47 protein-coding genes (2 of these 47 cut by a window edge) are annotated in these 57,671 nt (G+C 56.0%); 25 read left to right on the top strand and 22 right to left on the bottom strand.

The features are described from left to right. The 10 genes from EPD60_RS00420 to EPD60_RS00375 all read left to right on the top strand — a co-directional run. Nucleotides 1-1,171, top strand: the 3' portion of a protein-coding gene (locus tag EPD60_RS00420; protein ID WP_243647731.1) for a xanthine dehydrogenase molybdopterin binding subunit. 1,127 nt of this gene lie to the left of the window's left edge; only the last 1,171 of its 2,298 coding nucleotides appear in the window; the start codon falls outside the window, past its left edge; it ends in the stop codon at nucleotides 1,169-1,171. Beyond that, complete coding sequence (gene allB / locus EPD60_RS00415; RefSeq protein WP_131445580.1) at nucleotides 1,168-2,511, top strand: allantoinase AllB; 1,344 nt, start codon at nucleotides 1,168-1,170, stop codon at nucleotides 2,509-2,511. The genes EPD60_RS00420 and allB overlap by 4 nt, the downstream gene beginning before the upstream one ends. Continuing rightward, the gene (gene alc / locus EPD60_RS00410) at nucleotides 2,493-3,521 is read left to right on the top strand and encodes an allantoicase (protein WP_131445577.1); all 1,029 of its coding nucleotides are present in this window, start codon (nucleotides 2,493-2,495) and stop codon (nucleotides 3,519-3,521) included. Before allB ends, alc begins: the two co-directional genes overlap by 19 nt. Continuing rightward, nucleotides 3,521-4,921 carry a urate hydroxylase PuuD gene (locus EPD60_RS00405; protein ID WP_207896506.1) on the top strand — a complete coding sequence of 467 codons (1,401 nt, stop codon included), beginning with the start codon at nucleotides 3,521-3,523 and terminating at the stop codon, nucleotides 4,919-4,921. Before alc ends, EPD60_RS00405 begins: the two co-directional genes overlap by 1 nt. Nucleotides 4,922-4,984: 63 nt before the next feature. Further along, nucleotides 4,985-5,854: a 2-oxo-4-hydroxy-4-carboxy-5-ureidoimidazoline decarboxylase gene (gene uraD, locus EPD60_RS17195; protein ID WP_243647730.1), complete on the top strand. Its 870-nt coding sequence runs from the start codon at nucleotides 4,985-4,987 to the stop codon at nucleotides 5,852-5,854. Nucleotides 5,855-5,885: 31 nt separating this feature from the next. After that, nucleotides 5,886-7,220, top strand: a complete 1,335-nt coding sequence (locus EPD60_RS00395) for a DUF6986 family protein (protein ID WP_131445574.1) — start codon at nucleotides 5,886-5,888, stop codon at nucleotides 7,218-7,220. Beyond that, on the top strand, nucleotides 7,217-8,203 hold the full coding sequence (locus tag EPD60_RS00390) for an XdhC family protein (RefSeq protein ID WP_131445571.1): 987 nt from the start codon (nucleotides 7,217-7,219) through the stop codon (nucleotides 8,201-8,203). The genes EPD60_RS00395 and EPD60_RS00390 overlap by 4 nt, the downstream gene beginning before the upstream one ends. Next, complete coding sequence (locus EPD60_RS00385; protein WP_131445568.1) at nucleotides 8,200-9,240, top strand: hypothetical protein; 1,041 nt, start codon at nucleotides 8,200-8,202, stop codon at nucleotides 9,238-9,240. Before EPD60_RS00390 ends, EPD60_RS00385 begins: the two co-directional genes overlap by 4 nt. Continuing rightward, a complete protein-coding gene (locus tag EPD60_RS00380; protein WP_131445565.1) occupies nucleotides 9,237-9,695 on the top strand; it encodes a P-loop NTPase family protein in 459 nt (152 codons plus the stop codon). Before EPD60_RS00385 ends, EPD60_RS00380 begins: the two co-directional genes overlap by 4 nt. 60 nt (nucleotides 9,696-9,755) lie before the next feature. Beyond that, complete coding sequence (locus EPD60_RS00375) at nucleotides 9,756-10,601, top strand: MBL fold metallo-hydrolase (RefSeq protein WP_131445562.1); 846 nt, start codon at nucleotides 9,756-9,758, stop codon at nucleotides 10,599-10,601. Here EPD60_RS00375 and EPD60_RS00370 read toward each other — a convergent pair. From EPD60_RS00370 to pulA, 3 genes are all read right to left on the bottom strand, one after another. Continuing rightward, entirely contained in the window at nucleotides 10,598-10,882 is a 285-nt protein-coding gene (locus EPD60_RS00370) for a response regulator (protein WP_131445559.1), read from the bottom strand. The two genes, EPD60_RS00375 and EPD60_RS00370, sit on opposite strands and share 4 nt — an antisense overlap. A gap of 298 nt (nucleotides 10,883-11,180) precedes the next feature. Next, nucleotides 11,181-11,834: a protein-L-isoaspartate(D-aspartate) O-methyltransferase gene (locus EPD60_RS00365; RefSeq protein ID WP_131445556.1), complete on the bottom strand. Its 654-nt coding sequence runs from the start codon at nucleotides 11,832-11,834 to the stop codon at nucleotides 11,181-11,183. A 464-nt stretch (nucleotides 11,835-12,298) separates the two neighbouring features. Continuing rightward, nucleotides 12,299-14,284, bottom strand: coding sequence for a type I pullulanase (pulA, locus tag EPD60_RS00360; RefSeq protein ID WP_131445553.1), 1,986 nt, complete (start codon nucleotides 14,282-14,284; stop codon nucleotides 12,299-12,301). A gap of 449 nt (nucleotides 14,285-14,733) precedes the next feature. Between pulA and EPD60_RS00355 the strand changes: the two genes are divergently transcribed. The 5 genes from EPD60_RS00355 (at nucleotide 14,734) to EPD60_RS00335 (ending at nucleotide 22,504) form a co-directional block, all read left to right on the top strand. Next, nucleotides 14,734-15,654 carry a heme-binding protein gene (locus EPD60_RS00355; protein WP_131445550.1) on the top strand — a complete coding sequence of 307 codons (921 nt, stop codon included), beginning with the start codon at nucleotides 14,734-14,736 and terminating at the stop codon, nucleotides 15,652-15,654. A gap of 2 nt (nucleotides 15,655-15,656) precedes the next feature. Continuing rightward, nucleotides 15,657-16,091, top strand: coding sequence for a hypothetical protein (locus tag EPD60_RS00350; protein ID WP_131445547.1), 435 nt, complete (start codon nucleotides 15,657-15,659; stop codon nucleotides 16,089-16,091). Continuing rightward, a complete protein-coding gene (locus tag EPD60_RS00345; RefSeq protein WP_131445544.1) occupies nucleotides 16,088-18,049 on the top strand; it encodes a GMC family oxidoreductase in 1,962 nt (653 codons plus the stop codon). The genes EPD60_RS00350 and EPD60_RS00345 overlap by 4 nt, the downstream gene beginning before the upstream one ends. Next, nucleotides 18,009-19,169 carry a ferritin-like domain-containing protein gene (locus EPD60_RS00340; RefSeq protein WP_131445540.1) on the top strand — a complete coding sequence of 387 codons (1,161 nt, stop codon included), beginning with the start codon at nucleotides 18,009-18,011 and terminating at the stop codon, nucleotides 19,167-19,169. The genes EPD60_RS00345 and EPD60_RS00340 overlap by 41 nt, the downstream gene beginning before the upstream one ends. 311 nt (nucleotides 19,170-19,480) lie before the next feature. Next, on the top strand, nucleotides 19,481-22,504 hold the full coding sequence (locus EPD60_RS00335; RefSeq protein WP_131445537.1) for a lantibiotic dehydratase: 3,024 nt from the start codon (nucleotides 19,481-19,483) through the stop codon (nucleotides 22,502-22,504). Here the strand turns inward: EPD60_RS00335 and EPD60_RS00330 are convergent. Both EPD60_RS00330 and EPD60_RS00325 read right to left on the bottom strand, forming a co-directional pair. After that, nucleotides 22,485-23,216, bottom strand: coding sequence for a LytR/AlgR family response regulator transcription factor (locus tag EPD60_RS00330; RefSeq protein ID WP_131445534.1), 732 nt, complete (start codon nucleotides 23,214-23,216; stop codon nucleotides 22,485-22,487). The genes EPD60_RS00335 and EPD60_RS00330 overlap by 20 nt on opposite strands. Then, entirely contained in the window at nucleotides 23,194-24,306 is a 1,113-nt protein-coding gene (locus EPD60_RS00325) for a sensor histidine kinase (RefSeq protein WP_131445531.1), read from the bottom strand. Before EPD60_RS00325 ends, EPD60_RS00330 begins: the two co-directional genes overlap by 23 nt. Before the next feature lie 110 nt (nucleotides 24,307-24,416). Here EPD60_RS00325 and EPD60_RS16750 point away from each other — a divergent pair, with 110 nt between their 5' ends. The 8 genes from EPD60_RS16750 (at nucleotide 24,417) to EPD60_RS00295 (ending at nucleotide 35,222) form a co-directional block, all read left to right on the top strand. After that, on the top strand, nucleotides 24,417-24,587 hold the full coding sequence (locus tag EPD60_RS16750; RefSeq protein WP_165871349.1) for a hypothetical protein: 171 nt from the start codon (nucleotides 24,417-24,419) through the stop codon (nucleotides 24,585-24,587). 104 nt (nucleotides 24,588-24,691) lie between these two features. After that, a complete protein-coding gene (locus EPD60_RS00320; protein WP_131445528.1) occupies nucleotides 24,692-26,296 on the top strand; it encodes a vitamin K epoxide reductase family protein in 1,605 nt (534 codons plus the stop codon). A 98-nt stretch (nucleotides 26,297-26,394) separates the two neighbouring features. Then, the gene (locus tag EPD60_RS16745; protein ID WP_165871348.1) at nucleotides 26,395-26,589 is read left to right on the top strand and encodes a hypothetical protein; all 195 of its coding nucleotides are present in this window, start codon (nucleotides 26,395-26,397) and stop codon (nucleotides 26,587-26,589) included. Beyond that, a complete protein-coding gene (locus EPD60_RS00315) occupies nucleotides 26,577-27,905 on the top strand; it encodes a TlpA family protein disulfide reductase (RefSeq protein ID WP_165871347.1) in 1,329 nt (442 codons plus the stop codon). The genes EPD60_RS16745 and EPD60_RS00315 overlap by 13 nt, the downstream gene beginning before the upstream one ends. A gap of 45 nt (nucleotides 27,906-27,950) precedes the next feature. Further along, nucleotides 27,951-29,561 carry a DUF6734 family protein gene (locus EPD60_RS00310; RefSeq protein WP_131445521.1) on the top strand — a complete coding sequence of 537 codons (1,611 nt, stop codon included), beginning with the start codon at nucleotides 27,951-27,953 and terminating at the stop codon, nucleotides 29,559-29,561. A gap of 469 nt (nucleotides 29,562-30,030) precedes the next feature. Continuing rightward, nucleotides 30,031-32,400, top strand: coding sequence for a peptidase domain-containing ABC transporter (locus tag EPD60_RS00305; protein ID WP_131445518.1), 2,370 nt, complete (start codon nucleotides 30,031-30,033; stop codon nucleotides 32,398-32,400). 70 nt (nucleotides 32,401-32,470) lie between these two features. Next, entirely contained in the window at nucleotides 32,471-33,775 is a 1,305-nt protein-coding gene (locus EPD60_RS00300) for a putative HlyD family type I secretion protein (RefSeq protein ID WP_131445515.1), read from the top strand. A 25-nt stretch (nucleotides 33,776-33,800) separates the two neighbouring features. Then, entirely contained in the window at nucleotides 33,801-35,222 is a 1,422-nt protein-coding gene (locus tag EPD60_RS00295; RefSeq protein WP_131445512.1) for a TolC family protein, read from the top strand. 185 nt (nucleotides 35,223-35,407) lie between these two features. On the opposite strand, the gene EPD60_RS00290 is transcribed toward EPD60_RS00295, so the two are convergent. From EPD60_RS00290 to fucP, 15 genes are all read right to left on the bottom strand, one after another. Further along, nucleotides 35,408-35,791: a PDZ domain-containing protein gene (locus tag EPD60_RS00290; RefSeq protein WP_131445509.1), complete on the bottom strand. Its 384-nt coding sequence runs from the start codon at nucleotides 35,789-35,791 to the stop codon at nucleotides 35,408-35,410. A 153-nt stretch (nucleotides 35,792-35,944) separates the two neighbouring features. Continuing rightward, nucleotides 35,945-38,188, bottom strand: coding sequence for a xanthine dehydrogenase family protein molybdopterin-binding subunit (locus EPD60_RS00285; protein ID WP_131445506.1), 2,244 nt, complete (start codon nucleotides 38,186-38,188; stop codon nucleotides 35,945-35,947). A 9-nt stretch (nucleotides 38,189-38,197) separates the two neighbouring features. After that, nucleotides 38,198-39,181 (bottom strand): FAD binding domain-containing protein, encoded by a 984-nt coding sequence (locus EPD60_RS00280; protein WP_131445504.1) that lies wholly within the window; start codon nucleotides 39,179-39,181, stop codon nucleotides 38,198-38,200. Next, a complete protein-coding gene (locus EPD60_RS00275) occupies nucleotides 39,178-39,819 on the bottom strand; it encodes a (2Fe-2S)-binding protein (RefSeq protein ID WP_131445501.1) in 642 nt (213 codons plus the stop codon). The genes EPD60_RS00280 and EPD60_RS00275 overlap by 4 nt, the downstream gene beginning before the upstream one ends. A gap of 85 nt (nucleotides 39,820-39,904) precedes the next feature. Continuing rightward, nucleotides 39,905-42,178, bottom strand: a complete 2,274-nt coding sequence (locus EPD60_RS00270) for a glycoside hydrolase family 3 N-terminal domain-containing protein (RefSeq protein WP_131445499.1) — start codon at nucleotides 42,176-42,178, stop codon at nucleotides 39,905-39,907. Between the two features lie 63 nt (nucleotides 42,179-42,241). Continuing rightward, nucleotides 42,242-43,021 carry an L-fucose dehydrogenase gene (locus EPD60_RS00265; RefSeq protein ID WP_131445496.1) on the bottom strand — a complete coding sequence of 260 codons (780 nt, stop codon included), beginning with the start codon at nucleotides 43,019-43,021 and terminating at the stop codon, nucleotides 42,242-42,244. Beyond that, nucleotides 42,999-43,853 (bottom strand): amidohydrolase family protein, encoded by an 855-nt coding sequence (locus EPD60_RS00260; RefSeq protein WP_131445493.1) that lies wholly within the window; start codon nucleotides 43,851-43,853, stop codon nucleotides 42,999-43,001. Before EPD60_RS00260 ends, EPD60_RS00265 begins: the two co-directional genes overlap by 23 nt. After that, complete coding sequence (locus EPD60_RS00255; protein ID WP_131445490.1) at nucleotides 43,843-44,697, bottom strand: fumarylacetoacetate hydrolase family protein; 855 nt, start codon at nucleotides 44,695-44,697, stop codon at nucleotides 43,843-43,845. Before EPD60_RS00255 ends, EPD60_RS00260 begins: the two co-directional genes overlap by 11 nt. A 14-nt stretch (nucleotides 44,698-44,711) precedes the next feature. Then, entirely contained in the window at nucleotides 44,712-45,308 is a 597-nt protein-coding gene (locus tag EPD60_RS00250) for a LutC/YkgG family protein (RefSeq protein WP_131445487.1), read from the bottom strand. Then, on the bottom strand, nucleotides 45,305-46,675 hold the full coding sequence (locus EPD60_RS00245) for a lactate utilization protein B (RefSeq protein WP_131445485.1): 1,371 nt from the start codon (nucleotides 46,673-46,675) through the stop codon (nucleotides 45,305-45,307). The genes EPD60_RS00250 and EPD60_RS00245 overlap by 4 nt, the downstream gene beginning before the upstream one ends. Further along, nucleotides 46,672-47,400 (bottom strand): (Fe-S)-binding protein, encoded by a 729-nt coding sequence (locus EPD60_RS00240; protein WP_131445482.1) that lies wholly within the window; start codon nucleotides 47,398-47,400, stop codon nucleotides 46,672-46,674. The genes EPD60_RS00245 and EPD60_RS00240 overlap by 4 nt, the downstream gene beginning before the upstream one ends. Continuing rightward, nucleotides 47,400-48,164, bottom strand: a complete 765-nt coding sequence (locus tag EPD60_RS00235; protein ID WP_131445479.1) for an SDR family NAD(P)-dependent oxidoreductase — start codon at nucleotides 48,162-48,164, stop codon at nucleotides 47,400-47,402. Before EPD60_RS00235 ends, EPD60_RS00240 begins: the two co-directional genes overlap by 1 nt. Nucleotides 48,165-48,174: 10 nt before the next feature. Continuing rightward, complete coding sequence (locus tag EPD60_RS00230) at nucleotides 48,175-49,833, bottom strand: UxaA family hydrolase (RefSeq protein ID WP_131445475.1); 1,659 nt, start codon at nucleotides 49,831-49,833, stop codon at nucleotides 48,175-48,177. Next, the gene (locus EPD60_RS00225; protein ID WP_131445472.1) at nucleotides 49,830-50,174 is read right to left on the bottom strand and encodes an L-rhamnose mutarotase; all 345 of its coding nucleotides are present in this window, start codon (nucleotides 50,172-50,174) and stop codon (nucleotides 49,830-49,832) included. The genes EPD60_RS00230 and EPD60_RS00225 overlap by 4 nt, the downstream gene beginning before the upstream one ends. 4 nt (nucleotides 50,175-50,178) lie before the next feature. Further along, a complete protein-coding gene (gene fucP / locus EPD60_RS00220) occupies nucleotides 50,179-51,474 on the bottom strand; it encodes an L-fucose:H+ symporter permease (protein WP_131445469.1) in 1,296 nt (431 codons plus the stop codon). A 251-nt stretch (nucleotides 51,475-51,725) separates the two neighbouring features. Between fucP and EPD60_RS00215 the strand changes: the two genes are divergently transcribed. Together EPD60_RS00215 and EPD60_RS00210 are read left to right on the top strand one after the other, a co-directional pair. Beyond that, the gene (locus tag EPD60_RS00215) at nucleotides 51,726-52,598 is read left to right on the top strand and encodes an AraC family transcriptional regulator (protein WP_131445466.1); all 873 of its coding nucleotides are present in this window, start codon (nucleotides 51,726-51,728) and stop codon (nucleotides 52,596-52,598) included. 106 nt (nucleotides 52,599-52,704) lie between these two features. Next, nucleotides 52,705-54,858 carry an alpha-galactosidase gene (locus EPD60_RS00210; protein ID WP_131445463.1) on the top strand — a complete coding sequence of 718 codons (2,154 nt, stop codon included), beginning with the start codon at nucleotides 52,705-52,707 and terminating at the stop codon, nucleotides 54,856-54,858. Between the two features lie 63 nt (nucleotides 54,859-54,921). On the opposite strand, the gene EPD60_RS00205 is transcribed toward EPD60_RS00210, so the two are convergent. Both EPD60_RS00205 and EPD60_RS00200 read right to left on the bottom strand, forming a co-directional pair. Then, complete coding sequence (locus EPD60_RS00205) at nucleotides 54,922-56,973, bottom strand: glucosidase family protein (RefSeq protein ID WP_207896505.1); 2,052 nt, start codon at nucleotides 56,971-56,973, stop codon at nucleotides 54,922-54,924. A gap of 26 nt (nucleotides 56,974-56,999) precedes the next feature. After that, nucleotides 57,000-57,671, bottom strand: partial view of a glycoside hydrolase family 97 protein gene (locus EPD60_RS00200; protein WP_131445460.1) — the 3' portion only. 1,209 nt of this gene lie beyond the right edge of the window; only the last 672 of its 1,881 coding nucleotides appear in the window; its start codon lies beyond the right edge, outside the window; the stop codon is at nucleotides 57,000-57,002.

The raw sequence follows: 57,671 nt of genomic DNA, 5'->3' as shown, positions 1-57,671 counted from the left end.
CGACCTCCAGCGGCGCAACCTCATGACCGACGGCTATGAATTTTCCTATGGCCAGGTAGTGCAACGCTGCCGCGCGGAGCGCTGCTGGGAAGAAGCGGCTGAAACATTCCGGCTTGAGACGACCCGGGAGCGGGTGGCATCATTCAACGAGGCAAACACGTGGCAAAAGAAAGGCCTCGCGCTGATGCCCATTTGCTTCGGCATTTCGTTCACCAACACGATGATGAACCAGGCCCGAGCCCTGATCCATATCTACTGGGACGGCAGCGTGAGCGTGAGCACGGGCGCGGTAGAGATGGGCCAGGGTGTGAATACCAAGATGCTGCAGGCCGCTGCCGGCGCGCTTGGAATCGCGCGCAACCGCATCCGCCTCGAAAGCACCAACACAACCCGCGTTGCCAATACGTCACCTTCCGCCGCCAGCGCCACTGCCGATCTCAACGGGCGGGCCGTGGAAGAAGCCTGCCGCCAGCTGATGGCCCGCCTTCGCGGCGTTGCCCGCATCCTGCTTGGAGAGGGCGACGACAGCGAGATCAGCATCCGCGAAGAGCGGGTCTACGCCAATGGCATCGCTACCGACCTCCTTTGGGAAGCGCTGGTAAGGGACGCTTTTATGAAGCGCGTCAACCTGAGTGCGAAAGGCCATTATGCCACACCCGAAATCCATTTCGACAAGACAAAGGAAAAAGGTCATCCCTTCGCCTACCATGTATATGGCACCGCCATAACGGAAGTAACGGTCGACTGCCTCCGGGGCACCTACGTGGTGGACGGTGTGCAGGTTGTGCACGACTTTGGCAGCAGCATCAACCCGCTGATCGACCTGGGCCAGTGCGAAGGCGGCATCGTGCAGGGCATCGGGTGGATGACGATGGAAGAAGTGGTGTACAACGAGCAGGGCCGCCTGCTTTCCAACGCGCTTTCCACCTACAAGATCCCCGATATCTACTCGGTGCCGCGCACACTCGATGTACGCTTCCTTGCGCCCGAGCCCGATCCGCTGGCGATCCAGGGCTCCAAGGCCGTGGGCGAGCCGCCGCTGATGTACGGTATCGGCGCCTATTTCGCACTACGCGACGCTGCGCTTGCCTTCAACCCGAAGGCCGTGCTGCCCTACAGCGCCCCGATGACACCTGAAAAAGTATTGATGGGACTTTACCAGAAACAATGACCGAACAAGCAATCTATAGCGACCGCTGCTGGCTCGACGGCCGGCTGCAGCCTGCTACCGTATTTATACAGGACCAGTTGATTACACGGGTTGAGCCGGGCCGCTGCGAAGTAGCGGAAGACATCCCCTTTCTGGATGCAGGTAACTCGGTGCTGATGCCCGGCGTTATCGACGTGCACGTACATGTGAACGAGCCGGGGCGTACCGAATGGGAAGGATTTGCAACCGCAACCCGCGCGGCGCTGGCGGGCGGCATCACCACGATCGTAGACATGCCGCTCAATGCTTCCCCCGTAACCACCACGCTGGCCGCCTTCGAGGAAAAGCTCGCCGCCTCCCGCGATAAGCTCTTTGCCAACGTGGGCTTCTATGCGGGGCTCGTGCCCGGAAATGGGGGTGAGATAGAATCCCTGATCAACGCCGGCGTGCTTGGCGTAAAAGCCTTCCTGACGCATTCGGGCATCGACGAGTTTCCCAACGTAACGGCTGCAGACCTGGAGGCGGTCGCGCCCCTGCTGGCACGGCGCAATGTGCCGCTGCTGGCGCACTGCGAGCTCGATGAGGCCGGCACCAAAGCCGCCCTCGAACTGGATCCACGCTCCTACGCCGCCTACCTTGCCAGCCGGCCCAAGGTCTGGGAAAACCGCGCCGTAGAAATGGTGATCGACCTCTGCCGCCGGCACCGCTGCCCGGTGCACATCGTGCATGTATCTTCGGCAGAAGCGCTGCCCCTTATCGCTGCCGCAAAGGCGGAAGGCCTGCCGCTCACCGCCGAGACCTGTCCGCATTACCTGCTGTTTGATGCAGAATCGATACCCGACGGCCAGACGATCTACAAATGCGCGCCGCCCATCCGCGAGCGGGCCAACAACGAAAAGCTGAAAGCCGCCCTTGGCGACGGCACGCTCGACCTCGTTGCCTCCGACCATTCACCGGCGCCACCCGATATCAAGGAGCTGCAAACGGGCAACCTGCTGAAAGCCTGGGGCGGCATCGCGGGCCTCCAGTTCCTGCTACCCGCCAGCTGGACGGCTCTGCGCAACGTGCTTACTTTGGAAGAATTCATCCCCTTGCTCACGGAAGCACCCGCCAACTTCCTGCGCGCCGGCCACCGTAAAGGCTACCTCCGCGCCGGCTACGATGGCGACCTTGTGATCTGGAACCCGGAGGAGCAATTTGTTACCAGTGTCGCCGGCCTGAAGCATCGCCATAAAATAAGTCCTTATCTTGACCGTCAGCTGTACGGGAAAGTTCAACATACCATTATCGGAGCCGGTTATGACAGCACCGATACGCAGCAACCAAAACAACCTAAAGCAACATGGCTTTTCAGAAAGTAACCGAGATCATTAAAGAAGCACCGGCCTTCGCGCAGCTCACCGACCTGGCGGCCGCCCGCCTCGGCGGGAAGGTGCTCTACGCCACCGACGATTTTTTCGCGGAAAAGGAGAACCTCATCATGCCCGGACGCGGCATTTTCATTACCGACAAGTATACCGACCGCGGAAAGTGGATGGATGGCTGGGAGTCGCGCCGCAAGCGCACGCCCGGCCACGACTGGTGCGTAGTGCAGCTGGCGGCTCCGGGCCGCATCGCCGGCTTCGACATCGATACCAACTTCTTTCTCGGCAACCATCCACCGCATGCATCAATCGAAGCGGCCCGCATCGACAACCCCGATGCCGTAACCGACTGGGAAACGGTTGCCTGGACCGAGATCCTTTCCAAATCGCCGCTCGACCCCGGCAGCCAGAACTTTTACGCCTGTAGTTCTACGGAGGCCTGGAGCCACCTGCGCCTGCATATCTATCCCGATGGCGGCGTAGCGCGCCTGAAAGTCTACGGTCATGTTGAAAAAGACTGGAACGCCGTCCCCGGGGGCACGCAGGTAGACCTTGCCGCGGCCATCAACGGCGGTCAGGCCATCGCCTGCAACGACATGTTCTTTTCTGCCATGGGCAACCTGCTGATGCCCGGCCGCGGCATCAATATGGGCGACGGCTGGGAAACGAAACGCAACCGGACGCCCAATAACCGCGACTGGGTGGTGCTGCGCCTCGCCCACCCCGGCATCATCAGCCGCGTGGTGGTGGATACCGCACATTTCAAAGGCAATTACCCCGACCGCTGCTCCCTGGATGCGATCAATGCCGCTTCCGACGAAGACGCATTACGGTCCGACGCCGCGTGGCAACCGTTGATGCCCGAGCAAAAGCTGGGCGCCGACAATATCCATGACTTCATGAACGAGATCGCGGCCGTGGGCCCGGCGACGCACGTCCGCCTGAATATCTTCCCCGACGGCGGCATCAGCCGCCTCCGCCTCTTCGGAACACCAACAAAAGACTGATGCTGCACTTTGCCGTTTACATGATCCTCGGGGTCATCTTCTTCATGCTGGTGAACCTTTCCTACAAGCTTCCTGCCCTGGCCCAGGCGCGCCACGAGGCCGACGATGAAGACGGGCATACCCAGCTTGGCCTCTACCAGGGAATGCTCTACACCGCCATGGTAATCGTGGGACTGTCAGCCGTTTATTTCACCTGGTGGCTGGTGCGCGACACGCCCTGGGAAGGTCACCTGATGGAATGGCTTAACCTAGTGGTGCGGCTCATGCACATCACCTTCGGCATCGCGTGGATCGGCGCCTCTTTCTACTTCGTTTTCCTGGAGAATGCGCTGAACCGTACCAGGGGGCTGCGCGACGAGCTGGCGGGCAACCTCTGGGCCGTGCACGGCGGCGGCTTCTATTACCTGGAGAAATACAAGATCGCGCCGAAAGAAATTCCCAGGGACCTGCATTGGTTCAAATACGAAGCTTACTTCACCTGGCTTTCGGGTTTCAGCCTGCTCTTCGTGGTCTATTATTTCAATGCGCGGGCCTTCCTGATTGATAAGAACGTGATGGACCTGTCGCCCCTGGCGGCTGTTTCGATCGGCATCGGATCCTTCGTTGTGGCATGGGGCATCTACCACCTGCTCTGCAAAACGCCGCTGGTAAAAAAGGGGCCGCTTTTCGGGCTCCTGGGCCTGCTGGTGGCTACCGGCTTTGCCTGGTTCTACGCCCATGTATTCAGCGGACGTGCCGCCTTTATTCACTTCGGTGCCATGCTGGGCACCCTGATGGCGGGAAACGTTTTCTTTATCATCATCCCGGCGCAGAAAGCGATGGTTCAGGCGGCAAAGCGCGGCCTGGCGCCCGACCCGGCCAAGGGAAAATTTGCCGGCCTGCGCTCCCTGCACAACAACTACTTCACACTGCCGGTGCTGTTCGTAATGATCTCCAATCATTTCCCGAGTTCTTTCGGGCATGCGCAGCCCTGGCTCGTGCTGATGATCCTCACCGGAGGCACTGCCGGTGTAAAACACTGGCTCAACCTCCGCGAAAAGGGACAACTGAATGTATGGGTGCTGCCCGTATCGGCACTCATCCTGCTCGGCGCCGCCTTCATGACGGCTCCGCCCAAAAACCCGGGCGAATGCAAGGGAACCGCCACCATGGCGCAGGTACATGCCATCGTGCAGCAGCGCTGCGTGCAATGCCATTCCGCACAGCCTACCGACGATGTTTTCACCGCTCCCCCCAACGGGGTGAAATATGAAACGCCCCAGGATATCATCAGGCTCAAAGACAAAATCTACCAGCGCGTAGTGGTGACGAAAAACATGCCGCAGGGAAACAAGACCGGCATGACCGAGGAAGAGCGGGCAGTGATCCGGTGCTGGGTGGAGCAGGGCGGGGGAGAATAATGAGCTAACGGGGAAATGTGCTGATGGGGTAAAACCAGGGCGCTACCGAAAATCTGATCGAAAATGACATTAGCGGAATTTAATAGACAAACGAAAGACGAGGCTGCCGCGGCACTAGGCAGTTGCTGTGGCGCCGGGCGCTGGGTGGCGGAAACCATGAAAGGATTTCCTTTTGCTACCGAGGCAGATTTGATTGAACGCGCCACTACTGCCTGGTACAACACCTGCAGTGAGGCCGACTGGCGCGAAGCCTTTACCCACCATCCGAAGATCGGCGACGTGGAAGGCCTTCGTAAGAAGTTTGCATCCACCGCCCACCTTGCGGGCGCCGAGCAATCGGGTGTGAACAGCGCCGACGAAAAAACGATCGCCGACCTGGCGGCCGGCAATGCCGCATATGAACAGAAGTTTGGATTCATCTTTATCGTATGCGCCACCGGCAAGAGCGCGGCAGAAATGCTGCGACTGCTGCAGGACCGGCTCGAAAACCGTCCCGACGAAGAGCAGCGCGTGGCTATGGGCGAGCAGCATAAGATCACCGTTATCCGGCTCCGCAAATTGCTTGATGGCGCCGATTGGTCCTTTTTGAAAGTCAGCCAGCTCACCACCCATGTACTCGACACTTCCATTGGCAAACCCGGGAAAGATATCTGCATCCGCCTGCAGGCACCGGTGCAGGAAGGCCGATGGCAAACCATCGCGCAGGGAGTTACCAATGCCGACGGCCGCATACCCGACCTGCTGCCGCCCGGTCGCGTCCTTCCGGCAGGCAATTACCGGATGGCATTCGACACCGGCGCTTACTACCGTGCAAGCGCTACCAACGGCTTCTACCCGGCCGTAGAAATACAGTTCACCGTCTTCGACGACACACATTACCACGTGCCGCTGCTGGTTAACCCATTTGGTTATTCTACTTACCGCGGCAGCTAAAATCCATTTTCAAAACGAATTCTTCAGCAATATGACCTCCATCCCTAACGAACAGAAAGAGCAATTATTCGGTGCCCTCCGCGGCGCCAACCTCGCTTTTCAGAAAGTATATCCCGGCGACCGCAGCGAGCGCCAGCCGGTACACACCGTTTACGGCGGCGCCAACCTGTTCCGCTCCGACCTTGCCCGCGCGCTCGGCGAGCGTGCCGTAGAAACGTTTCAGACCTATGCGCCTGACGTTCAGACCTTCGGCAATGTATTCGGCCTGGGCAATGGACGACTGGCCTCCGACGTGTACCAGAAAGTGCTCCGCAAGCTGCAAACGCAGGCCGTGGAAGACTTTCGCATCGATTTCGAAGACGGCTACGGCAACCGGGCCAATGAAGAAGAAGACGAAACCGCTGCGAACGCAGCGCGCGAAGTGGCCAAAGGCATGGAAGCCGGCACCCTCCCGCCCTTCATCGGCATCCGCATCAAGCCTTTTACCGAAGAGATGAAAGAGCGCGGGCTCCGCACCCTCGACATCTTCATCAGCACGCTGGCCAAAGAAAGCGGCGGCCGCCTGCCCGACAACTTCGTGGTGATGCTGCCCAAGGTGACCATTCCCGAGCAACCCGCCACGCTGGCGGCCTTTTTCGACATCCTTGAGCAGCAGAATGGCCTGGCTGTCGGCAGCCTCAGGATGGAGATGATGGTGGAGACCACCCAGTCGATCATGGACCTGCACGGCACCAACCCGCTGTACCGCTTTATCCAGGCCAGCAAGGGCCGCTGCATCGCCATGCACTTCGGCACGTACGACTATACCGCCTCCGCCGGCATCACCGCGCGCTACCAGGAAATGGATCACCCCGTGTGCGACTTTGCCCACCACATGACCAAGGTGGCGCTCGCCCATACCGGCATCTGGCTTTCCGATGGCGCCACCAATACGATGCCCATCGGTCCGCACCGCGGCGACCTTACCGACACACAAAAAGAAGAGAACCGGGCCGTGGTGCACCGCGCCTGGAAAAAAGGCTATGACCATATCCGCCACTCGCTCTGGAACGGCTACTACCAGGGCTGGGACCTGAACCCGGCACAGTTGCCGATGCGCTACGCTGCTGTTTTTGCTTTCTTCCTGGAGAGCTACGATGATGCCGTAGACCGTCTTAAAACCTTTGTGGAAAAAGCCGCGCGTGCCACGCTCATCGGGGATGTATTCGACGACGCGGCCACCGGCCAGGGATTGCTCAACTTCTTCCTTAAAGCACTCAACAGCGGCGCCATTACCGAAGAAGAAGTGCTGCGCACCGGCCTCACCCTCGACGAGATCCGCGGACGCTCCTTCAAAAAGATCCTGGAAAACCGCGCGCGCAAATGAACACCTGGCTTTTCATCCGCGACAAACTGAACGAGTCGGTCCCCGTGCTGTTGCTCTGGGTACTTCAAAGCGAAGGAAGCTCGCCGGGTCGCAGGGGGTTTAAAATGGCTGTTGCCGCCGACGGCAACACCAGCGGCACGATCGGCGGCGGCATCATGGAGCACAAGCTGGTGGAAAAGGCCCGCTCCCTGATCCGCGCCGGGCAGTCGTCCGTATTTCTACAGGAACAGTACCACGACAAGCAACACAGCCGCGACCAGTCGGGCATGATCTGCTCGGGGAGCCAGGTGGTGGCCTTCCTGCCCCTGCAGCCTGCCGACGTGCCGCTTGTTGACAAGCTGCTCCATGCTTTTTCCGAAAGCCGCCGCGCCCGCGTGCACCTGACGCCGCAGGGCCTGGCGCTGAAAGACACCGACAGGGAAGCAACGGAAGGACTGCTGCTGCGCAGCGAGGAGGACTGGGATTACACAGAAACGATCGACCAGCGGCCCGTGGTGCATATCATCGGCAGCGGACACGTGGGGCTGGCACTGAGCCAGCAGATGGCTATGCTCGGATTTTACGTCAAGCTGTATGAAAACCGGCCCGACCTCAACACGTTTGTCGACAACGCCTTTGCCCATGAAAAGATCGTGGTGGACTACGAGCGGATCGATGAAAGCATCGGCGACGCCCCGGCCGACTACGTGGTGATCATGACCTTTGGCTACCGCGACGACAAGATCGTTTTCCGCCGCCTGCTGCACCGCAAATTTTTCTACCTCGGCATGATGGGTAGTGAGTCGAAGATCGTGACACTGATGCGCGAGCTGGAGCAGGAAGGCATCCCGCCCGAAGCCTGGCAGCATTGCCATGTGCCCATCGGTCTTCCTATTTACAGTAAAACGGCGCCGGAGATCGCGGTAAGCATTGCTGCCGAGATCATCCGTGAAAAGAACCGCGACCTGCCTACCGGCCGGAGCGGCGTAACTTTGGAGCTATGAGCGCAACCGAACTGATGACTCCCGCGCGGCGCTGGCTGGCCCTGCAACGGCTTACGGCGCTCTGGGCTTTTTGCGAGTCCGGGCTTGGCGGCGTGCTCCATGCGCTCAAGCTCCCGTTTACCGGCCTGATCGTAGGTTCCTTCTCTGTAATCTGCATCACGCTCATCGCCTGGTGTTCGGAGCGCCACTACCGCCGCATCCTCGACAGCCTCCTGCTGGTGCTGATCATCAAGGCGGTGGTGAGTCCCCATGCTCCACCCACTGCCTATGTTGCCGTTGCCTTCCAGGGCCTGGCCGGTTATGCACTCTATAAAACCGCAGGCATCCGTGCCGGCAGTATATATACACTGGCCGTGATCGCGCTGCTGGAGTCCGCCCTGCAAAAGCTGCTCAACATGACGCTGTTCTTCGGCAAATCCTTCTGGGCTGCGGCCGACGAGCTCGTGGCTTTTATCGGCCGCGAGCTGCGTATCGGCCTCCCCCCGGGAAGTATGGTGCTGGTGGTCGTATACGTTGGCCTATACCTGTTGGGCGGCGTCGCCTGCGGCTGGATGACCAACCGGCTCCTGCGCGACCTTTCGGGAACGGGGGGCCGCCTTCCCGACTATGTGCCGGCACGACGGCCCGTGTCGGAAACGGCGGCTGCACGGCGGCGCAAAGGCTACCTGGTGATGACGGTGCTTTTCGTGCTCATTTGCATCCTGGTTTACTTCGGGGCGGCCGATCAGAAGAGCGGCAGCCTGGCCCTCCTGCGCACCCTGCTCTGGACGGGCTGCGCCCTGCTGCTTTGGTATGGACTCATCGCACCGCTTGCCCTGCACGCCATCCGCCGTTACCTGCGTAAGCGCCAAAGCGCCCACAGCGGCCAGGTGCAGGAGCTGCTGCGCCTGCTACCCGGGATGCGCCGCCTCTCGCTGGCCGCCTGGCAGCAAAGCCGCAACCGTACCGGCCCCGCCCGCATTCCCTATTTCGTGCGCCTGCTGGTGCACTGGACGCTGGTGTATGATCCGGGCGAAAACGAACGCGCCTCCGCATGACCGTTTTTATCTTTTCGCGCCCGATCCGCAGCGGTAAAACGACCGACTTGCTGGCCTGGAGCCGCGGAGGGGCCGACGTACGCGGCATCGCGATGCCCGATTACAACGGAGAACGGCATTTCGAAGACCTTGCTACCGGTGAACGGTGGTCTGCCACTGCTGGTACAGAGACCGATTTACTGCCGGCAGGTCCCTTTCGTTTTTCGAAAGAAGCCTTTGCGAAAGCAGCGCGCCGCCTCGAACTTCCAGAAGGAGGCTGGCTTATCGTCGACGAGATCGGCAAACTTGAACTGGAAGGGAAAGGTTTTGCCAACGCGCTGGAACGGGTCATCGCCGACGGTGCGGGAACCGACTTTAAGCTGCTGCTTGTGGTGCGCGACACACTGCTGGAAAAAGTATGCAGTCGCTTCGGCCTGGGCGATGCCCGCGTGCTCCACGAACTGGGCGCGCTTTAGTCCCGCTTTACCGAATTATTAAGAGGTTGGCGCAGGCACGGAGCCGTATTTTTGCAGCCCATGTCGCTCCGCTTCGCCTCCATCAATTCCGGCTCCAACGGCAACTGCTATTATGTTGGCAACGACCAGGACGCCATCCTCGTAGATGCCGGCATCTCCTGCCGCGAGATCGAGCGGCGGATGCAGCGCCTCGGGCTGTCCTTGCAGTCGGTACGCGCCATTTTCATTTCGCACGAACACTCCGATCATATCCGCGGCCTTCCCACCCTGCTCAAGAAATTCCGCATCCCGCTTTATATCACCGCGGCTACGTTGCGCGGAAGTGGGATGTACCTCTATGAAGACCTGCTGCGCGACTTCAGCGGGCTTGAAGAAGTACGGATCGGCAGCCTGCGGGTACGGCCCTTTTCAAAGATCCACGACGCCGCCGACCCCTACAGCTTTACCGTGTCTTGCGGTGCCGCTACGGTCGGCGTTTTTACCGACCTGGGTCGTGCCTGTCCCAACCTGGTCAGCCATTTCAGCCAGTGCCATGCGGCGATCCTCGAAGCGAATTATGATGAAGAAATGCTGGAAAAGGGAAATTATCCCTGGCACCTGAAGCGCCGCATCCGGGGCGGGCAGGGTCATATCTCCAACCGCGAGGCCCTCGAGGTTTTCCGCGCGCACCGCCCGGCCCACCTGCGCCACCTGGTGCTGGGCCACCTGTCGCAAAACAACAACCACCCCGAATTGGTATCAGCGCTTTTTGAGCCGCATATGAATGGCGTGCAGCTGACTGTGGCATCCCGCTATGAAGAAAGCGCGCTCTTCGAGGTTTCCGCCGACGGCGTCTTCGGCCCGGCGCACCATACAGCGCCCGCCCCTGCCCAGCTGCAGTTGTTTGACGGAGGTGAAACAGCCTAGCTACGCCGCTCGAGGCTTGCCCGGGCTTGAAAACGGAGGTAGTTATCGGGCTGCAGCGACCGCGTCCAATACGACAAAATCTGAGACAGGACCTCTTGCAATTCTTTCGGCGAATGGGGCTTTACAAAAAAGCCCTGCACCATCAGGTCATAGGCGCGCACTGCGTCTTCCTCGAGCTCCGAGTTGGTAAGGTATACAAATGGAATGCTTTTACGGTGGAGGTAGTGGCTCTCGTTGGCGTTTCCGTGTCCTATTATGGCCCCGCAACATTTCTTGGACATCAGCCGGAAAATCGCCCCAAATGCACGCCAGTCAAGGCTTCCAAAATCCGACGAACCCTTTAGGCGTCGTAAGCGTTCCATTAAAGCGTCAGCGGCGCGGCTTCCGGGGGTGCTACATTTGTATCCGAACTGACAAACTTTTATATAGCAAGCAATCGTTACGTCCCGCTAGTCTTAGCGGGATTTTTTTATGCCGGCAATACCACTTCCATCCGGCAGCCGCCGCCGGACGTCTATCAATAGCTACCGTACCACCGGAATAGCATTGACCGGGGAACAATCGCCTGTTTCAAAAATCTCAGTTCGCACCCCGGATCAATGGAACAAAACGGAAGGACCCAAACTCTCGCTCGGTAATGTTTCCCCGGCTGTCTTTTTCAAAGCGGGTCATTTCCTGCGAGGCGCCGTGCGCGCCAATCGGTGCCAGCAACATGCCGTCGGGCGCCAGTTGCCGCAGCAGGGTTTCCGGCACGGCCGTAGCAGCCGCGGTCAGTAATATCCGGTCAAAAGGTGCGGCGGGCGGGTAGCCTTCATTGCCATCGCCGTACAGAAAGGTGACGTTGGGAAAAAATTCACCGAGGCCGGCGCCCGCAAGACGGTCGAAGAGCGCGCGGATCCGCTCAATGCTGTACACCGACACCGAAAGCTGTGCAAGCACGGCGGCCTGGTAGCCGCTGCCGGTGCCGATCTCGAGCACCCGCATCCCTGGTTGCAGCTCGAGCAACTCGGTTTGATAGGCAACGGTAAAGGGTTGCGAAACGGTTTGCCCTTCAACAAAGGGGAGCGCGATGTCCTCATAGGCAACATCACTGTTTTCCGGCAAAACAAAACGCTCGCGCGGTACCGCGCCGATTGCCAATAACACCTGCTCATCGCGGATGCCCTTTTCCCGCAATGCGTTTACCAGGGCGGCACGCTGCGCGCCGAACCCACCGGACGGGTTTGCTTCCATAACTACTCTTTCCGAAAAAGCCGAAAGAATAATGCCGTTTTATGCCCCGTACAAGAGCTGGCAATATGCTGCCGCAGGGTTCGGTAAAACAGCAGCATGGTGGCGAGCCCGAGCGTAAATGCCCGCACGGCGGGGTTTGGGTAAAAGAAAAGACAGCGAAGCCGGCAGGCAGCAGGCGTGTGAAATCGAGGTAAAACACCCAGCGGCGCTGCTCGGGGATGGCCCCGGGTTCAAACAGGCTCAACAGCAGAAAAACGGCCAGGGCTGCCGCCGGCCCACCGACAGTTGCGGTGAGAAGAAAAGCACCAGGAAGAGGAGTACCAGCGTCACCGCCATTTACGCACGTACGAGGCGGCGCACGGCGGCGGTTACCGGGCGCTGCTCATCGTGGTTGGAAAAGCGCTATTCATGAATGGGGCTGATCCAAAATAGCCGCGGACACTTAGTTCACCAAAATGTAGACTTTACCGGAAAAGTACCCAGCCGGTATTTGCCGGTACGCGAACGGTTCCTGTCACGGTGCGCTGCGCCCCGGCAAGCTGCACCGAGTTGCCGTCGGCGGCCAGCTTCCAGCCGCTGCCTTCGGGCAGGCGGAACGACTTCGCGTTTTCATCACCGTTCAACAGTACCACGATATCGCGCCAGCTGTCGCCCGGTGCATTTTGTAGGCGGTAGGCAAGCAGCAGGTCATCGTTGGTATCGATAAACCGAAGGTGCTCACGGACCAGGACAGCGGTCGGAAGCCGAAAGGCCGGGTGCTGCCTGCGAAGCGCAATAAGCCCCTGGTAATAGGCAAAAACCGGCGCGTACTTCGTCTTGCGCGACCAGTCGAGTGCATTCACCGAATCGGGAGCGTTATACGTGTTGTGCCGGAGCCCTTTGGTACGGAGCATTTCTTCACCGGCATGCAGGAAGCTCACCCCCTGCGCTGTAAGTACCGCGGTTTGCGCAAGCTTGTCCATCCGGATCTGGTCATCTTCGCTGATGCCGGGATTGGAAAGCCGGATGCGGTCGAAGAGCGTGGGATCGTCGTGGCAGGAAACATAGTTGATCGTCTGCGCCGGCTCCTTTGCACAGGGCGCTTTTGAATAGGATACCTTTTTGTAGTCGATCTGCGGATGTTGTACGGATCCGACGATGCCGAATTTGAGGCTTTCTTTGGTGCCTGCTTTTCCACTCACAAATCCGCTCACCTTATCATCGCTGAACGGTCCGCGGAGCGCATCGCGGATATCGTCGCTGAAGGCGGCAATGCCGCGCAGCTGCGGCGTATTTTTCTTAATGGCCCGTTGCGCTTCCGGAAGCGGCGAGTCGCCCGCCGTCCAGCCTTCGCCATAAATAAAGATCGTCGGGTCAAGGCGATGCAGTGCGTCGCTGATGGCATTCATCGTTTCTATATCGTGCAGCCCCATGAGGTCGAAGCGGAAGCCGTCGATATGGTATTCCTTCGCCCAGTAAAGCACCGACTCGATCATGAACTTCCGCATCATGGCGCGTTCGGAAGCTGTTTCGTTGCCGCAGGCCGAGCCGTTGCCCCATTTGCCGTCGGGCCACTGTCGGTGAAAATAGCCGGGCGCAAACTGGTGGAATACCGAATGTTCAATATCACTTGTGTGGTTGTATACAACGTCCATCACAACGCGCAATCCTTTCTGGTGGAGGCCCTGCACCATGCGCCGAAACTCCTTCACCCGAACGCGGCCATCAGCGGCGTTGGTGGCATAGCTGCCCTCGGGCACATTGTAATTAAGCGGGTCGTAGCCCCAGTTGAATGGAGCCAGCGCCTTGCTTTCATCAATCGAGTTGTGATCGAAAGAAGGCAGCAGGTGTACATGGGTAACGCCGAGTGCGCGGATGTGATCGACGCCGGTTACGGCGCCCTGCGGGCTATGCGTTCCCGATTCAATAAGACCGAGGTATTTTCCCTTGTTGCGGATACCGGAATTCGCGTTCATGGAAAGGTCGCGCACATGCAATTCGTACAGTACGATATCGGTTGCGTTTTTCAGTGCGGGGCGTTTGTCTTTCGCCCAGCCATCCGGCGTTAGTTTCTTTGGGTTTACGATCATGCCGCGGCGGCCATTGACGCCAACGGCGATCGCATAGGCATCGGGTACTTCGAGCGAAGTCTTGCCGTCGTGTACCATCTGGAAGGTATAGTAGCGGTTTTTCTGGTCGCCGTCAACAAGGGCATACCAGGTGCCCCCCTCCCCCCTTGAAAGGCTGACGGTCTGCAGCACATCGCCGCCTTCGCCCGCCTTGTACAGCCGCAGGGTGACGGAAGATGCCCTCGGTGCCCACACGCGGAACCGCGTTTCGCGGGGTGCATAGCGCACACCAAGGTCGGTGCCGTTGTAAACGGGCCACTCCTCGGGCCGGTAGGGCGCCGGCTGGCTGCGGGCAGTAAAAGACAGGGCAAGAAAAAGGAAAAAGACAGATGCGGCTTTCATTGGAGCAAGTTACTGTCCTTTCACAAAGGGTCAGGGGTTAGGCACAAAGTAGTGCAGCTCATGGGCCACGTCGGGCGCGGGCACCTCCGGGTGTTGCACGAGGCGGTTGAGTGTAGTTGCCGGTAACACTGCGGGCCGCTTTGGGGCTGATAATACCGCCATGCTGGCGGAAACGCCGATGCGGGCGTCTTGCGGGGTAAAGGCGCCGGAATTCGGTTCCGAAGACCGGACCTCATTAAGGGCTGAGCACGGTTTGTCAGCATGTGGTTTTTACGATGCAAAAATTCCGTATAAATACCGAGCCGGCATACCAAAATGTTTTCAGACCTTGTAGTTGCGAAAATGATCCTGTAGCCAACTGTCTCTCTACCCCCTGAAACGAACGCCTGCCGAAGAACACCGCTCCGCCCGCTAAGGGCTGCAAGTCCGTTCATCAAAAACCAAAACATATGGAACAAACGCTGCAACAATTCGGCATGGGCATTAAGTTCATCAGCGAAACCGAAGAAGACAAGGTAGACCTCGGGCCCCTCACCGCGCTTGAAGGCACCTGGAAAAGCAAGCCAGGCGACGGCTGGAACGTTATCGCAGTGCCGGGGCAGAGCGGTTTTGTGCTCGAGGTGATTCCTTACGTGGAAACGCTTTCCTTCAAGCCCGTAGTGGTGGCGCTCAACCGCGGGCCTTTCGCCGGCAAGACCGACTCCACCGGCGCCGTGCAATCGATCACCGGGCTGATGTACGAGCAGATCATCATCAGCGACTGCGATACGGATTTCTGCCAGCAGCGCGGCTTTGCAAAAGGAACGATGATCCATGGCGAACGCGGTCTTTTTCTCAACGTAAAGAATTTCAACGACGGCTTCGACGTAGTGCGCCTGGCCACCATCCCCCACGGCAATGCGCTGCTGGCGCTCGGCCAGTCGAGCGAGGCAGTTCCGCCCAACAACGACTTCTTTGCGGTAGCCAGCACGAAGCCGACACTGGTAGGCGGCGGCCGTTTACCGCTTGGCTACTCCGACATCTACGATCGTCCGCAATTCCCCGGCTTCAACCAGGTGGACCCGAACACCATCCTGCGCAGCCGCCTCGGCGACCGTAAGATCAACGCCATGACCACACTGCAGTTCTCCACCACGCACAGCAATGGCGGCATCCTCAATATTCCCTTCATCCAGCAGAACATTGATGCCACGCAGATGGACTCGATCTTCTGGATTGAAAACCTGGACGCCGTTTCCGATATCGCCGGGGCCGGACTGCAGTTGCAATACACGCAAACGATCAACCTGGTATTCCCTGCAACAGGGTCTAAGGCACCGATCAACTGGCCGCACGTCACCGTTAACACGCTTATTAAAGTAAACGAATGACCATGAAGCCATCTATCGAAAGCTTTCTCGACATTTCCGTGCTCCTCACCGGCTTCAACCGCGCCGAGCTTGAGGGCACGGGGATGGCGGAATTCTATTTCAAGTTCGTGCAGGAGCAATTCCGCCTGGCGCCGGATGTGCTTGCGGCATTTTATGAGGAAGCAGCGGAAGTGCTGCACTTCGAGGGGAGCGACCAGGCCATTGCCGTGCGCAAGAACCTGCTGCCCGGAGCCTGCTACAACGGGCTGGCTGTAGCCATCATCAACCTTTGGTATCTCGGCAACTGGAACGGCAGCCCGGTGTCGCCGCAGGCCTATGTGCAGGGACTGATCTGGCCGGCCGCCGGCACGCACCCCCCCGGCGCGAAGCAGCCCGGCTATGGCTCCTGGGGCTTGCCACCGGCACCCTTTCTTTCACTTCAAACCGCAAAGCCATGAGTGAGCACTTACCCGAATACGACGTCGTGATCGTCGGCTCCGGTATTTCCGGCGCCATCATGGCCAAGACCCTCACCCGCGCCGGCAGGCGGGTGCTGCTGCTCGAAGCGGGCTTAAAAGCAGGCATCGCGCTTACAAAGGCCGGCAGCTACCGCACCTACCAGGAATACCTCAACACCTTCTATATGAAGGCAGCTAAGGTGCCCAATTCGCCCTACCCCAACCTGCCGGTAGCGCCATCCTCCGATGTGCTCGATATCCGCAAGATCACCAACCCCGCCGAGCCTTCCACCGCGGGCTACCTGGTGCAGAAAGGCCCCGTGCCCTTCGCCAGCGATAATATGCGCGGGCCAGGCGGCACAACAATGCACTGGCTTGGCTCCACACCGCGGATGCTCCCGAACGACTTCCGAATGCAGTCGCTCTACGGCGCCGGCGTCGACTGGCCCATCAGCTACGACGACCTGAAGCATTACTACGAGCTGGCGGAAAACGAGATCGGCGTGGCGGGCGATGTGGATGCGCAACGCGGTCCCGGCGTGAGCCGCGCCAACTACGGCTCCGGCTATGTATTCCCGATGGAACCGATCCCGCAAAGCTACCTCGACAAGCAGGTGATGGCTGCGGCCACCGGGCTGGTCGTGCGTGTCGGCGACCGGCACTACCCGCTGGAGTTCGTCCCCACCCCACAGGGGCGCAATGCTGCCGCCAACCCGGAATATGCCTTTACCGGCGTGCGCTGGGAGGCCGGGGAGGGAAAGGAACCGGGCCGCCTGCGTCTGGTGCCTGCCGGTAAAGGCAGGCACCCGCATCATTATGCCCCGATCGGCTCCTTGTGGGATCCCTACACGGGCCAGCGCTGCGAAGGCAATTCGAGCTGCGTTCCGATCTGCCCCGTGCAGGCAAAATACAATGCGCTGAAGACCCTGCAGCAGGCCGATGCGAAGCTGCTGGAGATACGCACACAGGCGGTCGCGTCACGGGTGCTGCTTTCGGAGGATGGAACCGAGGTCACGGGTATTGAGTACAAGACCTACTCCTACGACAATGCGATCGTGTATGAGACTGCGGTTGCAAAAGGGAAGTATTATGTGCTGGGCTGCAGCGCCATTGAAAACGCAAAGCTGCTCCTGGCTTCCGGTGCCGCCAACTCAAGCGACCAGGTGGGACGCAACCTGATGGACCACCTCGTGATGCTGACCTGGGGCCTGTTTCCGCAGCCGGTATACCCGTACCGCGGCCCGGGTTCCACCACCAATATTCCCACCTTCCGCGACGGCACCTTCCGCAAGGAACACGCCGCCTGGATCTCGCCCATTGACAACTGGGGCTGGTCGTATCCCGGCATCGGCACCGACGCAATACTGCAGCAAAAGCTCGAACAGGGACTCTATGGCAAAGCGCTCCGCGAGGCCGTTAGCGAAAACATCAGCCGGCAATTGCTGGTGCATTTCGAGATCGAGCAGGCACCGCACCCGGAGAACCGCGTTACGATCGACCCGCAGTACCGCGACCAGCTAGGCAACTACAAGCCCGTGATCCAGTACAGTGTTACCGGGTACGAGCAAAAAGCCTTCGAAGCCGCCTGGGAAGTATCGCGCCAGCTGTTCAACAAAATGGGTGTGGATGACCAGACCGATTACAACACCAGTGCGTTCCGCAACGAGCTCGTGACCTGGAAGGGACGCCTGTACAACTTCTGGGGTGCCGGTCATATTGTGGGAACGCACCGTATGGGCAGCCGCAGGTCGGACTCTGTGGTTGATCACAACGGCCGCACCTGGGATCACTCGAACCTGTACCTGGTTGGCTGCGGCAATATGCCGACGCTGGGCACGTCTAACCCGACGCTTACGATGGCCGCGCTCACCTTCAAGACCGCCGAAAACATTCTTCAAGAACTTGAAAAAAACAAGCATGTCACCACTGTTCCAAAACAACAACCCGCAACGGCATAAGCTGACGCCATCCGCCGTACGGCAGGAAGCCCGTGCCGAAGGGAAGGCGGTATTAATGGCCGAGCCTGCCGGCGATCGCATCGAAACGATCGAAGACCTGCGCGAGGAGCTGCAGGATGCCATGCAGCTGGAGCTTTCCACGATACCCCCCTACCTGACCGCCCTCTATTCAATCCGCGAAGGCGCCAACTCCGAGGCGGTACGCATCATCCGCAGCGTGGTGGTGGAGGAGATGCTGCACCTGATCATGGTGGCCAACCTGATCAACGCCGTTGGCGGCAAGCCCGATGTCAATAAAGCCGCCGCCACCCTCTCCTACCCGACGGCACTGCCGCGCATCGTTCCCGACTTCGAGGTAGGACTGCTGCCCTTCTCCCGCGAAGCGATCAAAACGTTTATGCGGATCGAGCTGCCGCAACCACCGAAAGAAATGCCTGAAGGACTTTTGAAAGCCCGCGTCAAACGCCTCTACCCCACCATCGGCGCCTTTTATGAAGCGCTCCGCGAGGCCATCGAGCGACTCGAGCACGAAGCGAAAGCCGGGAATCCCGAGGACACCATTTTCACGGGCGACCCGAAGCTGCAGGTGCAGGCGGGTGAATACTATGGGAGCGGCGGCCAGATCGTGCCCGTATACGACCTGGCGGGAGCACGTCTCGTTATCGACGAAATCGAAGGCCAGGGTGAAGGCATCGACGGCACCATACTCGACGGCGACCACATCCGCTTCGGCGAAGGCATCGAGTATGCACATTACTTCCGCTTTAAGGAAATAGACGAAGAAAGCTATTACCGTGAGCACGACCACCCGGCAAAGCCGACGGGAGGCCCGCTGCGCGTAGACTGGAACGCAGTGTATCCACTGCTGCACAACCCTACGATGAAGCAATACGAGCGCCGCCCGGAGGTGTTCGCGCTGGCACAATCGTTCAACCAGGCTTACACCGACCTGATCGCCAATATTAATCTTGCGGTGAACGGAAAGCCGGAGAAAATGCAGCAGTCGATCGCGCTGATGTACGAGCTGCGTTACAAGGCCATTGCCCTGATGAACGTACCGGTGGACGACGGACGAAACGCCGCGCCGACATTCGAGATCGTAGACAAGATGTTCCAATAGTTCTGATGGTTCAAAAGAAAATGCCACCTCAACCGGTGGCTTTTTCTTTTGATTTGAATTCATTTAACCAATACAAACAGCACCAATTGCCGTACCCGGATAAAGAACGACGCTTCATGCAGCGGGCGATTCAATTACCGGCCTGACACCAGGTACTTTTTACACCAGGAGGCAACCAGCACACAACCCCTCTCTTTTCTTTTCAACAACCGGATTTGACAAGCATAAATAAGGCAGGATACAACCGCTGGTGTCTATGAATAAAATTTGTATTTTGATTTCACAATTGCCTTTGAACCGGCTGCTAACGTATGATCAAATTTCAGTTTTCCGAGACACTGATGCTCCGGACACCTCTTTACAGTTTTCAACAATACCGCGGCATAAATGAGAATACCATCTTAAAAACGCCGGATTTTCAACTGGCCATTTTCCTGGCCAGCCGCAACTTTTATGAAGAATTGCTGCGAAAAGACTTCTCCTATGACGCGCTGAGCGACAAACAGAAAATGAGCGTGAGGAAATACCTGAACCGCGCATCGTACCGGTCTACGCCGTTTGGCCTTTTTGCCTCGTTTTCAGCCGTTAGATGGGGAGACAATACGGAAAATGATCTCACTGTTGGATCGCCCGTGGTGGACGTGAAACCCGACTATGCCTTACTTTTCAATCTATGGCAAACGTTTCTGAAACACGAAAAGCCGGAGGGAGTTTACGTTGTTAACCACTCGCTTTTTCACAGCAAGATCGACCTGCGCTACACCAAGAGAGAATTCGGCGAAGGCCAGGAAGCCTGCTTTTCCATGGTCTCTATCGACCGGAATGCGTTTCTCAAAAAGCTCCTGCTTTATTGCAACAATGGGCGAACCTTCGACGAGATAATTACTTTCATTATCAAAGAAACGAATGCAGAACCCGAACCAGCCAGGCGGTTTCTTGGGGAATTAGCTGAAGAACAAATTCTCCTCCCCCCTACGGCCCCCAATATTACAGGCGCAGATTATACGTCGATTGTACTTCAGCACCTTTCGAGGCATCTTTCACTCAACGCAACAGCGGTCGCTACGAAAATCGATACCGGGGCAGAATACGGGAAAGCGCTTGCAGAAATCGCAGACGGGCTGGCTACCCTTGAATCGCTTTCAGAATCCAGATCGGCAAATCCATTTTATGCTACCAGCGAGCGAAAAGTTGAAAGCGGTCAACTTCCGATCCGCTATCAGAAACAATTGCTGGATGGCTTGTCATGCCTTGACCGGCTTTCATCAATATCAGCGCACCCGGACCTGGAGAACTTCAAAAAACGATTCGCAGAAAAATATGAGACCGGGGAAGTTCCGCTCCTCGAGGCGCTTGACCCGCAATTTGGAATCGGCTATGGGAATCTGGACAAGATACTCGACAGCACCCTGTTTACGATCCCCGTTACGAAAACGCCAGAGCCGGCCGGCAGCAGCACCTCTTTCCAGGACGAGACTTCAGTTTTGCTCCGGGAGTGGATCGCAAAAAACGCCGGTGCGGGGATAGATGAGCTGGTAATAACCGACGATCATTTAGCGGCACTTTCAGCCGGTAACCGGGACAGCAACCTGGCGCCGAGCCTTTCGGTAATATTTCGGCCTATGGGCGAACAGGTATATATCGAACAAGCGGGAGGCAACACGGCGCTATCGCTACTGGGGCGCTTTGCGGGATCAGACGCCATCTACCCACTGGCAAAAGAAATAGCAGAAAAGGAGCAGACCTGCAACGAGGACGTGGTTTTCGCTGAAGTGGCCCATGTCTGCGATTTGCACGCGGCAAACATCAACCGGCGACCATCATTAGTGCAATACGAAATCCCGGTGCTTACAACGTCAAAACTGGCGCAGGACAAACAAATACAGCTAGCCGATCTCTACGTTTCCGTAAAAGAGAACCAGATCCGCCTTTATTCCAAACGTCTCCGGAAGTTTGTTATTCCGCAGCTATCCTCGGCATATAACTACACCCGGAACGCCTACCCGGTATTCCGCTTCCTATGCGAACTGCAAAAGCAGGAGCTCAAAACGAATCTTACTCTTTCCTTGTCCACGCTGGCTCCCGGGCTGCAGTTTTACCCGAGAGTAACGTACAAATCCTGCGTTCTGCACCTTGCAGAATGGCATTTTCCGGCCAAAGACCTGCTCGATGCGCCGACCGAAACAGAAGCGGTGAAAAACTTCAAGAGCCTGGTAACGAAAAGGAGCCTTCCCAGATACCTGGCCTATGTAGTGCACGATAACTTTCTCGTGATCGACACGACCGTTGAAAGTGAAATAAACTTGCTGCTGCAGGAAATAAGCGGGAAGAAAAATATCGTACTGCGTGAATTTCCATTTATCCGGGCAAACGGGGTGTTCAATACGAAGCGGGAGCCGTTGACCGGGCAGTTTATAGCACCGATATACCGGGAGGAAAAAGTTTACCGGGTAGCAGATCCACAGGGCACTAAATCATGCCGGCCTTCAATCGCCGACACCAGCGACTGGTACTATGTCAAAATCTACTGCCACCCGCTATCCTCCGACCTTATTTTGCAGAAACACATATTGCCCCTCATAACCCACTGGAAAAAAGAAGCCACGATTGAATGGTTTTGGATACGTTATAACGACCCCGACTATCACCTGCGCCTGCGCATAAGAACGCTGCCAGAAAACAGAGCAGACATTATTGGCGCACTGACAAGCCGCCTGAACAAACTCATTGGAATGAAGCTGGTGCGCAGCTGTGAGACCGACCGCTATAAACGGGAAACAGAACGGTACTCACCTGAACTGATAGTCCCGGTCGAAGGAATCTTCCAGGAAAGCAGCGAGATCATCGGGGCCTTTTTAAAAAAGAACAAAGGGCAGAATCAAACAGATGAAACAAAAATCTCTACAGGTGTCAGATCTGTATTCGAAATGCTGCCATCTTTTGGATTTGACCAGCAGGAGCAAATCGCCTTTTGCCGGCGCCAGTTCGACCGGTTTCTGTCCGAATTTGACAATCCTAAGGACGTGAAAACAGATATTGAAAGGGGATACAAAAAACTGCTTACGCAAACCCTCGCCGAAAACTATAGAAGCAACAGCAAGACATACAAACGGCTCGCCCGGAATATCACGGATCTGGTACGAACCGCCTCGAATATCCAGGCTTCGGGCGTGTATCCCGAAAAGCTGGCTGCGGACATCATTCACATGCATCTGAATCGGCTCTTTACCTACAACCAACGTTATTGGGAAATGGTCACATACTACTTTACCTACCGTCAACTGGCCATGACCTTTCACAAAAACCAGCAAGAAATCACAGGCGTTTCGATCTGATCAGATGTGTGTCCATATAAGCCTGGAACGCCGCTTTATAACTCGGTCCCACCAGGAAACCCTGCGCGTTGTTTTGCATCCTGACCTCGTTACCCTGAACGGAAGTAATCTTATGCGAATTGATGATGTGCGATTTGCTGATTCTCAAAAAGAACGGGGGAAGTTTTTCTTCGATTTCGGTTAACGTAAGGTAGGTCAGGCTATTGCCTTGCACCGTACTTATCGATACATAATTTTTTTTGCTTTCGATAAACACGATTTCATTCGTAAACACCTTCAGCAGCTTCCCCTTGCCCTCGCTCTGAATATAAAAGAATGCATCGGTCTTCTCCGGAACTGGGTTCAGTTTCGGGGAGAGCTGTTCCTGAAGTTTCGTAACGCATTTGAGGAACCTCTGGTACGATACGGGTTTCAACAAATAATCACGAATCTCCAACTCAAAAGCCTCCAACGCAAATCCCGGGTGCGCCGTGGTAAAAACAATCGCCGTCTTGTCCTTGAGCAGTGAAGACATTTCCAGTCCTGAAAGCTGGGGCATTTCAATGTCCAGGAAAATGATATCCGGGTATCGGCTCATTTGCTGGAATTGGGCCAGCGCCGCTACCGGGTTCTCGTTATAACCGACCAACTCGATAAACGGTGTATCATCAATATACTTCGAAAGACTCTTGATTGAATGAAATTCATCATCAATGATGTAGCAACTCAGCATAACTGCAGTGTAGGTTTAGGTTCAGCTCAACCCTGAAATGAGTACGGGTTTCTTCGATCTTAAGGCGATGCATCGCGGGATAGCGGGCGTTCAGTCGTGTCCGGACGTTTGTTATGCCGATTCCGTGCGACGGCAGTACACGACCAGTCTTCTTCCGGTTGCCGGCTTTAAAACAAAGCGTCGAACCGCGTGCATGGATCTTGATGACAGCGGGATCTGCTTCATCCATGAGATCAGCATACTTAAACAGATTTTCAACAAAAGGGATTAACAATAGCGGCACGATGCGCAGATGCCCGAAGTGCCCTTCCATCTGAACTTCAATATTCAGTTTTGTTCTGAACCGAAGCTGGTTAATACCGATAAGATTCTCGATCTGTGCTATTTCCTCTTCAAGAAAGACTTTGCCATCCATTTCCGAGGGTGCCAGGGAATAGCGCATCATGTCCGAAAGCCCGATGATGGCATCGGATGCCACCGGCGACAGCTGTTGAATCTCGCTGTGAATCAGGTTGAGTGTGTTAAACAAAAGGTGCGGGTTCACCTGCGACTTTAAATATGCATTCTGTGTGGAAACGAGCAGCAATTCAAGGTCCTTTTTTTCCTGGATGCGCAGCAGGTCTTTCTTCTCAGCCTCCTTCAACAATCGCTCGTTTCGAAACGTTCGCTGAATGAACCAGAAGGCGGAACTGAAAATCAGGAAATAAATCCCCCGCCATAACTGTTGTATAAATGCAATCCGATCCCGGTAAAGGTTTAAGAAAAAAACGCCCTTGTCCGGACCGCGTCCCACGTCCTTCAGGCCCATTATAAGCAGGTACACAAACAGCTCCGATGCAATGAGCGCCAGGAAAATGAACCCATTTTTCCTTCGCCCCGACATAGCAACAGGGAATGTGAACAGGGAATGGAAATAGAACAGCGATATGTTCACCAGGTAGGGAATGACAAACAGATGCAACACGGAAAAATCCCTGCCCGAAATACGGATCAGACTTACGAATGAAACCTCATACGCAATAAAAATCAGCCATCCGGCCAAATGATAGAGAAGAGTACGATATCGATCCAAAAACCAGCGCGTTTTCACTTACACTAAATATACGGAAAAATGAAAATCATCTACAGAATATCGCGGGACGTGTAATATTCATTCCGCAAAAGAGCTGAATAAGTAGGTTAGTGAAACAAACACTAACGATGAGAAATACAAAGAACCTTTCCCTGAAAATCAGACCGAGAACCCTGGTTGTATACTCAAACAAGCACAACAACAATTTTAGCCTGCCCACCGATCCCACTACCACAACGATCACGATCACCGGCACCGGGCTGCCTCCCGTGCTTTTCCAGCAGAAGCTCCCTAAGTAAGGGGTGGGCTGAACACCGTCAGTACAGATGCTATACCGAAACCCGGCGGCTCCTGAGAACTTTCAGAAGCGCCGCCCGGACTACCATACCCGAAAACGTCCGTTATGCGATTGGCCCGATTGCTTGAGAAAAAAAGCAGCTCCAATGTCTCTGAGGCGACGCTTCAACTACTGAAAAAACTGAAGATTCCTGTCACAGCCTCCTCCGCCATTGAAAAGGTTGAAGGACATCCTGACTTTCCAAGCTTGTACAGTATCAGCGACAGCCTCAATACCTGGAAGGTAGCGAACGCTGCCATTGAAGTGGATCCGCAAACGCTCGATCAGCTTCCGACGCCATTTATCGCCCATGTAAACCGGGGAGGCGGCAGCTTCGTGATGGTCAACAACGTAAATGGCACAGTCGATTTTTTCAACGAAAGAGGCCGCAAAGAGCATCTGAGCCGAGAGGAGTTCTTGAAAAACTGGACAAATACGGCCCTGCTTGCTGAAAAAAACGAGCTTTCCGGTGAAGAAAAATATGCATCCAGGAAAAGGAAGGAACTGCTTTCGGGATTGCGTGCACCGTTGATTTGCGGAGCGGGATTGCTGTTGTTCGTACTCTTCGCAATCCTGGCTAATGCAAATGCAGCCGGCCACGCTATGACCGCACTTTTGTTTACGAAACTTCTCGGTTGCTCCGCCACCGTGCTGCTGCTCTGGTTCGAAGTCGACAAAACGAACCCCCTACTGCAACAGATCTGCTCCGGGACCAACAAAACGAGTTGCACCGCAGTTTTAGGATCGAGGGGTGCCAAAGTTTTCAACTGGCTTAGCTGGAGCGAGATCGGTTTCTGTTATTTCACAGGTTCATTCCTGGCCTTGGCCCTTGCGTCTACCAGTGCCCTGGCGCTTTTATCGTGGATCAATCTCCTGGCCCTGCCTTACACAGTTTATTCTGTTTATTACCAATGGCGGGTTGCGAAACAGTGGTGCCCACTTTGCCTGGCAATACAGGCCCTTCTCGTAACCGAAGCCATTACTTGCTATTTCGGGTATTGGAACAACGGGAAAAGCTTCCATTTGCCATCGTACCAGGCGCAGTTCACCATCTTAACCTCCTTTCTCCTTCCCGCATTGTTTTGGGTGGCATCAAAAAAAGCCTATTTCGACGCACAGGCAGGCAAACATTTTAAGAAAGAACTGAATAAGTTCAAATACAACAAAGAAGTCTTCGCGGCATTATTGCACCGCCAAAAGAAGATCGCCGGTTCAACAGAAGGGCTGGGCCTGAGCTTAGGCAACCCGGACGCCGAGCACACACTAGTGAAGGTTTGTAACCCGTTTTGCGGCCCCTGTGCAAATGCTCATAAGCATATAGATGCGCTGCTGGCTACCGGCCGGGTGAATGTCCGGATCATCTTTACCGCTGCAGACGCCGAAAATGATATTTCCAGGGTGATTAAACATTTCCTTACAGTTCAGGAGCTGGACAATGAAGCAGCCCTGGTACAGGCGCTTGACCACTGGTACGGATCGCCGAGAAAAGAATACCCGGCTTTCGCGAAAGCGCGCCCCTTACAAGAGTTCCCTTTTCCCCTTGGCGAAAAGCTGAATGACATGAAAAACTGGTGCGACCAGAATGCAATAATGTTCACACCGACATTTTTTGTTAACGGCTACCAATTGCCGGCGGCATACCGGATCGAAGATCTAAATCATTTACTATAAAGCCTTCCCGGCTTCCAACGTTTTGTGTGCACAACAAAGGTAAAAGCGTCCGGTACCTTAACCCGGGCCAAATCAATCAATCGACAAAAGTCTTAACGATGAAAAAATTGACCATCGCTCAAATTGAGAACAAACTCTCCCGCGAAGAAATGAAGTCCATCGTTGCCGGCAGCGGCGACAGCACGATCAAAGCATGTACCGGCACGATCGTACAGGTCGGCGCCTGTGCCTGGAACGGCTACCGTGCAGAAAGCACCGGCCCCGGTGTTTACGACTGGAGATGCTGCATCTGATGATAATCTTAAACCCGGTTATTTCCATAACCGGGTTTTCTTCCTTTTTCGCACATATGCCCTATTCAGAAGGTTTCTGTCACCCTTTCCGCGCCTCCGGCACCCTGCCAGGACGGAACCACCAATTACTAAATTCTCCAGCACAAGAAAATGGTTTATCGCCGCGGCCGATTCCCTATCCTGGCAACGCCCATAACCGGTTTCAATTTGTTCCTATCAACACGATGTTCCGAAGGAGTCTGGTCATATTATTCCTTTTACCGCTGCTGCTTCAGGCACAGCAAGGCAAACCGTTTAAAATAATCGGGACTTCCCGGCAGTATGAAAACCAGGAGCTGATTGTAGTGGTAGGCACCTACCCACCCTCCTTCAACGGCTGCACACTCTCGTCCAAAGACATTGACTCCGGCTACAACCCCAGGACACGGGTCGAAAACGGCCGGTTTGAGCTCCATGGCACCATCAGCTATCCCCACCCACTTTCTGTGTCTTACTACGATCCGAAAGCAAACCGGGGATATACTTCCCGTTTCTATTTCATCGACGGGGGCCCTGTTCAAATAAACGTCGGCGACCTGGCGACGGAAAAAACCCTTGGGCCGCGCATTCATACCCGGCCGAACGATGAGTATGCGCAGCTAAAGAAGCTTTACAGTGTAGCGGTTGACACCATCACGGGGGAGATCATTGATATGCCCGCGAAGCAAAGCCTGATGCGATCCTATGTGGCCGCGCACCCGGATTCTTACGTCGCAATGTGGGACCTTTTGTTCGATCTCGCGCACGCCCGCGACGAGCGTGTCAAAAAGAGCATTTTGGCTACCGCGCAACTCCTGTCACCGGCGGTAAAAGAAACCAGGACCTGTCAGGCCCTGATCGATGCATTAAACAAAGAGCTCGCGCTGACAACCGGCCAAAAATTCCCGGAGCTACAACTGAACCCGCACCTTTCGCTGGCAGGAGTGGCAAAAGAAAACAAGTATACACTGATCGAGTTTTGGTTCTCGCATTGCCCGCCTTGCATCGACCAGATACCGAAGCTGAAAAATATTCACACGGCTTACAGAAAGAAAGGATTGGGGATCATAGGTGTATCCGTCGACCGGCAGGAAGATGAGGCAGACTGGAAAAAGATCATCCGGAGGTTCAGGATTGAATGGCCACAATACCTCGATACGAATGGCGAAGAGGCCCGGAGGCTTTACATCAACAGCTTCCCGAGCAGCTTTTTACTTGACAGGGATGGCATTATCGTAGCAAAGGACCTCTCACCTGAAGAGCTGACAGTCTTCTTAGAAAAGAATCTCGACCAATAACATGGCAATCGACGAGCAATCATTTTCATAAAAATTCATCCGACGATGGCAAAGACAAAACTTGTTCAAACCTGTTACCTGATTGGTAACCAAAACCCATACGAGCAAAGTTGCGGCTGGGCCCGGCCGGAGTACCACCTGATCAGCTGGGCGTTCAGCGCGCTCCAGCTACGATCCCTGTACGGAGAAGTAGAATTGTATGGCAACAGTGCCGCCATCAGCCTGTTGGTAGAAGACCTGGAACTCCCCTATGCACAGGTACACGACACCCACGACTCTTTCGGGCTTCCGCACCCGAATCTCTGGGCCCTCCCGAAGATCTGGACTTACTCATTGCAGAACGAGCCCTTCTTGCACGTAGACGGCGATGTATTCCTGTTTGAGAAGTTCAGCAATACACTCCACGGCGCAGGGCTGGTTGCCCAGAATCCGGAAGTGGCCACTGAATACTACACGTCGACGCAAAAAATGCTTACGAGCCATTTTTCGTATTTCCCGCCTTCTGTAAAAGACGATTTTGCGAAAGATGTTCCCATCATGGCTGTAAATGCCGGTATACTCGGAGGCACGAACACCGCCTTCCTCAACGCCTATGCCGCGTCGGCGATGGAATATGTCGATAGAAACATTCCCTCCCTGTCCCGGATCAACGTCGACCGCTTCAACGTTTTCTTCGAGCAGCACTTGTATTATTGCATGGCTCGTGAAAGCGGCCTCGACATCACCTATCTCTTTCCCGAGCCGTTTTACGACCGGGGCTACATGTACCTGGGAAACTTTCATGAAGCCCCGGTGAAAAGGACCTACCTGCACCTACTCGGACATTTCAAAAAAGACGAGGTGACCTGCCGGCAGATGGCATCGAAATTCCGGTCGCTGTACCCCGAATATTACTATAAGATCATGTCCCTGTGCAACCGAAAGGTACCGCAGCACTTTATGAGCCGCTTTTACGGCAGGCGTACGGAGAAAGAGCTCAAAGCATTGCCGGAGCTGGCTAAAACGGCTTACCTCGAAAAACCGGTTTTCGCGCGGGAGTCGTCCGTCACTGCCGATGTGGCGAAATCAACGTTACCCTTCGGCCTTATGGACATATTTGTAAAAGATATCATCCAGGCAGGGCCGCCGCCGGAATACTTTAACCTACAGGCCGACTACGAGGCCTTCCGGACCCGGACCGCTGAATGGACAGCCAGCTCTTCATTCAGCCAGCCATATTTGTATGGCCGCGACCTGTCAGCAGACGATTGGTACGACTCAATTTTTAACGGGGGCGATGTCCTGGCTAAAAAAGTGTCGAAAACCGATGAATGTAGCGTTATCGTCACCGAATTCGACTGGGCCGGACTTTACAACAGCCGCACACGCTGCGGGGTGCAGTATTACGAAGAATGGGCCTTCAGAAAAGGAACTTTCTACAATCTGCTCATCGCGGAAGTTTCAGAAGGGAACATCTCGCTGGAAGACCTGGACGAGATCCAGTTTGCAATGTTGCAGCAACTCGGGCAGCCGGTAGAAATCCGGGAACTGTTCCAGCAACTCGAAAGCATGGTAGACCAGGAAATCCTGCTCAGTCACCGTGATGCTTTTTATAACCTGCTACACAAGCTTTTGGAAAAGCTGGTTCTCCTCAAAGCAGTAAAACCACTGAATTAAACCAACTGCTATAGAAAGCGACATAATTCCGCAGCAACAGCGGATGGTAAAAGAGCCCGGTACCTCAACCCAGGCCACCATTTCAAACAAACAGTTTCAGATCATGAAAAAAATTCAAGATTTCGGCAGGAGCCTGAACAAAACGGAACAAAAAATGGTCCGGGGTGGATTTGCCGCGGAAGGCTGCTCCAGTACCAGCTGCTTCTGCCAGGATGGCCGGAGCGCTGAACTGCGGTCAGCATCCGACAATCCTGACCCGGGCACAGCCAGTGGCTTTTGTTCCTCCTTTTGCGGACCGGTCCCGGTAGCGATGGTCAGCCCGGCATCACCGTGTTGAGCTGACAGCAAATAAGTCACATGGTGCCCGCACTGTGTGACTTATTCCTACCACTGCATAACAGCAACGTGCCGATAAGAATACCCAGCTATCGACGCTGCCAAAAGTATTTCCCTAAAATCTTTCTTTCTGATGGCCTTTCCCTTTTATAAGCAACCGGACGCGATGGACTGTGGTCCTACCTGCCTTAGGATGATTGCAAAACACTACAGGCGCTACATCCCTTTGCAGATCCTGCGCGACAAGACGCAGATCGGCAAGGAGGGCGTTAACCTGCTCGGCCTGAGTGAGGCCGCGGAAGCAATCGGATTTCGGACAAAAGCCTTCAAAATCGACCTGGACACCTTGTTAAAAGAGGCAGCTCTTCCGGCTATCCTTCATTGGAAACAGAATCACTTTGTTGTTTTATACAAGGCGAAAAAAAACACGGTATTCATTGCTGATCCGGCAAAGGGACTCGTAGAATACACCCGAAAAGAATTTTCGTCGTATTGGTCGGGCGACATGGGAGAACGCGGGCCGGAGGGTATCGTCCTCCTGCTCGAACCTTCGCCTGCATTTTATAAAAATGAATTAACCTCCGACAGTGAAACAGAAGGGCTTCAGATAAAAAACATCTTTCGATACATTCTTCCCTATAAGAAGCTTGCCTTTCAACTTTTGCTTGGCCTTGGCGTGTCAAGCCTAATCCAACTGGTACTCCCTTTCCTGACACAAAGCGTCGTCGACACGGGCATCAATACGGGCAACCTGCAATTCATTTACATTGTCCTGGCAGCACAACTGGCGCTCTTTGCAGGCAGGCTTGCAGTTGAGTTTGTACGCAGCTGGATATTGTTGCACATCAGCACCCGTATCAATCTCTCGATACTAACCGACTTCCTCATCAAACTAATGAAACTGCCGGTATCTTTTTTCGACAGCAAGCATACCGGTGACATTCTTCAACGGATGAACGATCACAGCCGTATTGAAAACTTTCTGACGGGCTCCTCACTCAACACCCTGTTTTCGCTGGTCAACCTTGTCGTTTTCTCGGTTGTACTAGCTTTGTTCAACAGCAACATCTTTGCGGTTTTTGCTATTGCCAGCCTGCTTTATGCGGTCTGGGTAGTGGCTTTCCTGAAAAAGGCCAAAGCACTGGACTATAAACGGTTTGAAGTTGCTTCAAGAGAACAGAGCGCCACCATCCAGCTGATCCAGGGGATGACGGAAATAAAACTGAATGGGGTTGAAAAGCCGATGCGCTGGGCATGGGAAGGCTTGCAGGCAAGAATGTTCCGACTGAGCATGAAGGGACTTTCATTAACCCAATGGCAACAGGCCGGCGCCTTTTTTGTAAACGAGGGAAAGAATATTTTCATCACCTTTCTTGCCGCTAAATCTGTAATAGACGGGCAAATGACGCTGGGTGCTATGTTAGCCGTGCAATATATCATCGGCCAATTAAACAGCCCCATTGAGCAACTGCTCGGTTTTCTGCAAAGCTGGCAGAATGCGCGAATCAGCATGGGTCGCCTGAACGAGATTCATACCCTGGACGATGAAGAGCGCGAGAGCAGCCAGTTGCAATTCGAGTTGCCGGCGTCATTTACCAGGCAACTGGTTGGCGGAGGCTACCTGGAGCCTGGTGTCCTTTTACAGAGAGAATACGAACATCATCCGGGCGCGCCCCGTGACTTCAGTAATGTTGTACGATCGGTAACGCTGAGCGAAACGCCTGCTTTTACTCATAATCCTGCCGCTGAGAAAAGGCTACCGACAGACGCCGTTACTTTCAACAATGTATCCTTTACCTACCCAGGGGCGGGAAATGAACCTGTTCTGCGCAATATCAATCTTACCATACCGGTTGGCAAAACAACGGCAATCGTTGGTGTCAGTGGCAGCGGAAAAACAACCCTGCTCAAATTGCTGCTTAAGTTCTACGAGGCGCAAAAAGGCGACATCCGGCTTTCGGCCACCTCTTTGGCGAATATCAGCCACAAATTCTGGCGAAGCCATTGCGGCGTGGTAATGCAGGAAAGCTTTATTTTTTCCGACACCATCGCCCGAAATATTGCAGTGGGAGCTGAAAGGGTGGACATGGAAAAGCTGCGTCGCGCAACGGAAGTGGCCAATCTCCGGGAGTTCATCGAAGCCTTACCACTTGGCTTTAATACCAAAATCGGGGCGGAGGGCACCGGCATCAGCGCGGGCCAGAAACAACGCATATTAATCGCGCGGGCCGTTTACCGGGATCCGGAATTCATCTTTTTCGACGAAGCCACAAACAGCCTTGATGCAAACAACGAAAACACGATCATTCAAAACCTTCATGAATTCTTCGAAGGAAGAACGGTAGTTGTAGTGGCGCATCGCCTGAGCACTGTAAAACAGGCCGACCAGATTGTGGTTTTGCATAAAGGGATCATTACCGAGCGGGGCACCCACCAGGAATTGGTGAATCTGAAAGGCGACTATTTCACGCTCGTAAAAAACCAGCTGGAGCTGGGTGCCTGAAGAAGCTGAACCAAGTACTGACCTGTCCGACAAATGCCGTTATAACGGCGGCAATCAAATATGTTGAACTATGCCACAAACAACGATCCGGCTCCAACAACTCAGGGAAGATATCATCAGCGATGAAGTGCGGGAAATTGTCAGCTACCGGCCGAACTGGATGGTACGCCACGGCAGCTTCGTGTTTTTCATGGTGCTGCTGTCGATAGTGCTGCTGACCGTTTTTATCCAGTATCCCGACCAGGTAAAAGGCTCGGCAAGAATTGTCGCTTTGAATGCGCCAAAGACTTCCGTTGCCCGTTCCCAGGGAACGATCACCGGCATTTTCGTGAAAAGCGGAGAAAGGGTCAGTGCCGGCCAGCGCCTGGCCCTGCTGGAAAACACCGCAGACTATAGAGAAGTAGTGCAATTGCAGGCCTGGCTTCAAAAGGAGGTCGCCGCCGTGAACGCGGGGAACGTTGACCATCTTACCAATATCAATCCGGTACATTTGGCCAACTTGGGCGATCTGCAGGACCCTTACCAGTCTTTTGTCCACGAGTGGAATGAACTCCGGCAATTCTTTGGCAACGGCTACTATCAAAAAAAGAAATTCGCGCTGCAGCGCGACCTGTTGTTCACGGCCGAGATAAAAAAGAATATCGGCAGGCAGGAAGAGCTAAGCCGGCAGGAAAAGCACCTGCAGGAAACAGAATTTATTGCCTACGATTCCCTGGCGAAAGAAAGGTTCGTAGCACCCATCGAATTGAATAAATACCGGACAGCCCTTCTTCAGAAGGATCAAAACCTCGCTCAAACCGAAGCCCAGATCATTAACAGCGATATGTCGGCACATAACAAGCAAAAAGAATTGCTTGACATGCAAAAAGCAGTAGCCGACCAGCACCAAAAATTCATGACCGCCCTGCTGCTGCTGAAAAGTGAAATTGAAAAATGGAATCAACGGTATGTGCTGACAGCGCCGGAGACCGGGACGGTGTTCTTGTTGTCGCCGATACAGCCAGGCATGCAAGTCAGCAATGGCGAAGAATTATTCTACGTACAGCCCGCAGTAACCACCTATTACGCTCAGTTGATGGCGGGCCAGGCGGGCCTGGGCAAGATAAAAGAAGGCCAACGGGTAAGGCTGAAGGTGGACAACTATCCCAGCGAACAATACGGCAATTTAAAAGGCATAGTGACTTCTATTTCCAGCTTTCCCAACCGGCGCGACAGCTTCCTGGTGCAGGTGAGGCTGCCGGAAGGGCTCACAACATCCTACCGGAAAGATTTGTTTTTCCGTAACAACATGTTGGCGAGCGCAGAGATCATTACAGATAACCGCAAGCTTTTCGACCGGTTTTTTGACCCATTGAGAACGCTTTGGAACCAATAACCTTCACCAGTGAAACAAATGCTTTATGAAAAACAGGCTGGCTCTGATTGCAGGGTTCCTTTCCCTCCCTTTTTTGACAAAAGCACAGGCAAAATGGTCCTTACAGGAATGCATTGATTATGCGGTCCGACATAACATTTCTGTAAAAGAAGCAGATCTTCAGAAGCGGCTCTCCCAGCTGACCGTGGATCAAAGCAGGGCTTCGATGTGGCCGGCAATGAATTTTGCAAGCAGCGCAGGTTACCGCTTCGGACTTTCTGAAAACCCGACAACGGGAATCCTGCAAAGCAGCAACTTTTTCAATTCCGGCTTTTCGCTTTCAACGAGCGTCACCCTGTTCAACTGGTTTTCGAAACGCCACCAGCTGAATAGCGCCCAGGCAGCAGCCAGGGCCGATGACATGGCTGCACAGGGGGCGGAAAACGATGTAGCATTGGCCGTTAGCGCATCCTACCTGCAGGTTTTTTTGGCCAAAGAAACGATAAGCATTGTGTCGGCTGACTTGCAGCAGCGCGTGGTGCAAAACGAGGCAGTCGCCCAAAAAGCCAGAATGGGCGTATTATCCCAATTGGACGTAGCACAAGTACGCCAGCAGCTACTAAGCGATAGCCTCTCTTTATTGGCCGCCCAACAGACATTTGAGAAGGCGACGCTGCAATTGAAGGCAGTTCTCGCGCTCGACGTCCGGTTTCCGTTGGAGCCGGTGCCACCGACAGCAGAAACCGACCCGTCAATTTTCCTCGCGCAAGTGCTCCCCGACGCCGTATATGCCGAGGCCGTAAATAAACTTCCACAGGGACGAGCTATTGAATTCCGGATTCAGGCAGCAAGGGAGCGCATAAGAGCCGCGAAAAGCACACTGTACCCGACCTTCTCGCTTTTCGGCTCGGCAGGCAGCAACTTCGTAAACATTTCGTCTGCGCAAAGCTTTGTATATGTGCCGCAACAGCCTACGGGGGCCAAAGTACAGGTAAACGGGACAAACTATGATGTCGTCGCGCCTTCCTACAGCGCGGGCACCTACGGGGTTACACCTTTCTTCCGCCAACTTCAAAAAAACTTTGGCCAGAATATCGGCATCAGCCTGAGCGTTCCGATCTTGAATGGAAAAACTGCCGTCATCAGCCTCAAGCGCGACGAGATCAGCCGGCAAGAAATCGAGCTTCAGAAAGACAAGTTCAGGCAGGATGTCAAAGTCGCGGTCTATACTGCTTATTCAGAAGCAGTGGCCGCCAATAAGAAGGTAGGCCTGTCTAAAAGACTGTTATCGGAAGCGACTTTCGTGTCAGAAGCAGCTGAAAAAAAATTCAACCTGAATTTGCTTTCCACTCAAGACCTGTTACTGGCACGAAATGCATTGCAAAAGGCGAAGCTTGACTTGTCACTTGCCGAGCATGACCTTTTATTCAGGATAAAACTCCTGGAATATTATTCCAAGCTACCCTGAGGTATCGTCGCCATACCCATCAAGCCCGATCAGCTTTGTCTTCAAATCCGGGTCTTTTTTAAAGATCAGGAATAAATAGCTGACAGCAAGCAATTGAGTTTCTCCCACCCAACGGCAACGCCCGGAACACGAATGGAACAAAAAAGCCGGCACTATTGCGCCGGCTGCAAAAGATCCTCTCAACATTACACCACTTTGCCAAATACATTGACCTTGCCGAGCCGTACCGGTAATTCCACCGGTCGCCCCTGGCGCAACACCCGAACCGTCACTTTTTGCTCCGGCTTGAATTTTTCTATAGCGGCTTCCCACTCTCGGGCATTACTGACCCCGATGTTTTCAACAGCGGTGATGATATCGCCAATAACAAAGCCTCCGTCTTTCCCTTCGCTGAAAAGTTTCTGAACGGTCGGTCGACCGTTTTGGTCCTGCACCTCGACGCCTGCAAAGGCCGAAACCCGCACTATTTCGTAATGCTCACCCGAAGTGGTTTCGCGCCAGACCCGGCTTTGAGCGTTTGCAGCGCTTCCTGCGCAGGCTATCGCAATCAGGAAAACAACATGTTTCATATAATCTTGTTTTAGTGTTTGCAATCAAAAATTATACGAAACAATTCGTACACCAGGCTCCATACATCCTCGTTAGAACCGTCTGCCTGTAAAGTCGCGGCTTCGGCATCTTCCCGGCGGATGCGGCAGGTTGCGACACGTCTCTACCATCGCTTACCCTTCCAGGAGTTTATCGGGTGTAAGGGGTAGTTCGCGGAGGCGCTTGCCCGTAGCATTAAAAATGGCATTTGCAACTGCCGGGGCAACACCGATCAGTGAGATCTCGCCGATTCCTTTTGATCCGAGTGGATTCGAATAAGGGTCTTTTTTGTTGACGAACAGGATATCCACATCGGGGATGTCGGCATTTACCGGCACGTGGTAATCGGCCAGGTTGTTGTTGATCGGCCGGCCGAACCGGTGGTCGAAGACAAGGTCTTCCATCAGCGCCATGCCGATCCCGCCCACAACGCCGCCGATCATCTGGCTGGCGGCCGTCTTGGGACTTACGATCGCCCCGGCGTCGGCACAGGATACCACATGATCGATCTTCACCCGCCCGGTTGGCGGGTGCACCCGCAGCTTTACAAAATGGACGGAGAAGGAGTACATCGAGTAAGGCTGTTGCTGCCCCTTCGATTCTTTCGTCAGTTCCAGCACCTGCAGGCCATTCGAGCGGAGCAGGTCGTTGTAAGAAACTTTCAGGGCAGCATTTTGCTTTAACGACAAACCGCTTTCGGAGAAAACAAGATCATCTGCTTTCACTTCATGAACGTTGGCGGTATGCAACGGCGAACTTTCCTTACTGGCTAATGCGGCCAGTTCATTTTTCAAGGCCGCGCAGGTTTCGTGTACCGCAGACCCGACTGTGGAGGTAACCGATGATCCACCCTGGGTAGGGCCCGGCGGAAATTCCGTACTGCCCATTTGTACCGTTATCCGCGCTACCGGTATTCCCATGGTTTCGGAAGCGATGGCAGTCATCATCGTGGCCGTACCCGGCCCCATATCGTTGACGGAGCATTGCAGCAGCAGCTTTCCATCGGGAAATAAGCGAACCTTTACAGAGGCCGTCCCCCTGCCGGCACCAAAAGAGCCGGTGCCCATGCCATAGCCGATGAGCCAATCGCCGTCGCGCAGGGAACGCGGCTGCAGCCTCCGCTCTTTCCAGCCGATCTTTTCCGCTCCCAGCTCGTAACACTCTTTCAGGAACTTACTCGACCAGGGCCGGTTCCGCTCCGGGTCGGTATCGGCATGGTTGCGAATACGAAACTCGATCGGGTCGAGCTTTAACGCATAGGCCAGTTCATCCATAGCCGACTCGAGCGCAAAGCTCCCCGACGCTTCACCCGGGCCACGCATCCAGATCGGCGTGCAGACATCCAGGGGAACAAGGCGGTAGCGGGTAGTTACATTGGGGCACGCGTACAGGAAGCGGGAGATATTGACCGTGGCTTCTGTGAACTCCTGGTACGAGGACGTCTCTCCCGTTGCCTCGTGTGTAAGCCCTGTCAATTTGCCGTCACTTGTTGCCCCCAACCCTATTTTCTGTAGTGTCGCCGGCCGGTACCCTACGTTGGTAAACATCTGCTCGCGATGCAGCACCAGCTTGACCGGGCGATCGAGCTTTTTCGCTGCCATAACGGCCGCGATCTCGTAGGGCCAGGTGCGCAGGGCCATTCCAAAAGCGCCCCCAATGTATTCGGCATTGACGGTTATTGCTTCTTTAGGTAATTTAAATGCATCGCTGATCGAGCGCCTGGTGGCCTCTACACCCTGCGTCTTTGTATAAACGGTGACCTTTTCCTCGCCATCCCAACGCGCAATGATATTGCCAGGCTCCATCGGGCTGTGCACGTCAGCGGGGTGGAAATATTCCTGCTCGATCTTAACGGCTGCGTTCTTATAGGCATCCGCTTCACCGCGGGTGTAATCCTCAAACCGCGGTCCGGTCGGAATTTTTGCTTTGCCAAGAGCTGCCTTGAAGTTGGTCTGATGCTCGGCTTTTTCATACTCAGCCTGCACCAGCTTTGCTGCGTGGAGTACCCGTTCGAAGGTATCGGCAACGACCAGGGCGATGGGCTGATCGTAATAAAAGATCTCGTTATCAAAAAAGATACGCAATGGCTGTCCTCCTGTCGGCGGCTTCGCGGGGTCTTTGCCTGTCTGGTACCCGGGTATCTTAGGTGCATTCAGGTAAGTAAACACAGCCAGCACACCGGGAGCCCGTTCGGCGTTTCGGGTATCGATACTTCTGATCCGGCCCCTGGCAATGGTACTTCCCACCAGGAAACCATAAGCAGTACCCTGCATTTTATATTCGGCCGCATAGGTAGCGGCGCCCGTCACTTTCGCTTTTCCATCAACGCGATCAATCGGATCAATGGCGTCCGAGTCGAAGAAGAAATTCTTATCCATATCGATCTCTTATTTTTTTCCAGCAGCGATCGTCAATGCCTCCACGATGCTGTTGGGTGCCAGCTTAAGCTTAAAATTATTTTGTCCATACCCTTTTGCTCCTTTCATAGCCAGGGCAGCCGCCTTGCGGAAGTTGGCCGGGGTAGCCGGTTTCCCCTTCAGAAACCGCTCCGCTTCGCCCAGACGCCAGGGCTTATGCGCAACGCCACCCATCGCCAGGCGAACATCCTGGATCCTGTCTCCCTGCAGATGTAGCGCCGCAGCGACGGAGACGAGTGCAAAGGCGTAGGAGGCGCGGTCGCGCACCTTCAAATAGTGCACGGTTTGCCGGAACGGGTGATCCGGTATTTCTATGGCCGTAATGAGCTCGCCCCGCTCGAGGTTATTGTCCTTTTCAGGTGTGTTACCGGGTAGCCGGTGAAAGTCTTCAAAAGGAATACGACGGTCGCCTTTGGGTCCGCTCACCTGCACAGAAGCACCCAGGGACACCAGGGCAACGCACATGTCGCTGGGGTGAACGGCAATGCAATTCTCCGACGCACCGAAAATGGCATGCATCCGGTTAAAGCCCTTAAGCGCGCCGCAGCCGGCTCCCGGCTGTCGCTTATTACAAGGCATATCAGTATTGTAGAAATACGGGCACCGGGTGCGTTGCAGCAGGTTGCCACCCACCGTGGCCATATTGCGCACCTGCTGCGAAGCGCCGGCATTCAGTGCGAGGGACAGCAGCGGATGCTCATTTAACACCCACTCATTTTCGGCAACGTCGCTATTGAGCGCCAGGCTGCCAATATGCACCCGGCCGTCTTCCTTCCTGATCTCCTTTAACGGAAGGCTGGTGATGTCGATCAGTTTCTCCGGTGCCAGAACGCCCTTTTTCATGAGGTCCACCAGGTTGCTGCCTCCGGCAATAAACTGGGCCGCCGCATCCCGGTCAAGCGCGTCGATAGCACCCTTAACCGTAGAAACGCGGACAAAATCAAAGTTGATCATACCTTTTGCCCTCCTTTCGCTACTTCGGTGATGGCTTTAACGATATTCGGGTAGGCGCCGCAGCGGCAGATATTTCCGCTCATATATTCCCGGACCTGGTCTTCGGAGGCCGCATGTCCTTCGCGGATGCAGGCAATCCCGGACATGATCTGTCCGGGCGTGCAGTAGCCGCATTGAAACCCGTCATGCCGGATAAAAGCCTCCTGCATCGGGTGCAGGTTGTCGCCGGTTGCAAGGCCCTCGATGGTAGTAATTTTTTTCCCGTTCTGCATTACCGCAAGCGACAGGCAGGAAAGCACGCGCCTGCCGTCAACATGCACCGTACAGGCCCCGCACTGCCCATGATCGCAGCCCTTTTTGGTGCCGGTAAGCGCCAGTTGCTCCCGGAGCAGGTCCAGCAGGGTAACCCGCGGCTCCACAGACAGCCTGTGGGCTATGCCGTTTACCTCGATCGAAAGCGGCACCTGCTCAAAAAAAGCAGCGGCCTTCTCATCCCAATCTGATTCGGCGGCCTTAACGAGGCCCGGCGGTGCTGCCGCCAGCGCGGCCAGCAGGGATGCCTTTTTGATAAAGCTTCGTCGCCCTTCATGTGCCGGGTTGTTTTCTGCAGAATTCCCGGGAGGTAGTTTTGATGCCATACTTTACGTTTTACTGCCGCAGCGCAATGCTGTCGAAATTAAAAAAGCAGGAAATGCAAATGCCCCTAACGCAAAATCATTTCTTTCAAAAACGAACGGTTCTGTTGACCCGGAAGGAAGCCTTCTGACCGCCGATCTCTGCGGCGAAATCACCTTCCTCAAGCAGCCGGCGGTTGTCGGGGGCGATGAAGGCAAGGTCGTTTACCGCGATCCGGAAGCGTACGGTGCGCGAGGCGCCGGCTGCCAGGCGAATCTTTTCAAAGCCACGCAACCGCCTGACATCGGGCGTCAGCGAGGCTACCAGGTCGGAGCAATACAGCTGCACCACCTCGCTGCCTTCGCGCGCGCCGGTATTAGTGACGGTGATGGTGAATTCGGCGCTGTCGCCGGGCAGGAACTGGTCCTTATTTATTTTGAGGTCACTATAGGCAAACGTCGTATAGGAAAGACCAAAGCCGAAAGGAAACTGCGGTCTTGCCTCTTCCTGCGAATTGCTTTGAGCCTCCGATGGCTTGTGGATATAGTTAAGCAGGTCATTCGCATAGCGCGGATACGTGATCGGAAGCTTGCCGCCTGGCACCACCTTCCCGGTAAGTATATCGGCGAGCGCATCGGCGCCGCTGTTGCCGGGCAGGTAGGTATAAAGAATCGCGGCTGTGCCCGGCTCGATGCGGCGGATGATGCGCGGGCGGCCTTCGTTAAGCACCAGGATCACCGGCTTGCCGGTTGCGATCATCGCCTGCGCCAGGGCAAGCTGGTTGCCGGAAAGCTCCAGGTCATTCAAATTTCCCGGTGTCTCCGTATAGCTGTTCTCACCAAGGCAAAGCAGCACGTAATCAACACGGGCTGCAGCCCGCACGGCAGGCTCGATTCCGGCAAGTGTATCTTCCCAGTACTTAGCTTTTGCCTTATACAAAACGCCGGGCTCATACACCACCTTGTCGCTTCCAAACCTTGCCCTTACGGCATCCAGAAACGTATGGTATTTACCCGCTGCAATGGAGTCTGTCCGGTCGCCCTGCCAGCTATAGGTCCAGCCGCCGTTCAGTGTGCGCAGGCTATGCGCATTGGGGCCTGTAACCAGCACGCGTGCACCGGCGTGCAGCGGCAGCACATTATCACGGTTTTTGAGCAGCGTGATGGACTCGGCGGCGACTTCATAAGCGGCCTGTGCGTGCTCCGGGCTGCCGAAACGCGGATAGTCTTTCGCTTCGGTGAGCGGTGTCTCAAAGAGGCCGGCTTCCATCTTGACGCGCAGGATGCGGCGCACGGCGTCGTCGATACGGGCTTGCTGCACCTTGCCTTCACGCACCAGCGCCGCCAGGTCGGTGCAATATTCCTTATAATCATAAGGAAGCATGGCCATGTCGATGCCGGCATTGGTGGCCAGCGCAATGGCTTCTTTGATGGACGCAGTGACGTGGTCGCGGCGATAGACGTTCTCGATGTCGCGCCAGTCGGAAACGACAAATCCGGTGAAGCCCAGCTCTCCTTTCAGGATATCGGTCAGTATATGCTTGTTAACATGGGTCGGGATACCGTTTATCAGCGCCGAGTTGACCATCACGTTGCGGGCGCCGGCCCGGATGGCTGCCGCGAAAGGCGGCAGGTGGTATTCGCGCAGGTAGTGCTCCGGGATCCAGGCATCGGTGCGGTCTTTGCCGGATTTCGGATCCGAATAGCCCAGGAAGTGTTTTACGCTGACGATCTTTTTTTCCCGGCTGCCGAGCGGCTCCTGCACCCCGCGCACAAAGGCGGCGCCCAGGGTTCCTGCCAGTAAGGGATCCTCCCCGTAGCCTTCCCAGATGCGTGACCAGAGCGGATTGACGCCCAGGTCGAGCACCGGTGAAAAGGTCCAGGGAACGCCCGCGGCACGTCCTTCGAAGGCGGTGATCTCCCCTAACCGGCGCACCAGTGCCGGATTCCACGTGGCGGCCTGGCCGATCTGCTGGGGAAAGAGCGTACTGCCGGCGACGTAGTTAACGCCATGAACATCATCGAGGCCGTAGAGTACCGGGATCTTTAAACGCGTCTGGCCTGCGGCCCCCTGGATCTCGCGGATAATGGCATTCCACTGCGCCGGCGTTGGCGGGTAGCCCGGATTATTCAACACAGAACCGATGCCATACCGGGTGACCGCATCTTTCAGCTTGTCGGAAAACAGGAAGGTGCCACCGCGGACCGTACCCAGCGACTCAATAGAAACCTGCGCCATCTGCCCGACCTTTTCTTCGAGCGTCATGCGATGAAGGAGCGCATCCACACGCTTCTCGATAACCGGATTCAGGCGCTGCTGCGCAAAAACAGCCGGGGCCGAAGCGACTACCAGGGCCGCAGTTATAATTAGGTTTCGTACCATAGTCAAGCGGTTCGTTTTCTTTATTGTATCATCCCACAGGCGCTTCGTGCAGAAAGCAGCTGGTCAAAGCGCCCGGTCGAGGTGCACGTAACCTCCATCCACATGGATCAGTTGCCCGGTAGTGTGCGAGGAGCGCTCCGAAAGCAGGAACAGGACGGCATCGGCGATCTCATCGGCGGTGGTCATGCGCTGTCCCAATGGAATTTTTTCCTGGATCTGCCGCAGCTTTTCCTCCGGGTTCGGCAGGGAACGGATCCAGGTTTCGTAGAGCGGCGTGTAGCATTCGGCGACGATCACGGCATTCACACGGATACCATATTTGAGCAGCTCCACGGCCCATTCGCGCGTCAGGGCGTTGCGGCCGCCGTTGGCCGCGGCATAGGCAGATGTATTGCCCTGGCCCGTCTCGGCCGTCTTGGAACCAATGTTGACAATAGCCCCGCGGCTCCTGATCAATTCGGGCAGCGCGTGGTGCGCCATCAGGTAATAATGAACGAGGTTGCGGTGCAGGCTTTCCATGAAGCCCTCATAGCTTCCCTTTTCGAGCCCGATACCGTCGTTGACGCCTGCATTGTTCACGAGCCCATCGATACGCCCGCAGGTGGCGACAATTTGCGCTATCGCTTGGCGGCATTCTTCAGGCTGCGTCAGTTCGGCTACCACCTGTTGCACCGTGGCATCGCCGGCACCGAGCTCATCGGCCAGCGCGCGGTTATCTTCCTCGCTGCGACCCACTATCACGGGACGGGCGCCCTCGCGGGCGAGTGCACGCACAATGCCGGCGCCGATACCCTTGGCGCCCCCCGTTACGATGATGACCTTATCGGTTAGTTGCAGATCCATAGTCTTCAAGTTTATAAAAACGGGTGGCATTGCCACCCATTATGGCTGCCCGCTCTGTTTCAGAAAGCCGGTCGACAAAACGCTCAACCACGTGCAGCACACGCTCGTAGCCGGCAGCCAATAAGCACACCGGCCAGTCGGTTCCAAACAGCACACGGTCGGGGCCAAATGCGTTCAGCACAATATCAAAATAAGGTTCAAAATCTTCTTCCTTCCAGTCTTTCCAATCCGCTTCGGTTACAAAGCCCGAGAGCTTGCAGCACACGTTCGGCATTGCTGCAAGCGCTTCGATGTCTACTTTCCATCCGCGCGTCTCACCTGATTTTATTTTCGGCTTTGCAAGGTGATCCACCACGAAGGCCTGGCCGGGAAACTGCGCCGCCAACGTGCCGGCATAGCGAAGCTGGTCGGGGTAGATCAGGATGTCGTAGGTATAGCCGCGCGCTTGCAGGGCCGCAATGCCGCTGGTAAAGGCGGGCGAAAGCATCAGGTCGCGCTGCGCTTCGCCCTGCAGGATATGGCGGAAGCCTTTCAGCAAGGGAAAGCTGCTGTAGTGGTCCAGTCGTTCCTCAATGCCGGATGATTGCAGGTCAATCCAGCCCACAACACCTTTGATAAACCGATGCTGCTCCGCGAGCTCCAGCAGAAAGCGGGTCTCCGCCTCCGATTGGTCGGCCTGAACGGCCACACAGCCATCCATGCGGGATGCGTGCAGCAGCGGTTCCAGATCTTCGGGCAGAAAGTCGCGGCGGATCACCGACATGTCATCGTTGATCCAGCTGTCGCGCACCGGGTCGAACTTCCAGAAGTGCTGGTGCGCATCAATCCGCATACGCCACTACGTTTTGACGGGCGCTGCCGAGGCCGTCGATGCCGAGCTCCACCACGTCTCCGGCCTTCAGGTAGCGCTGGGGATTCATTCCGAGGCCAACGCCGGCGGGTGTCCCGGTGGAGATCACGTCGCCCGGAAGCAGGGTCATAAACTGGCTCACATAAGAAACAAGGAAAGGGATGCGGAAGATCAGGTTGGAAGTATTGCCATCCTGCATCATTTCCCCGTTCACTTTGAGCCACAAGCGCAGCGTATCTATGTTGGTAATCTCATCGCGCGTGGCCATAAAGGGGCCCATAGGCGCAAAGGTGTCGCAGCTCTTTCCTTTCACCCACTGTCCATTGCGTTCGAGCTGAAAGGCCCGCTCGCTGAGGTCATTGTGGAGGCAATAGCCGGCAATATGGTCGTCAGCAGCATTTTCGTCAACGTAGCTTGCCTTCTTTCCGATCACTACTGCAAGCTCCACCTCCCAGTCGGTCTTTTCCGATCCGCGGGGGATCATGATGTCGTCATTCGGACCAACCAGCGCCGTGGTGGATTTGAAAAAGACGATCGGCTCGGAAGGGATCTGCGCCTTGGTTTCGCGGGCGTGATCGGCATAATTCAGCCCGATACAAATGATCTTCGACGGGCGCGCAAACGGTGCTGCCAGCCGTACGGAGGCATCGAGGCGGGGCAACCGGTCGCCTTGCGCTTCAACAAATTGGCGCAGGCGCTCGAGGCCGTTGCTCTCAAAAAAACGCTCATCATAATCTTCTCCAAAGGACGACGCGTCCACGTACGTCTCCCCTAATTGCAGGCCCGGGCGGATGCCCCCATCAGTATAAAAGCGAATCAGCTTCATAGTTTGCGTGATTATTATTTCAATGTTTCGTCAATTACCCAAACGCGGAGCGCCAGCGGCCCATGCGCGCCGATGACGAGCGACTGCTCAATATCGGCTGTTTTGGATGGACCCGCGATGAATAATCCATAGCCTTCCGCGTCGATGCGGATGCGGCGATAGGCTTCGTGCATGTCCGCTACGATCGATTCTGCGCGCAGCGCCAGCACAAGCTCCCGGCACGCAAAAGGCAGCAGCCGGTGCACCAGCGCCCCTTCCGAAAGCCAGACAGCACCATTCTCTGCCACGCCGAGCGCTCCCTCCAGGTACAGGACCTCCACAGCTTCCATGTCACTGCCGCTCATTTGCGCATAGGCATTTCCGTTAGCACCCTGCAGGGATCGTATGCCGTTTATTACTTTCCGCCCCTGGCGGAAAGCGGCGTCGAGATCCTCCTGCACCGCGCTGAGGCTGCCCGCAGTAAGCACCTGGCCGCCGATACCGGTGAGCACCGCCGAAAATGGACTCAACAGTGCCGGGCCCGACGCTCCCCCCTGGATGCTTTCGGGCAACGCGGTGCCGGGAGGCCGGTTCGCGCGGATGCGGCTCAATATAGATTCGCGGCTGCTCATCTCTTGTTCTTTTTATACCATTCCGTAAAGCTCTCTGCGGGCGCATCGGGCAGCTCTCGTCCCCGGTACCAGGGGTTCCATTTATGGGCGAGCGACCAGGGCGCCAGACGAAGCGCAGCGCGCGCCAGGCTGCCGCTGATCCGGAAGCCGGCAGGGCTGCCCAATACCGCCGCCATTACTTTCATCGAGGTTTTTTTGGCAAGACCGCCGTGTCCTTCCTTCATCAGCTCCTGGCGCCAGTGCCACAGCTGTTCGTGAATATTGATCTTCACCGGGCACACGTTGGTGCAGGAGCCGCAGAGCGTTGACGCGAAAGGCAGGTCGGCATTGGCCTTCCTATCGAGATTCGGCGCCAGTATCGACCCGATGGGGCCAGCCACCGCTGTATGATAGCTGTGACCGCCGCTGCGGCGGTACACGGGGCAGGTATTGAAACAGGCAGCGCAACGGATGCATTTGAGCGAGCCCCGGAATTGCTCGCGGCCCAGTTGCTGCGTACGTCCATTGTCGACGATAATGATATGAAGCTCGGAGCCGGGCCGGGGCCGGTGAAAATGACTGGAATAGGTGGTAATCGACTGGCCGGTGGCGCTGCGTGCCAGCAGGCGCAGGAAAACGCCCAGGTGCTCCGCCTTCGGGATAATCTTTTCAAGACCCATACAGGCAATATGCAGGGGTGCCGCGTGTGCCCCGAAATCCGCGTTGCCCTCATTGGTGCAGATCACGATACCACCTGTTTCGGCAACTGCAAAATTGACACCGGTAATTGCCGCATCGGCTTCCAGGAAGCGCTCGCGCAGCACGGCCCGGGCTGCCCGGGTAAGGTAGGTGGGATCGGCATTGCCGCGCTCCGTTCCTATGTGTTGGTTAAATGTGTCGCTGACATCTTCTTTTTTAAGATGAATGGCGGGCAATACAATATGACTGGGATGCTCCCGGCGCAGCTGCACGATATACTCGCCCAGGTCGGTGTCGGTTACCGTAAGTCCACGCGCTTCCAGGTAGGGGTTCAGACCACACTCCTCTGTCAGCATCGACTTGCTTTTTACAATGCGCTTTGCACCTTGCCGGAGCAGGAGTTCGTGCACGATCCGGTTGTGCTCGGCACCATCGGCTGCCCAGTGTACCCGGATGCCGTTGGCCGTTGCCTGCTGCTCGAACTGCTCCAGGTATTCATCCAGCCGGCCCAGCGTATGTTCTTTGATGCGCGATGCCTGCTCGCGCAGGGCTTCCCAGCCGGGAACCGTTCGCGCGGCTACATCACGCTTGGAGCGAACAAACCAGAGTGTCTCATCGTGCCAGCGCGCGCGCTCCGGGTCGCGCAGGAAGCCCGCTGCGGCTTCGCTATGGGTAAGCGCCTTGTTCATTCCGCATCCAGTATTTCAGCGATGTGAACAATACGCACCGGACTGTTTCTGCGCTTCAGGATTCCCTCCAGGTGCATGAGGCAGCTGACATCGCCGCCGGTGATAAAATCAACCTGGTTGCGCTCGTGCTGTTCCTCCCGGTCGCTGCCCATGGCTACCGACACGGCTTCCTCGGTCACGCAAAAAGTGCCGCCAAAGCCACAGCATTCGTCGCGGCGCTCCGGAAGCAGCAACTGCAGCCCTTCTACCTGCTGCAGCAATGCTTCTGCCTTGGAGAAGGACGGCTCCATCCGCTCCGACATCGAAGCGAGACCCAGCATGCGCTGGCCATGACAACTGATATGTAATCCTACCCGGTGCGGGAAACGCGCCTGCACCGCGTAATGAAGAACATCGGTCAAAAATTCGGTGAGCTCGAAAACCCGTCCGCGTATGGCGGCGGCGAGTGCTTCATCCTGGTCGTGCAGGTGTTCGCGGATGTGCAGCGCACAACTGCCCGAAGGCACGACAATGTGATCGAAGCCGGAAAAATTCCCGATAAAATTACGGTTGCAGCCGCCTGTATACGAAGCAAAGCCGGCGTTTGCCATTGGCTGCCCGCAGCAGGTTTGCCCGAGCGGGTATACAACGTTGCAACCGGCTTTTTCGAGCAGGGATAAGGTTGCCCGTGCCACATCGGGATAAAGCTGATTGATGTAACAGGGAATGAACAGGCCGACGCGCATCAGTTATTGAGCTTGATAAAACCGCCGTCGATCGGGTAATCGCAACCGGTGATGAACGAAGCCTCGTCGGAGCAGAGGTAGAGCACCAGTGCCGCGATCTCCGCCGGTTTGGCCATACGGCCGATCGGTTGTGAGCGGGAAAGCTTTTCGAACATCTCCTGCTCGCGGCCGGGATAGTTGGCCGCGATGAATCCGTCTACGAACGGGGTATGTACCCGCGCCGGGGAAATACAGTTGCAGCGGATGCCTTCAGCGAGGTAGTCGCGGGCCACCGAAAGGGTCATGGCGTACACGGCGCCTTTGCTCATCGAATAGGCAAAGCGGTCGGCAAGACCCACGTTGTTTGCAATAGAAGCCAGGTTCAGGATGACGCCCCTTTTCTGCGTGCGCATACCGGCCACAGCCGACCGCATGGCGTTATAGGTGCCTTTTACATTGACCTGGTACAGGCGGTCCAGGTCGGCCTCGGTGGTAGATTCGAGGTTGCCGATATGAGATACTCCGGCGCTATTGACCAGGATATCAACCGGGCCGATTTTCGCAAACAGGTCGGCCACTTCTTCCTGGCGCGTGACGTCGCAAGCCTTCGGCAGGGCCCGGCCGCCTGCCGCTCCGATCTCTTCTGCCGCGGCGCGCGCAGCGTCTTCATTGCGGTCGACGAGTTGCACGGTGGCGCCCTGCTGCGCAAAAAGTGTAGCTACGGCCTTTCCAATGCCGCTGCCACTACCAGTGACTGCAGCTGTTTTTCCATCCAGTCGAAACATCTGTTTGTTTTTATAGCGAAACCCCTCTTTTCCAGGGAATGAAATCATCCTGTCCCAGCAGCACGGCTTTGGGCGTTACCTCGCCACTTGCTGCGCGGATGCAATACTCGAGTATCTCGGCGCCCATTTCCTCGATGCTTTTCTCGCCGCTGATGATGGGCCCGGTATCGATGTCGATGATGTCGCTCATGCGTCTTGCCAGCGAGCTGTTGGTGGCGATCTTTATCGTCGGAGCTACCGGGTTGCCGGTGGGCGTGCCCAGGCCGGTGGTAAAGAGAATGAGCGTAGCGCCCGATGCGGCTTTGCCGGTGGTGGCTTCCACGTCGTTGCCGGGTGTACACACGAGGCTCAGGCCAGGCTTGGTTGCCGGCTCCGTATAGTCGAGCACATCCACCACGGGCGAGGTGCCACCCTTGCGGGCCGCGCCGGCGCTCTTGATGGCATCGGTAATGAGTCCGTCCTTGATATTGCCGGGAGAGGGATTCATATCGAAGCCCGAGCCTACCCTGCGGGCCATCTCGTTGTACGATTCCATCAGGTGGATGAACCTGCCGGCGATGTCCTTGTTCACACAACGGCTCACCAGGTCCTGCTCGGCGCCGCACAGTTCGGGGAATTCCGCCAGCAGCACCTTGCCGCCGAGGGCCACCAACAGGTCGGAGGTATGGCCGATGGCGGGGTTAGCTGAAATGCCGCTGAAGCCGTCGGATCCGCCGCATTTCACACCGATGGTGAGCGCACTGAGTGGTGCCGGACCGCGTTCCTGTTTATTGAGTTCCGCCATACCCTGAATCGTTTGCCGGATGGCCGCGCAGATCATCTGCTCTTCGCTTTGCGCCTTCTGCTGCTCGAACACGAGCAGCGGCTTGTCGAAACCGGGGTTACGCCTGCGCAGGTCGTCGATAAAATATTCCGTTTGCAGGTGCTGGCAGCCCAGGCTCAGGATCGTTACGCCGCCCACATTCGGGTGATCGGCATATGCGCCAAGCAACTGGCTCAGCGTAGCGGCGTCCTGGCGGGTTCCGCCACATCCGCCGGAGTGGTTGAGGAACTTGATGCCGTCGATATTTTTAAAATAACGCTCCTTCGGATGTTGCGAAGGAAGCAGGTCAAGCTCGTTGATATCGGCACCCTGCTCAAAGGCATCGAGCACCCGCCGGGTGTACTGTTGGTATTTGTCCGTGGATGCATAGCCCAGCTCGCGGTGCAAAGCCTCTTTAATAACATCCAGGTTGCGGTTCTCGCAGAACACGGTGGGAATGAACAGCCAGTAGTTGGCCGTGCCCACACGCCCGTCGTTGCGGTGATAGCCCTGGAAGGTGCGGTTGCGGAACGAAGAAATATCGGGCCGCTTCCAGTCGTCGCGGAAGCCCTGGTAGGCATAATCGCCGGCTGCATGTTTGGTATTGGAGGTCGTCATGAGGCTCCCGCGGGGAATGGCATCCTGGGCCTTTCCAACAAGCGTTCCGTACATGATGATATCATCGCCGGCCGCCAGGTCGTGAACGAAGAACTTATGCTTCGCTGCCACGTTCTCGCGAAGCTGGAGCTCCTCGTGGTTGATTGAAAATTTCGCTCCCGCAGGAAGATCGCGCAGGGCGACCATCACATTGTCGTTCGGGTGTATCCTGACAAATGCCTGCACACCGTTCTCCTCTTTACCCGTCATATCTCAAATGCGTTTAATTCAAAAATGTTCTCCATCAGTTTCCACTTCTCTCCCGGCGCCGACCCGGGAAGGGCCTGCTGGTAGCGCCACATGAGGGCCTCCCATTCCTGCACCCGCCCGTTGCTGCTGTCGGCCGCGGCTTTTTTTGAAAAGTCAAAAGCATCGGTTGTTTCCATAATCATCACCATGCGCGCCCCGAGCCGGTATATCTGCATGTCGGTGATGCCGGACTCGTGGATGGAGCGCAGCACTTCGGGCCACACGGCGCGGTGATGCGCTTCGTATTCGGCAATAAGTTGCGGATCGTCTTTCAGGTCAAGCGTCAGGCAGTAGCGTTTCATAGGTCTAGTGAGCATAAGCTAATACATCGGCAGGTGCGGCTGCCTTTCCATTGCGGACCTTTTCATTGCGGCGGAGCGCAAACAAAAGCACTACTGCAATGCAGGCGGCAGGCACCAGGTAGCCGAACTGAATGCTACCCGAGGCGTCGGAAATAGCACCCATGATCAATGGGAAGAACGCGCCACCAACGATCGACATGATGATGAAGGAAGAGGCGATCTTGGTTTCCTCGCCAAGGCCTTTTACACCGAGCGCGAATATGGTAGGGAACATGATGGACATAAAGAAAGGAACGGCCATGAGCGCATACACCGCAAGCTTGCCCTGCGTGAATACCGCTACCATCAACAACAGGATGCTGAGGAACGCATAGAGTGCCAGCAGGCGCTCCGCACGGATATATTTCATCAGGAAGGTGCCGACAAAACGGCCCGCCATAAAGCCAACCATGGCGATATAACCCCACCAGTAAGCGGCGTCCTTTTCCGGAAGCGCCATAGCCTGCTTGGCAAAGCGAATAAAAAAGCTGCCGACGCCTACCTGTGCGCCTACATAAAAGAATTGCGCAACAACCGCCCAGGCCACCTGGGGCATGCGCAGCACTTTCAGTGAAAAACGCGGCGCTTTGCTGTCGCGTGCGGGCGCGCCGGTCTCGGGCAGGCGCGATGCGGCGAAGAGTGCCAGCAGCAGCAGCACGCCGGCGGCGATCACCAGGTAGGGCGTACGCACCGTGTCGGCTTCCGATTGCAGGTAGGTGTTCAGCTGGCCACCCGCCGCCATCTGCTGCAGTTCGGCGGGTGTATGCTCGATGCCGGAAAGAATGAATTTGCCGCCGATGATGGGTGCCAGGAAAGCTCCTACGCCATTGAAGGACTGTGCGAAGTTGAGGCGACGGGCACCATCGCGCTCATCCCCCAGCTTGGTCATATAAGGGTTGGCCACCGTTTCGAGGAAGGTGGCACCGGCGGCGATCACGAAAAGCGCGCCCAGGAACAGCGCGTAGTTGCGGCTCGATGCGGCCGGCAGAAACAGGAGGGCGCCGACACCGTACAGAAGCAGGCCGAAAAGAATGCCTTTCTTATAGCCGAAGCGTTGCATGAAAAAACCCGCGGGAAGAGCGATGGTAAAATAAGCCAGGTAAACGGCCGTATCGATGAAAGCCGACTGTGTATCGGAAAGCTGGCAGGCTTTACGCAGGTGCGGGATCAGGATCGGGTTGATATTATGCAGGAAGGCCCAGAGAAAGAAAAGGGAAGTGACCAGGATAATTGGAATCGTGTAGCTCCGGTTTTGTTTCATACAGCAAGAATTGGAGCGGCAGGTAGGGACATGGATCGATGCTCGCAGATGCCGCGATTACAAAAAAAGAAAGAAAGGCTTTTTTTACGATACAGGCGATTGTCTATTCGTTCAACTATTTTAGCATGCCTCCAAACCGGCGCCAAAAAACCACCCGGAAACGCATGTGAAATTATTTTGATAGAACAAATTAATAAGCTAATTTGGCATCATATCCGTATTTTCCAACGATTGTTAGTCAAAAAAGCTGAATGAGACCTCAACTTTTCAAGGTATCCAAGGGCCCGGACCGATCCTTTAGTGTACGCCGCGACCTGGTTCCGCATGTCAATAACCGCTGGCATTATCACCGCGAAATTGAACTGATTCATTTCAAGCAAGGCGAAGGCACGCAGTTCATCGGCGACAGCATCAAGCATTTCCAGGCAGGCGACGTGGTGCTGGTTGGAGCCAACCTCCCGCATTACTGGCGCTTCGACGATGCTTATTTCGACGACCCCGCCCCGGCGCAGGCCGATGTGCGCGTATCTCATTTCGAGGAGCAATTCTGGGGAGCCGACTTTCTTGACCTCCCGGAGAATGCCGCCATCCGCACCGTGCTGGAAAAAGCAAAACGCGGCATCCAGGTGACCGGCGGCACCCGTGAGCGCGTGGCCGAGCTCCTTGAGCAATTACTGCATGCAGAAGGCCCGCAGCGTATCATCCTGCTCATGGAAGCCCTCTCGGTGATCGCCAACTGCAAGCAACTCGTGACCCTTTCCTCTATCGGCTTCAAGCCCGATCACCTGGAGGCGGAAAACGATCGCATCAACGCCATCTATGAATACTCGGTGAAAAACTTCAAGCGCAAGATCCAGCTCGAAGAGATCGCCGAAGTGGCCAATATCAGCCCCAACTCCTTCTGCCGCTACTTCAAGTCGCGCACCCGCAAAACCTATTCGCAGTTCCTCATTGAGCTACGCGTGGGGCATGCCTGCAAGCTGCTCATCGAGAATAACGAATGCATCAAGCGGCTTTGCTATGAGAGCGGCTTCAACAACTTTACGAGCTTCCACAAATATTTCAAGGCCATCACCGGCAAAAGCCCCCTCGCCTATCAGAAAGAATTTGTTTCGAAGCAGTAATGCGCGCAATGCCAAAATGAGTGAATGATTGGGCAAAGGCCGGAGGCATCGCTATGCCGGCCCTTTCTTGCTTTGCATCCAATCTCAGCCACTAATTCTTTGCTGTATGAAAAACTTACTTAGCCTGCTCCTGGCGGGCCTGGTGCCGCTGCTGCTCCGCGCACAGACCGTGGGCCCCATTACCGTGGAAACGCGCAACAGCGTACTTCAGCTTACAGTCTCCGGTAACAAGCGCCTTCTGCAATCCTACCTCGGAACAAAACTGCCTGCAACCGAGCTCGCCGCGATGAGCGGCGGCCGCGAAGCCTACCTTACCGCCGGTATGGAAAACCAGTTCGAGCCGGCCATCCGCATGGTACACGCCGACGGCAACCCATCACTCGACCTGCGGTATGTGTCGCACAAAAGCAGCGGCGCCGCAGGTAGCCAGACCACCAGCATCCTGCTGCGCGATCCGGTGTACGGTACCGAGGTAACGCTATATTATACGGCATATGAAAATGAGGACGTGATCAAAGCCTGGACGGAGATCCGCAACACCGAGAAAAAGCCGGTGTTGCTGACGCAATACGCTTCGGCGCAATTGCATTTCAACGCCGGCGAATACTGGCTGACGCAATTTCATGGCGACTGGGCGCGCGAGGTGCAGCTGGTCGAGGAAAAGCTCACCAATGGCATCAAGACCCTCGAAAGCAAGCTTGGTACCCGCACCAACTTCTACCAGACCCAAACCTTCATCGTGTCGCTCAACGGGCCATCCACCGAAACCAGCGGCGAGCTCATCGCCGGCAGCCTTGCGTGGACCGGCAACTACCAGTACACGTTCGAGGTGGATCAGCGCGAAGGCCTGCGGGTGCGCTCGGGCATCAATCCCTTTGCCTCCGAATACCACCTGCAGCCCAACGAAACATTCCGCACGCCCGACTTCATCTTTACCTTCTCCGCGCAGGGTAAAGGACAGGCCAGCCGCAACCTGCACCGCTGGGCCCGCAATTACGCGGTGCTTGACGGCAACGGCAGCCGTTATGTGCTCCTCAACAACTGGGAAGCCACCCACACGAACTTCAACGAGCAGCGCCTCGTGGAGCTGTTTGACGAGGGCAGGAAGATCGGCGCCGACCTCTTTTTGCTGGACGACGGCTGGTTCGGAAATAAATACCCGCGAAACGATGACAAGGCGGGCCTTGGCGACTGGCAGGAAGACCGGTCCAAGCTGCCCAGCGGCATCGGCTACCTGGTAAAAGAAGCAAAGCAAAAAGGCATCGGGTTTGGAATCTGGCTCGAGCCCGAGATGGTGAACCCCAAAAGTGAGCTGTACGAAAAGCATCCTGACTGGATCCTGAAGCTGCCGAACCGCGAGGAAAACTACGGTCGTAACCAGCTCGTGCTCGACCTCGTGAACCCCGCGGTGCAGGATTTCGTGTTTTCGGTGGTGGACGACCTGCTGACAAAGCATCCCGACCTTGCCTTTATCAAGTGGGACTGCAACCGCAGCATGACCAATGCCTATTCGCCCTATCTTAAAGAAAAGCAGTCGCACCTTTACGTCGACTACACCCGCAGTCTCTATAAAATTATGCAGCGCATCCGTGCGCGGCATCCGAAGGTTCCCATTATGCTCTGCGCCGGCGGCGGTGGCCGCACCGATTACGAGGCGCTGAAATATTTTACCGAGTTCTGGCCGAGCGATAATACAGATGGTCTGGAGCGGATCTTCATCCAATGGGGCTACTCCTACTTCTTTCCTGCCATCACGATGTCGGCCCACGTCACCAGCATGGGAAAGAACCAGTCGCTCAAGTTCCGCACCGATGTGGCCATGATGGGCAAGCTGGGCTACGATATCCGCGTCAACAGCTTCACGCCCGAAGAGGTGGCGTTCAGCCGCGAGGCGGTAGCTACCTACAAACGCCTGTCGGACGTGATCTGGAAGGGCGATCTCTACCGCCTTGTGTCGCCTTACGACGAGCCGCGGGCGGTGCTGATGTATGCCAGCGAAGACAAGCGCCACGCTGTGCTGTATCATTACCTGACCACGCCGCGCCGCAAGGACATGTTTGGCCGCGTGAAGCTGCAGGGCCTCGATCCGGCGGCCCGCTACCGCCTGCGGGAGGTCAACCTCATTCCGGGCACCAGGTCGACACAACCGGACAACAACAAAGTGTTCACCGGCGAACATCTTATGACCATCGGCCTCAACCTGGCACCCGGCCGCGCCAACCCGCTTACCAGCAATATATATGAGCTGGTAGCGGAGTAGCGATACAGCATAAACGAAAAAGGCAGGCGATACGCCTGCCTTTTTTATGGTATTTCTTTCCAACTATAACTTCACCGCAAGGGTGGCGCCATCACGGATCGTATACGTTTTTGCTTTCCCGGCCTGCACGATCCGAACCGCCAGCTTGTCGCGGCCGGAGCGGCTTACCTCGATATCGAACTGCTGTTCACCCGCACTGAAACGGCGCAGTGCCATGTGCTCCCAGGCCGCTGGCAGGCGCGGCGTAAGGTTGAAGGAGCGCAGGCCTGTAGGACGATAGCCAAACATCCCTTCCGTATAAATACGGGCATACAGGCCGCTCTCCGCCGACAGGTGCCGCTGGTTGCCCTCGGGGTAGGCTTCTACCGCATAGGGCACGTGCTCGCCCAGCAGGCGGCGCTGTGAGTAGTACGACAAAAAGCGCAGGGCCTTTTCCGTTTCCCCGGCAGCGAACGCACCGCGCAGACCATAGAGCGTGGAGCGGTCCCAGAAAGTGCGGTTGCCTGCCAGCGAGGCGAGGCCGTCTTCCGTCCACAGGCGCGGAGAGAACAGTGCAGCAATGGTACCTTCCTTTCGATCGAAAATGTCGACGGTAAGCGGCGTCGTGATCCAGGCGCGGAGCGTATCGTTACCGGCATAATAGCGGTAGGTGGCAAAGCCCTCTACCGTTTTGCCGAAGTAGCTTTCGATGTTCGTGTGCATTTCGCGGGCACGACGCTGATAGTCCTCAACCTGTGCCTTCGGCATTCCCAAATCGCGGCCCAGCAGCGATGCAGACTGCAGCGCATCGTAATAAAGCGAGCTCGTGTTGAGGTTGGCCGTGCCGGCAGGGAAGCGGTTCTCCAGCTCGTCGCTGTTCGATTTCACCACGCCCTGTTCATTGAGCTGGCGCTTCAGGTACTCCAGGCACCATTCGATCAGCGGCCACAAAACCTTAGCGGAATCGCGGTTGCCGTAGGCCAGCGCATAGCGGCTGGCGCCATAAGCGATCATGGCCATATCGCCCCGGTCCTTTGCCCCATGCCAGGTTCCGTCGCCCTCGGCAATGATGGAGCTCGGGATCGGCTTGTAATCGGGGTTCATATACCGCGCAAACCAGCGGTAGGCATTCATCGCCGACTTATTGCCGATCGGATCGCCGGCATAGGCGAAATAGGGATTCACGTATTCGGCCTGGTCGTTGGCCCAGATCGCTGCATAATAGCGCAATCCGCCCGGACCGTGCAGGTACCCCCCCTTCGTGTTGTAGATACTTTCCGTGGCACGGATCTTTGCAAAGGCAAACATGGTATTCAGCACCGGGTCGGGTGTTTCCAGCTGCAAGGGTGCCAGGATCTGCGCGATGCGGTTGCGGCGTTTCTGAAGCTCCCCGTTCACGTCGGCAAGCAGCGGTTGCCCGGTACCGCGCACGGCCTGGTAGGTGATGGCAAAGGCTACCGAGTCGCCGGGAGTTACGGTGTATTCGCCGTCATGGATTGTGCTGATCACAAAGCGATGCGGACCGTCTTTAGTACGCGATGCAGCAGGTGCCGACTCGCGGCGAAGGGCTTCCATCTCAATTTTTGCCGGCGTCTTCCCTTCGTTGAAGAACACCCACTGCTCCACGGCCAGCGGCAGATCAACGGAGGGGTAAAAGCGGCGGCGCAGGCGAATGCTCCGGTCGCGTCCTACCTCGCTGTTGATCTCCAGGATGCCTTTTTGGCGGATGCTGGTCACCTTTTCCGGCGCATCCGGCTGCACGGCAGCATTGAACACCCCGCTTCGGAACAAACGGTCATTGACGAGCACCCGCGGCAGCTCGGCGTCCTTCACGTCGTACATCATGTGAGCGATCGTGCGTTGCGGCAGCAGGCGATACGTTGGAAAAACAAGGGTGCGCGTGGTTTGTGCACGTCCGCTCGTGTCAACGCCGTATTGCATCCAGAGGGCGATCTTCTCGCCGGCCATTTCTACATGATCGCTGTGTGGCAGGCGCTCGTCGATCTTCCACTCGATGCTGCCATCGGGCGCGAGGGTCCAGCGATCCTGCTGGCGCGGGAGCGTGAGCTCCTGCGCCTCCGACGCGAAGGGAAGGGAAAAGGAAAGAAAAGCACAGGCGCGAAACAAAAAGGTCATAGTGTTACGTAGTTAATGAAAACAATCTATCGGGCAAAGCGGGCGATGAATCCGCCTCCGGAAACAAGGTCCAGTTCAATCGTATCAGCCCCGGAAAGGCGTTTCTGCTGCAAACGCAGGGCAGCCGGCTGCCCCGGAACATCAAGAGCCATTTCGGCGCCGTAGCTGCCCTTCAGAAAGGAAAGCGGGATGCGGATGTGCCGGGCCGTAGTACCGTTCATGACGGCAAGAAACCACTCCTTACCTTTTCGCCTTGCAAATACGGCTATTTCGCCGATCTCGGAGGGCGGCAGCACCCGGGTTTCATCCCAATGCGGCGGAATGGCACGGATGATATTCACGGCAGGACTCGCGAGCAGGCTATCGGGATTTGCGGCGTAGGTAAGCAGCGGGCTGCTGAGGATGGCGGCGCTCGCTACCTGGTGCGCCCAGGTAGTATTGGCGCGGCGCGCGCCAAAATGCACTACCGTATATTCTGCAGGACCTGCAATCAAACGCGTAAATGGGATGGTGGTTCCATGGGTGGCGCGGTCGGTGAGCTTGCTGGCCTCCATACCTTTTACCGCCTCTGCGGTGAGCTCGTTCGGGAAGGTTCGCATCAGCCCCGTAGGCTTGTTGGCGCCATGAAAATCGAGGAGCAGGTGATGGGCGGCTGCCTCCGTAAGGATGGCCTCATAAAGATCGATCACCTCCTTAGC

It is taken from the genome of Flaviaestuariibacter flavus, assembly GCF_004337505.1.
Taxonomy (GTDB): domain Bacteria; phylum Bacteroidota; class Bacteroidia; order Chitinophagales; family Chitinophagaceae; genus Flavisolibacter; species Flavisolibacter flavus.
This window is presented reverse-complemented; position numbering and strand designations above follow the sequence as displayed.

Coding starts and splice junctions, on each gene's coding strand:
- EPD60_RS00335 (WP_131445537.1), top strand. CDS start 19,481: ATGATCAAATTTCAGTTTTCCGAGACACTGATGCTCCGGACACCTCTT.
- EPD60_RS00295 (WP_131445512.1), top strand. CDS start 33,801: ATGAAAAACAGGCTGGCTCTGATTGCAGGGTTCCTTTCCCTCCCTTTT.
- EPD60_RS00285 (WP_131445506.1), bottom strand. CDS start 38,188: ATGGATAAGAATTTCTTCTTCGACTCGGACGCCATTGATCCGATTGAT.
- EPD60_RS00225 (WP_131445472.1), bottom strand. CDS start 50,174: ATGAAACGCTACTGCCTGACGCTTGACCTGAAAGACGATCCGCAACTT.
- EPD60_RS00230 (WP_131445475.1), bottom strand. CDS start 49,833: ATGACGGGTAAAGAGGAGAACGGTGTGCAGGCATTTGTCAGGATACAC.
- EPD60_RS00245 (WP_131445485.1), bottom strand. CDS start 46,675: ATGAACAAGGCGCTTACCCATAGCGAAGCCGCAGCGGGCTTCCTGCGC.
- EPD60_RS00395 (WP_131445574.1), top strand. CDS start 5,886: ATGACCTCCATCCCTAACGAACAGAAAGAGCAATTATTCGGTGCCCTC.
- EPD60_RS00405 (WP_207896506.1), top strand. CDS start 3,521: ATGCTGCACTTTGCCGTTTACATGATCCTCGGGGTCATCTTCTTCATG.
- EPD60_RS00240 (WP_131445482.1), bottom strand. CDS start 47,400: ATGCGCGTCGGCCTGTTCATTCCCTGTTACATCAATCAGCTTTATCCC.
- EPD60_RS00215 (WP_131445466.1), top strand. CDS start 51,726: ATGAGACCTCAACTTTTCAAGGTATCCAAGGGCCCGGACCGATCCTTT.
- alc (WP_131445577.1), top strand. CDS start 2,493: ATGGCTTTTCAGAAAGTAACCGAGATCATTAAAGAAGCACCGGCCTTC.
- pulA (WP_131445553.1), bottom strand. CDS start 14,284: ATGAAAGCCGCATCTGTCTTTTTCCTTTTTCTTGCCCTGTCTTTTACT.
- EPD60_RS00305 (WP_131445518.1), top strand. CDS start 30,031: ATGGCCTTTCCCTTTTATAAGCAACCGGACGCGATGGACTGTGGTCCT.
- allB (WP_131445580.1), top strand. CDS start 1,168: ATGACCGAACAAGCAATCTATAGCGACCGCTGCTGGCTCGACGGCCGG.
- fucP (WP_131445469.1), bottom strand. CDS start 51,474: ATGAAACAAAACCGGAGCTACACGATTCCAATTATCCTGGTCACTTCC.
- EPD60_RS00370 (WP_131445559.1), bottom strand. CDS start 10,882: ATGTCCAAGAAATGTTGCGGGGCCATAATAGGACACGGAAACGCCAAC.
- EPD60_RS00260 (WP_131445493.1), bottom strand. CDS start 43,853: ATGCGGATTGATGCGCACCAGCACTTCTGGAAGTTCGACCCGGTGCGC.
- EPD60_RS00365 (WP_131445556.1), bottom strand. CDS start 11,834: ATGGAAGCAAACCCGTCCGGTGGGTTCGGCGCGCAGCGTGCCGCCCTG.
- EPD60_RS00350 (WP_131445547.1), top strand. CDS start 15,657: ATGAAGCCATCTATCGAAAGCTTTCTCGACATTTCCGTGCTCCTCACC.
- EPD60_RS00255 (WP_131445490.1), bottom strand. CDS start 44,697: ATGAAGCTGATTCGCTTTTATACTGATGGGGGCATCCGCCCGGGCCTG.
- EPD60_RS00390 (WP_131445571.1), top strand. CDS start 7,217: ATGAACACCTGGCTTTTCATCCGCGACAAACTGAACGAGTCGGTCCCC.
- EPD60_RS00265 (WP_131445496.1), bottom strand. CDS start 43,021: ATGGATCTGCAACTAACCGATAAGGTCATCATCGTAACGGGGGGCGCC.
- EPD60_RS00310 (WP_131445521.1), top strand. CDS start 27,951: ATGGCAAAGACAAAACTTGTTCAAACCTGTTACCTGATTGGTAACCAA.
- EPD60_RS00205 (WP_207896505.1), bottom strand. CDS start 56,973: ATGACCTTTTTGTTTCGCGCCTGTGCTTTTCTTTCCTTTTCCCTTCCC.
- EPD60_RS00290 (WP_131445509.1), bottom strand. CDS start 35,791: ATGAAACATGTTGTTTTCCTGATTGCGATAGCCTGCGCAGGAAGCGCT.
- EPD60_RS00375 (WP_131445562.1), top strand. CDS start 9,756: ATGTCGCTCCGCTTCGCCTCCATCAATTCCGGCTCCAACGGCAACTGC.
- uraD (WP_243647730.1), top strand. CDS start 4,985: ATGACATTAGCGGAATTTAATAGACAAACGAAAGACGAGGCTGCCGCG.
- EPD60_RS00380 (WP_131445565.1), top strand. CDS start 9,237: ATGACCGTTTTTATCTTTTCGCGCCCGATCCGCAGCGGTAAAACGACC.
- EPD60_RS00320 (WP_131445528.1), top strand. CDS start 24,692: ATGCGATTGGCCCGATTGCTTGAGAAAAAAAGCAGCTCCAATGTCTCT.
- EPD60_RS00210 (WP_131445463.1), top strand. CDS start 52,705: ATGAAAAACTTACTTAGCCTGCTCCTGGCGGGCCTGGTGCCGCTGCTG.
- EPD60_RS00235 (WP_131445479.1), bottom strand. CDS start 48,164: ATGTTTCGACTGGATGGAAAAACAGCTGCAGTCACTGGTAGTGGCAGC.
- EPD60_RS00345 (WP_131445544.1), top strand. CDS start 16,088: ATGAGTGAGCACTTACCCGAATACGACGTCGTGATCGTCGGCTCCGGT.
- EPD60_RS00300 (WP_131445515.1), top strand. CDS start 32,471: ATGCCACAAACAACGATCCGGCTCCAACAACTCAGGGAAGATATCATC.
- EPD60_RS00330 (WP_131445534.1), bottom strand. CDS start 23,216: ATGCTGAGTTGCTACATCATTGATGATGAATTTCATTCAATCAAGAGT.
- EPD60_RS00340 (WP_131445540.1), top strand. CDS start 18,009: ATGTCACCACTGTTCCAAAACAACAACCCGCAACGGCATAAGCTGACG.
- EPD60_RS00355 (WP_131445550.1), top strand. CDS start 14,734: ATGGAACAAACGCTGCAACAATTCGGCATGGGCATTAAGTTCATCAGC.
- EPD60_RS00315 (WP_165871347.1), top strand. CDS start 26,577: ATGCTGCATCTGATGATAATCTTAAACCCGGTTATTTCCATAACCGGG.
- EPD60_RS16745 (WP_165871348.1), top strand. CDS start 26,395: ATGAAAAAATTGACCATCGCTCAAATTGAGAACAAACTCTCCCGCGAA.
- EPD60_RS16750 (WP_165871349.1), top strand. CDS start 24,417: ATGAGAAATACAAAGAACCTTTCCCTGAAAATCAGACCGAGAACCCTG.
- EPD60_RS00250 (WP_131445487.1), bottom strand. CDS start 45,308: ATGAGCAGCCGCGAATCTATATTGAGCCGCATCCGCGCGAACCGGCCT.
- EPD60_RS00270 (WP_131445499.1), bottom strand. CDS start 42,178: ATGGTACGAAACCTAATTATAACTGCGGCCCTGGTAGTCGCTTCGGCC.
- EPD60_RS00385 (WP_131445568.1), top strand. CDS start 8,200: ATGAGCGCAACCGAACTGATGACTCCCGCGCGGCGCTGGCTGGCCCTG.
- EPD60_RS00280 (WP_131445504.1), bottom strand. CDS start 39,181: ATGATCAACTTTGATTTTGTCCGCGTTTCTACGGTTAAGGGTGCTATC.
- EPD60_RS00275 (WP_131445501.1), bottom strand. CDS start 39,819: ATGGCATCAAAACTACCTCCCGGGAATTCTGCAGAAAACAACCCGGCA.